Source organism: Mesorhizobium sp. M0830, assembly GCF_040319965.1.
Taxonomy (GTDB): Bacteria; Pseudomonadota; Alphaproteobacteria; order Rhizobiales; family Rhizobiaceae; genus Mesorhizobium.
In genome coordinates, this window is sequence record NZ_JAMYOR010000001.1 from 57,672 (window position 1) to 115,342 (window position 57,671).

A 57,671-nucleotide genomic window follows, 5' to 3' on the forward strand; every position below is an offset into this window, starting at 1 on the left:
CGTCGTACCAGCGAACGCGGATTCGTCCGGTCGCCGAATCAATCCTGTCCTCGAATGAGAGCGTTGCCGAGAGATGGGCCAACGGAGCTATTCCAAGCGTGCTGGCAATCGATGCCGGCAATCCAGTCACGGCAGCGTGGGACAGCACGACCGATGCCGGCTCTTCGCGAGCCTCCTGTCGGGCCGCCGCCGACAAGATCATGCGCGCCGCGACGAATTCAGTGCCGCTGAAGGTTTCCCACTGCGCCGGCGGGACATTTCTTCGTCCAAGCAATCCCTTCTGCTGCGCTTCTACATGGACGCCGTCCGGCGCAACGCGCGTACGGAAAACAATCCTCATCCCCTTACCTTGTAGCTTGACGAGGGGATTCGAACGCCAGTCATCTGGTGGATCTTGTTGGCTACTTTTGATTGCCAGCTATTCGCGCCATCATGCGGCCAGTGAGTTACGGCGAAGATGGAATGTTGGAGAGAATCGTTGCCATACGACCGAACTGCGTCCGGAACATACGAACGCCCGTAAAGTCTTGGGGCGGTGCGATCCTCTGCGTCATTCCATATGTGGCATTTTCCGTTGTGACTCCATTCAGCAACTACTCCGCGTCCGATACGCAAAAGCAGAACGGCATGGCCCGATTGAACAGAGCCATCAAAAGTGGCGAAGGAAACCTCTTTTCCAAAGGCCCGTCGGGCCGCCCGGGCACCGGATGCGTCAAAGATGACCCAAGCTTCAGAGATAAGTTCGGCCCTGTAAATAGCCTCCCATAAGGCTCGTCGATAGACCCACATCCGTTCGAGCGCGACCTCGTCGACGATGTCAAGGAACTGTCGTAGCGACTGCTCGGTCAACCATCGGCGAACGATGTCAGCCGCTTCAGGCATCCGCGACCACCGCGCGCCCGGCAGCCGCGGATCCTTGAACAGTTCGAGGAGCAGCGAAAGGTATTGGTCTCGAACCTGTTTGGCGGGCAGCACCGCACCAAAGGGAAGCACCAGCGCGTTCGCTACGAGAGGCGCATGCTCCTCGAAGATGAGTCCCCCATTCCGGTCAAGCGCAAGGTTCTTCACGATTGCCAGTCGGGTGTCAGCGTGAAGTCCGGTGTCAGCGGCAAGCTGTGACAGCGCTTCCGTGGCGCAGGCACGCGCATAGCCCGATCGCGAGTCGAGGGCGCCAAGTCCGCCCTTCTGCAAGACGACTGTAGGCGAGACGCCATCTGTCAGCGCGCGGCGGCTAATATTGCGCGGTCCGGTCCGCCAGTCGAACAGGTCATGTTCGTCGTGAAGGTCGGACCATGGCCGACCCAATCCGCTCGCAAGCCGGCCGAGCGCGGCGGAGGCTTCCGCCATTCCGTTACGACCAGGTGCGAAGGCTGAGAGGAAAGACGACGCCAAGGCACGGCCGGGCGGTTTGCGGCCACAGTTTTCAATACGAGCAAGCGTGCCTTTGAGGATCTCGCTGTGATCGGATAGGGCGGGAGTGGTCATCCAAAGACACCACGCTGCATCACGAAGTTCACGCATGGTTACGTCCGACCCGACGCTCAGGCGATTGAGAAATGTCCGTGCCAGCTCGTTGTAGTCCTTTGCCTCACGCCGGAAGGCTTGCCCATCAATACCGCTGACCCGCTCGGCTGCCGCCGCCACGGCCGAAACATCCCGGAGTTTCGGGGGGCTAAGCGGGCGCGTCTTCAACTGCTGAATTACCCCTTTCAGATGGCTCACGGTGCACCTCCGATCGCGTCTATAAGGACCTTGATTTCTCCCTGCATGTCGTCCGTCTGCTTGCGCAACTGCTCCAGTAGTTCGCGATTGTCGTTCTCCATCACGAAACGCAAATCGATTCGCCGGTTGGCAGCCCGAGCTTCGGCCGTATCTGACTTGTCTGCAGGGCGCGTCGAGGAGTAACCGGAGACAGACAGGATTTCCTGATCATTGTGGTTCGAAAACGTCCTCAACTCAGGAGCACTCGCGATCATTTGCTTGAACGTTTCCGAAGCGCGGGCGGTTGATAGCCGCCAATTGTTCTGGTCGATGCCGGTGCTGTCGGTGTGCCCCTCAATGAAAACGGTCTCAATGGCAGGCGCGTTGGTATCGCGACATGTGCGCGTACCATCTTCCACTTTGCATGCAACATAGTCGACAAGCACCTCCCGAAGGATTTGTGCGATCGTCTCCACATTGCGTTCCGCCTGACCCTTTAGTGTCGACTCATCTGAGCCGAACTGGACAGCATTTTCGGTTATTCGCAGGACGTCACTCTTAGGACTGATCACCACGTCAATGTTTCGACTGGCAAGCTGGTCCCGGATCCGCTCCAACAATGTGCGTCGTGCTACCGCCGCTTCGTCTATCGCTGCGATGTGTTGGCGAACCTCGATCTGCAACGCCGCGACCTTTTTCGCCGCTTGCCTCGCCGCTTCCAAGGCAATCTGCTGCGTGTCCGTCTTCGTCCGGAAATCGAGAGCGAACACCATGAGCATAATGATGAAAATGAACAGGACGCCGACCATCATGTCGGTCATCGAAACGAAATAATTTTCGCCTTCTTCCGCGGCTGCGTGAGAATCTTCCTCGGTAATCATTCACGCGGCGTCCTATTCGGCGGCCTGCGGCAGTAACGCCATCCGCAGTCGATCAACTTCCTCACTCAACGCAGTGGTGTTGTCGTTCATGTCTGTCAGGAGCGGGTTTAGTTTGTCGATGGCGCTCGCGAAGCCGGCGTCGATTTGCTGCACCCGCTGCGCAATGACCTCACCTTGGTCCTGGGCGGCCTTGGCCAAGCCTTCGACAGCACTGGCAAGGCTCTTGTCCACGCCTTCGAAGCGCTCCGCGTAGGAGGCCCAAGCCGTTGCCAGATGGTTGTCTGCGTTAGTGCATCAGCCAACGAGCGCGACGCGGTCTGGCCCGCCTGCAGTGCGGCTACCGAGGAAGTAACCGCTTCTGCCATTTTGTCGGTCGCGCCCGCGATACGCTCGCCGGACTGGAGCAGCGGTGCGGAAGCCGTGCGAACATCTTGGGCGGTACGCTGGAAAGCGTCGGCCACGGCGCGGGATTGGTCGGTCGTCTCCCGCATTGCATTGCCCTGAGCGACAAGCGTCGTTTCGGTTCCACGCATTGCCACAGCGAAGCGCCCGATCTCTTCGCGGATGGTGGTAAGGGCTCCTCCCAGCCCATCGCGCAACGCCTTGGCGGCTTCTGCCGATGCGCCGCCAATTGCTTCCGCTGCACCTGCCTGAGCCGCCGCGACACGGTCGCGCGTTTCCTCGAGCTGTTTCGACAATCCATCCTGGAAGCCGCCGAGCCCGTTGTTGAACGTCGATACCTGTGCTTCCAGCCGTTCGAAAACTCTCCCCATCGCTTCTTCGAGCCGCGCCGATGCGCCGGATGCCGCTTGGCCAAGGCTCTCGTCGACCTTGCGGTTCGCCTGCTCCATCGTCTCTCGCAGCGCGGCAACGACCTCGACCATCGCGACGCGGCTCTGTTCGGAACTTGAGCCGAGCTTGTCACCGGCATCCGAGACGAGCCGATTGAGGTTCTCAGCTGCCTCCGACAGTCTTCGGCCGAAATCGGCGCCGCTGCCGTGGATTCCGCGCTGCGCCTCGACCAGCGCGCCTTGCATCGACTGGAGTGTGGAAGCCAATTCGCGCAGTTCAGTTCCGGCGCCCCCCTGCACACTCTCGCTGAACCGAGTAACGAGTTCTGCGACGCCAGATTGGCTATTAGTGGAAAGCTTTCCAACAGCCTGATCGATGCTTGCCGTCACAGGCGCCATGGCGCTCGCAAAGGCAGTCTGGATCTGCGGCGAGAGGTTTTCGCCAATGCGAGCGAAGAAGTCAGCGGAATTAATCTGTTTCAACTCGGTGAGTTGGCCCGCCAGCGTTTCGTTCATCTCCGCAGTAATGGCCTGAGGCGCGGTGTAACGAAGTTTTCGCTCCACCGCTTTGCAGAATTTGTCGAAAACCGATTCGATGACTGAAAGATTGAGCTTGAACCAGAAGGACAAGAAAATCGACGCGCCAAGGCCCGCAATCGAGGTCGAAAATTTGAATGTTGCGACCTGGAGCAACTCCCGCGTCGCAACCTGCATGCCTTCTGCATCCACGCTGTTGACAGCAGTTGCAGCTTTGTTGAGTGCGAGCACCAAACCCACAAAAGTCAACAGCAAGCCTATGCCGACAAAATACCCAGGGATGCTGCCGACGAGCTTCAACCCGAGCAGATGTTCTCGCGCGACCGACATGTTGACGAAGGCTTGGGGACGTACGGTGTTGCGGTAGACGCCACCCTCTTCCTTTGGCGGAACAAGCGTCTCGTCGAACTCTTTCCATGCGTGACCCAATAACGGGTGCAGTTCCAGCCGCTTTTGCATTGAGGGATAGGCCTTGGCGAAGTCGACCATATCCTTGGTTTTCTGCACGCGGCGCCTTATACCGAAGATAGAAAGCGAAATCAAAATCGTGTGCATGATAGTGAAAGCGATAGCCAAGGCCGCTGCGAACGCCACCAAACTGGTAGCTATGGCGAACGCGAAACCTTGAGTGCTCACGCCTCTCAGGTCTCTGTTTCCTACCTCTATGAGGGTCGTCCGAATCAGATCAACATCCAGCCAGGCGAATGTGGAGGCAAGTTTCCACAATACAGCCGCAACAATAATCCAAAAAAAGATAAAGCGGATAGCGCTGTTCCACAGCAGCTTCGATGCGAAAATAGACATTGCGAATCCCCGAGCCCTTCGCCTGTCAATACACCCCTAACCGGGCCGACGGCGATCTTTTTACAAATTCTAGATTGTCCGTGGGGTGTTGGGAATGGGGCTCGCCAAATTGATCCCGCAGTTTGTGCCTGTTCTGACCAATTTTCGGTTCTGCCACGTCCAACTGGCCTCGACCCCAGTTCTATGCAACCAAGAGTTTGCTCCGGCGACCGATATTGCCCTGTTCGGCGGGTTGAGCGACGGGTACACGCCCGGAGCCGATTTCGCGTACACCCTTTGGCGAGCAGGCGTTCGCGCCCGTCCGTCATGGCGTCATGGATTGAGCCAATTACAAACGAGAAAGGCGCTCCGGATCGCGAATCGGTGCACATGCGGGCTAAGAAAGCGGGGCTTTGTTAGGCAGCCTTGTTCAGGCTCGCGAGGACTGCTCGAAAGCTGTTCAGACCAGCCTCCAGGTTCTCAATTATCTCTTCGGCAAGGTCGTCTGGCTCCGGCAGATTGTCGAGATCGGTCAAGCTCTTGTCCTTGAGCCAGAAGATATCGAGACTCGTCTTGTCGCGCGCAGTCAGCTCATCGAAGCTGAATTTCCGCCAGCGCCCTCCGGGGTTTGCTTCCGCATCCCACGTCGCCTTCCGCTCATGACGATTTGCGGGATTGTAGCAGGCGACAAAATCTACCAGATCCTCGAACCGCATCGTCTTCCTCTTCAATGTGTGATGCACGTTGGTTCGGTAGTCGTAGTACCAAACGTCCTTCGTCCACGGGTTCGGACTGGCCTCCCGGTTGTCAAAGAAGATAACGTTTGCCTTTACGCCGTTGGCGTAAAAGATTCCCGTGGGTAGCCGCAGGATCGTATGGACGTCCGTGTTCTCCAGCAGCTTCTTGCGGATGGTTTCCCCCGGTCCGCCTTCAAACAACACGTTGTCGGGCACGACGACAGCAGCGCGACCGGTGGTCTTCAGCATGGTCCGGATGTGTTGGACGAAATTGAGCTGCTTGTTCGATGTCGTGGCCCAGAAGTCCTGTCTGTTGTAGGTCAGGTCGTCGGTCTCCTGCTCCCCTTCTTCGTTGGTGAAGCTCATCGAGCTTTTCTTACCGAAGGGAGGATTTGCCAGAACATAGTCGTATGTCCGCGTGCTAGTCGCAACGAGGGAGTCATTCGGTGAAACCGCACCCTCGCCGTCGATCTCGCCGATGTTGTGCAGGAACATGTTCATGAGACACATGCGGCGGGTGTTGGCGACGATCTCGTTTCCGTGAAACGCCTCGTGCTTCAGGAACGCCTTCTGCCCCTTGTCGAGCTGGTAATTCTTGGGATCGGTGATGAAATCATAGGCGGCCAGGAAAAACCCGCCCGTGCCGCTGGCGGGGTCGGCGATTGTCTTCCCCGGCTCCGGTCGCACGCACTCCACCATCGTGCGAATCAGCGCGCGGGGCGTGAAGTACTGCCCTGCGCCTGATTTGGTGTCTTCGGCATTCTTCTCCAGCAAGCCTTCGTAGATGTCGCCCTTAACGTCAGCGCCCATCGTGACCCACTGCACGTCATCGACCATGTCGATGAGTCGGTAGAGCTTGGCGGGGTCCTGGATTTTGTTCTGCGCCTTCGTGAATATCTGGCCTAGCATACCCTTGTGCGTGCCAAGCTCGCGCAAGAGTTCGATGTAGTAAGCCTCCAGCTCTGCGCCCCGCTTCGCCTTCAGGTTTTGCCAGTTGTATTTGTCCGGAATGCCCACCGCCCGGCTGTACGGCGGCTTTGCATACTCGTCAGCCATCTTGAGAAAAATAAGATAGGTCAGCTGCTCCAGATAATCGCCGTACCCGACTCCGTCATCACGAAGAGTCGTACAAAAGCTCCAGACCTTAGAAACAATGGGTGCCGTACTCATGCATTTGCCGCCGCTAGTTGGATGTTGTCGTTTTCCGGCTCTTCATGATCGTTGCTGATGCCGCGATCGATGAGTTTGCCCATCGCCTCTTCCACAATGTCGAGGAGGCTCTGCCGACGCCGTTCATAGAACCGGTCGAAATCATCGCTGCGGAGGGCCGCAGTGTCGATGAAATGCGACTCGACAATCGCGTTCATAGCTGCGTCGCTCAGTCCAACCTGTTTGTGCGACTGGATCGATCCCAGGTAGTCGGAGGGCGCTTTGCGTCCAATCATCCGGTTCGCTTTGTAAGAGATTGGCGTCTTGTTGATGATCGCGTCGAAAACGGCCGGTTTGATGCCATTATCCTCGCACCAGGCCTTCGGGAAAATGTGATGGATATCCAGCGCCACTTCCTCATGGTCGAGGTCCTGAACAGTAGATTTCCAGAAGAAGTCCTTGGCGCCCTGGCGCAAGACAAGCGTGTTCAAACCTTTATATGCAGCGCTCAATCGTGAGCGTAGCGTGCCAAGACGCCCGACTTGGAATGATGCTTCAGTGATCGTCCGGGGAATAATGCCGCCGATCAGGTCTGCGGCTTCGTCATCCAGCGGGCTTTCGATCCAGCGGAGCAGTTCTTCAACATCATTGGCGATACGGGTCTCGACAGCGCCCCCATACAGTTCACCCAGCACGCCGCACCAGAACCACCGGCAAAGTTTGTCATGGACCTTGGGCTCAAGCCAGCGTTCTTTGAGACACGACAAGACAGTAGCCAAAGGAACCAGTTGCGTCCGATACGGTAGGTCGCGCGAGGCAACGAAGCATTCCTTACGCAGGAATTTTGCCGCTAGCAGGAAGCCCTTCTCAACTTCTGACGCCCACCTTTGATATTCAGAAAGCGATAACGAGAGCACGGAAACCCTCTTAGCGCTGACCGCCGATATGGTCTTGCCAGTTTTGCCCGCAGCAATGTCAGCCTGGCGCCTCTCGTATGTGTGGAGCAGACTGATCGCCTGGAGAAAATCGGTGGGCTCGACGGTATCGAGTATCGCTTCCGTCTTGATGCGCTCGGCGCGCCCCGTCACCTTGCGCAGGCTACTGCCATACCAATCATCGCGAAGATTGAAATTATCGGCAGCGAAGCTGGCGGTTACGAGCTCGAACACGGACAGCGGCACGCCGCCCGTGTTCACCTTCTCGAACACGAGGCAGACTGCTTCCTTCGTCGTCGCTTTGCCGAGGACGATCAGCGGAAGCTGGTACCCGCGAAAGGCATTGAGTACCTTCTTGCGAAACTGCATGTAGGCTGGGAATTTGTCCGGAGCATGCTCTTGAAGGCTCTCTTCCCAGGCATCGGAATTCAAAATCTGATTGCACGGGAAAAAGAAGGCGTCGCACTCCTTTTCGGCGGTCGAGAGATCGAGGATCACGTCGCGGCCAAAGTTAGTCTTGACCTTCCTATCATGTTCAATGGCGACAAAGGCCTCTTCGAGCCGTCCATCCTCAAGAGCAAGATTTATGTCAACATAGTAGTATCGGTCGATCGGCCTCCCCTTTTCATTGAACGTCTTCACGGGCGTTTCGAGCGCCAGCACTTGGGTCAGCGACGTGAGCCGCTGCTGACCATCGAGAATGAGCCGCTCGGGCTCGGGAATTGCGCCGGCGAATTGGACGTTCTCAATCGGGCGCACTTGGAAGCGGATATCTCCTCCTGTCTCCAGCAGCATCACCGCCCCTACAGGGAATGAACGCGCGATGCTGACCAACAACGAACGGACATGGTCGTCATCCCAGACCCAGCCTCGCTGAAAATCTGGCAACTGAACCTTACCCTCGGTGACCTGCTTGATGATCTCGGGAAGAGGGGTTTTGGTGCTATCGAATGTGCTCATGCCGCCTTCTCACGCTTGTTTGTATAGTCTTTCGCTTGACGACCGGCTTTCTCCGCCTTGATGCGCTCTAGCATTGCGGAGGCGGGCTCATCATTAGGGCTTTGCGCGACTAGCTCGCCCGAAAAGGCCTTCTTAAATATAGCCTGGCGAAGTAGGTTCGCTCGTAAGGTTTGTTCATCAATATCCTCAAGCAGTTTATCAATATTAGAGAGTTTTTCCTCAATTTGCGTCAATACCAATGCCTCTTCTGTTGGCGTCGTCACGGGCACTAAGAGGTTAAAAATTTTGGACGTGCTGAGTGTGTGCAGTCCTGTTGTGGAACTCGCCACCTTGACAATCAGCTTTCTGCCAAGTGGCGAAAGCATAAAATTCAGAAAAAATCTAGGGTTGGAACGAGTGGTGACCCGGGCCCTGATTAGATGATTCTGATGGCCACAATCCGGCAATTCCCCCCCCCACATCGCCACACGTCCAATCTGTTCGATACTCCCATTTCCCTCAACGATAAGTAGGTCGCCCGGCTCTAAGGCTGTTTTTCGTGCCTCTTCTGCCGTGACCCCGATTTCAAGGACTTCATTGAGTTTGACTTGGTCTGAATATACGTTTGCGACGCGAAGATACTTCATTCGCCTTGGCAGCTCGTTGCGCTTTTGGTTCTTGGTAAGTCCTCCGGAAATCTCGGCAACAAACCCAAGGCGAGTCCACGCCCAACCTTTTGGCAAGCAGGGCAACTTCGCCGGAGCAGAATCAACGATTGGCAAGGCGGCCGAAGGCTTAGCCGGCCGTGCGGGCTGCTTGCCAACCGCACCCGCAGCTTCCCATTCCTCGACGGCCAACTTCCAGTCTTCCCATTGTGCCTGATATCTGGCTTCGCTTTCCGTTCTGATCCTAGCGAAAATGTGCTCCACCGTTTCCAGCTTATCCGCGTTCTTCTCCCGCCAAGGCGTTGTAAGTTTGCCTTCGAAGGCATTCTTGAGGAGGGCTTGGCGATACACGCAAAGCTGGTCGCGCGCCGTCTTCAAGTTATCGATTCCGGCATCCAGCTCTGAAAACAGCTCGTCGATTTTCGCGACTATACGGCGCTGCTCGCTAAGCGGACAAACAGTTAACTCCAGCGATGAAAGAGTTGTCGCATTTATATTTCCCTGCAATCCGCCTTTCTTCAGCCCAATCTGCTCCCAGTAGTCAGCGGATTGAAAAAAGTAGTATAAAAACTTGGGATTAATCTCAGAGTGGGCTGACAATCGTATCAAGTACGAAGCGAATACCGCGCGTTCGGGGACAGAGCTTATTAGGAAGCTTTTGCCGACGGTGCCGCCTGTTCGAGCAAAGACAATGTCGCCAGTCTGTAGTTCATATTTTGAAGCCTGCCGATCGTCGATTTCGCAATAGGGTACCGATGACCACTGTACCTGACCGTTCTGGATATCGGTGATCCGAAGAAAGCGCGGGCCACATGGTTCTGTGGACGCCGATGCAGTATATCCGTACTGGAGGGCTGTACAGATTTGACCGATCGTCGTCGGTGCCCAATTCTGGGGCAGATTGAATTGCGTTCCATTCATGCCGCTAACGCCTCGTTTAAGTCGGCGATTACTTCATCCATCTTCTCTCCAAACAACTGATACATTTTGCCCATACCGCCCCTCGAATCGAACGGCGCCATTTCGAGATCGTCGCGTTCGACATGAAACGAGTCGATTACGTGGTCGCGGATCATCCGCAGCCAATCCATCTGCTCTTCAGTGAACTTCTCCCCGCCGCCGCTGTGTCGCTGCATGATCCAGTTTTGGAAGTTCTTCCGCACCGTGTCGGAGAACGGTGACACGGTCGCGTCAATGCCGCACACGCGGCGAACCAAGGCGACAAGAGCAGCCAACTCGGTTGGGGGATTGCCGCCCTTGTAGTCATCGAGGTGTGCGTAGGCCCGCCAGACCCGCAACGGCGCGAGTTTTGGCCTATCCTTTTTCAGGCGGTCCATGACCTCTTTGATCATCGCGTAGGTCAGCTCCGACCGGCGCGCGGGCTGGCTGTAAAGGATGGTCAGCGCATCGATCTCATCGCGATTCTCCTCAAGATAGGCCGCAAAATCCTTCGCCATCGCCTCGGCATTCTCTTGCGCGTCGCCGCTCCAGCTTGCCCCGATCAGAGTGTCAAGGTTGTCGTGGTCGATGGTCTGTTCCTTCTCACGGCGGATGCCGTCAATCAGCGCGATCAGCGGCCCGGTAAAGACTGACGCCGCGTACCCCACCAGTGCGTCCCGCGCCTGGTCACGCTGCTGATCAGTTGGCTCGGTCCCTCCCGTCACCTCCCGCGCCTTCTCCTCGATCCGGTCGGCGTCCAGCGCCGCGATCAGTCCGCCGACGATGTCGGCGAGCGCCATACCGCCTGCCGCTTCTGCAACACGGGCCTGTTCCTTGTCATCGAGCTGCTTGTTTAGGCGTGCGAGGCGTCCGGCCAGCGAACTGACCGTGTCTTCATCGCGCACGCCCATCATCACCCCCGTTGCGAGGTCCTTCAGCGGTACGTTGGGCTTGGTGATGAGCGGCTGGCTGGCTGTTTTCAGCGACTTGGTAACGCCGATGGCATCCACGATCACATAGTGGGTCTTCGCCGTGGTAGCGGACGGCGTGACCTTCCTCAGACCGTCGGCGTCGAGCGTCCGGGTGCCGCGTCCCTTCATCTGCTCGAAGTAATTGCGGCTCTTCACGTCGCGCATAAACAGCAGGCATTCGAGCGGCCGGACGTCAGTGCCGGTTGCAATCATGTCTACGGTGACAGCGATGCGGGGATAGTAGTCGTTGCGGAACTGGGCGAGGACTGATTTGGGGTCCTCGGTCGCCTGGTAGGTGATCTTTTTGCAGAATTGGTTGCCCTCGCCAAATTCCTCGCGAACGATCTGGATGATGTCGTCGGCATGACTGTCCGTCTTGGCAAATACGAGCGTCTTGGGGACCTCGTTGCGGCCTGGGAAAATCTCCGGCAGCTTGTCGCGGAAGGTTCGAATGACGGTACGAATCTGATCGGGATTGACAAACTCCCGGTCGAGTTGCGTGCCTGAATAGGCTTCGTCTTCGTCCTGCCGCTCCCACCTTTTTGCACGGGTCAGTCGCTCCCGGCGCTCAACCTGCTGGTGGGCCTTGATTTGCGCGCCCCGTTTGGTGCGCTCGGTCTCGATTATGAAAATCTCATTCCCTACGTTGACGCCGTCTGCGACAGCTTGGTCGTGGTCGTATTCGCTGACGACGTTCTTGCGAAAGAACCCATAGGTGCGGTTATCTGGCGTGGCCGTCAGGCCGATCAGATAGCCATCAAAATACTCAATGACCTGCCGCCACAGATTGTAGATGGAGCGGTGACATTCGTCGATGATGATGAAATCGAAAAATTCCGGAGGAATCTTCTTGTTGTAGACGACGGGCAATGCTTGTTTGCCTCTGACCAGGGCCTCCGCAGGGTTCGCCTCCTCAGCTGCCTCGTCGAGCGGCTCATCCTTCAGCAGCGAGTACATGCGCTGGATCGTGCTGATGCAGACCTGCGCATCCTTCGCCACGAACGATGATTTCAATCGATGGATGTTATAGAGCTCGGTGAACTTCCTGTTGTCGTCATTGGGCAGGTAGGACATGAACTCCTGCTCCGCCTGCTCCCCAAGGTTCTTAGTATCTACGAGAAACAGCACGCGCTTGGCATCGGCGTACTTCAGCAGCCGGTAGACAGAGGTGATCGCGGTGTAGGTTTTGCCGGAGCCTGTCGCCATTTGGACAAGCGCGCGTGGCCTGTCTGCCTTAAATGATTGCTCCAGCTTCTCGATGGCCTTGATCTGGCAGTCACGCAAACCCTCATGCGGCAGCGCCGGGATCAACTGAAGGCGGGCGCGAAGCGACAAAGGCTTTGTCAGCCATTCCGCCATCGTCTCCGGGCGATGGAACGTGAACACCTCACGCGAACGCGGTTTCGGATCGCGGCCGTCGGTGAACCGCGTGATGACGCCGGTGCTTTCATAGACGAACGGCAAGGGCTGCTTGTTGTTTACCCATTTAAGGGTGGCAGCAGCGTAGCCGGCGGACTGTTCTTCGACCGTGGTGAGCTTGTAACCCCACGCGCTGGGCTTCGCTTCAATCACCCCGACGGCCTTCTTGTCGACGAAAAGCGCATAGTCGGCGGGACCAACATCAGTCTGGTACTCGCGGACAGCAATACCTTGGCCCGCGCTGAAGTTGATCGCCTTCTTGTCCTGAACAGCCCAACCGGCTTCGGTCAACAGCGCATCAATCTGATCACGCGCCAGCTGTTCTGGATTCTTGTTGCTGTCGATCACGGTGGCCGCATCCCCCTCGCACGCCATATCAGTTCAGCCGCCCCGGATCACTCCCTTGCTGGCTTGGTCATTCTTAGCCGAGAGACGGTTAAGCCGCTCCCACTCCTCGTCAAGTGATTTTCAGCGGTAACCGACCAGGTCCGTGCGGGTGACGTCACGCAGGGGCATGCCCTGAAGTGACGTAACATGGTCTGTCGTTGACGATGTAGCACCTGGGTTGACGGCGGCTATTTGTGACAGTGTAGTCTCCAGCCCAAACCTCAAGGTAACACCCTATGGGCCAGATAGGCTACACGCCGAGGGTCCTTGTCCACATCGCATCCGTCGCCCTGCTGCCTCTTTGTGTGCCGATACGCTGCACCGGTCGTTTCCACGGAAACTGCGTGCGTCCCCGACAAGGGTCTCAGTGTGAAATTGGGTTTTCACACTGACCGCCGAGAGCTCAACTTGGTTTCTGTCTGATGGACCGATCTGGGCCGAAAGGAGACGGTCCGGTCCAGGTGACGTCCATCAGAAAGTCGACGGCACCCCCTCCAAGATCATTGTGTGTTTTGGTGCGGCTCAATCGCTCAATTGGGCGATGCGAAACCACCTTGGAACGCATGGGTTTCGCTTTTGGTAAACTATGTGCCCGAACTGTTTGCCCGCAGTGCCTTTGGTTGCCCGTTGGGGTGGATTCAGTATAAACCTTCGACATCCTATGCTTCCTGCTTGGCCCGGCCCCTTCTAGCGACATAGACAATGATGGACGCGCCCCGGATCTTTGTAAGCTATGCACGGTCAGACGGCCACGCCTTTGCCCGGAAATTGCATGACCGTATTCGCGAGGCTGGCCTCGCGGTTTGGCAGGACTTGGCCGATATGGAAGGCGGGAATGACTGGTGGGAGCAAATCGCGGGGTTTCTCCGCCGGCCCGAGGTGGAGCACCTCGTCCTAGTCTTGAGTCCAAAGGCCGTCGACTCGGAGATTGTTCGCCGCGAGTGGCGGCTCGCCCGCCAGGAGGGCGTTAGAGTTACGCCGGTGATCGACGCGAGCAACAGACCAGATTTCGTGAAGTTGCCGCGTGCGCTTGCCCGAGCTCATGCGCTCGACCCCGACGTCGACGAGCAATGGCGTCAGTTGATCCGCATTCTCGAGGGGGCGAGCGGTCAGCCGCGCGTACCCTTCCTTGCGCCGGAGCCTCCGGCGGGCTTTGTCGACCGCCCCGAGGAGTACGAGCGCGTGAAGCGCGCGCTTATCGACGGCAAGGGTGATGCGGTGGCGATCACCGCGGCGCTGCGGGGTGCCGGCGGCTACGGCAAGACATCGCTCGCCGCCAGGCTCGCTCACGACGACGACATCGGCGAGGCGTTCTTCCACGGCATTCTCTGGACCACCCTCGGCGAGTCGCCGGGTGACGTCATCGGCCGGCTCAACACCCTCACGCGCGCGCTCAACCCCGCCGCGCCTCTTGAGACTGACCCGGATCTGGCGGTTGCTCGCTGGCGAGAGGCGCTCGAGCAACGCCATTGCCTAATCGTTGTCGATGACGTCTGGCGCCAACGCGATCTCGAGCCATTTCTCGTCGGCGGGGGCCTCTGCGCCCGGCTCGTGACCACTCGCGACGCTGCGGTGCTCCCCAGGGGCCGCGGCCGGATGACTATGGTGCCTGTGGACGCGATGAAGTCTGGCGAAGCCATGGCAATGTTGGCTCACGGCCTCGAACCAGCAGCGATCGCAGTGTCCATGCGCGACCGGCTAGGTCGCCTCGCCGCTGCATTCGGAGAATGGCCGCTGTTGTTGCGGCTCGCGCAAGGTCGCATCGCCCGCCGGGTTGAGGCAGGGCATCCACTCGACAAGGCTCTGGCCGCAATTGAGGAGGCGTGGGCGGCAAAGGGGATCGGCGCGTTCGATGCGCACAATCCTGACGAACGCAATGCGGCCGCTGCCGCGTCCCTCGACTTGAGCATTGAGGCGCTGGAATCTCGCGAAGGCACCGAGGCGACCACACGACTCGAGGAGTTCGGTGTGTTTGCAGAGGATCAGGACATCCCGGTGCCACTGGTGTTTCGCCTGTGGCAGCGGACTGGTGGCCTCGCCGCGTTTGACGGCGAGGACCTCCTGCTACGGCTCCGAGACCTTTCGTTCGTTGAGCGCTACGATTCTGCACGTGGTGTGTTCAGATTGCACGACGTCGTGCGCACCCGTCTGCGCGAGCGACTGGGAGCGCACCGGCTCCGCGTGCTTGATAGAGAAGTCGCTGACGTCATAGGGGACCTAGCCGCTCGGGACTGGCGCGGCCTCAAGGCTGTTCCCTACGCACTGGAACATCTTCCGGTACATCTCGCGGGAGCGGGAGAAGACGCGAGGCTTGAAGCACTCCTCTCCGATGCCAACTGGATAGAAGCCCGGTTGGCGGCCGGTATTGCCGCTGGCGAGGGGGCGACCGGCCTCGTCAGCACCTACGCCGAGTTAGGGCGCGGTGAAGTGTCCCGAGGTGTGGGCCGCTTGCTTGCCGTTGTTGGGCAGGATCTCGCGATCGACGGTCCTGATCAGGTCATTCCACAGCTTCTGGGTAACGTAGCGAAAACGCCGGGAACCAGTCTAGCTCTCGAGGCGTGGCGCCGGGACCTGCGGATGCCGGCGCTTGTTCCGATCCCAACAACCGGCTCTCTAGCCGACTCTCCAGCCGAGCTCATGCGCCTTCGAACTGAGTCTCGTGTGATCAGTATCGCCTTCTCCCCGGACGGGAAGCACCTAGCCACGGCGTCCGAAGATACAATGGCGTGGCTTTGGGACGTCGCGAGAGGAAGGGAGATCGCTCGGTTCGAGGGATGTCGGAGCGTCGCCTTTTCCGCCGACGGGACGCGCCTCGCCACCGGGTCCTGGGACAACACGGCGCGGATCTGGGACGTGGGAACGGGTGCGGAGATTCTACGACTCAAAGGCCATCAGGGCCCCGTTTGGAGCGTCGCCTTTTCTGGTGACGGGAGCCGCCTCGCCACCAGTTCCTGGGACAAGACGGCGCGGATCTGGGACGTGGGAACTGGTACGGAGGTCCAGCGGCTCGAAGGTCATGGGGGCTTAGTTTGCAGCGTGGTCTTTTCACCGGACGGGAAGCGGCTCGCTAGTGGGTCCGTTGACGACACAGTCCGGGTCTGGGATGCGGCGACCGGAGTAGAGATTACCCGACTCCTAGGCCATGCAGCCGGAGTTATGGGCGTCACCTTCGCTTCGGACGGAGTTCGCCTTGCGACAGGGTCCTGGGACAAGACCGCGCGGGTCTGGGACGTGGAAACGGGTGCGGAGATCCTATCCCTCGAAGGCCATGGCTACGGCGTCTCTAGCGTAGCCTTCTGCCCCCAGGGAACCCTCCTCGCGAGCGGCTCCCATGACGGCACCGGGCGGCTCTGGAACGCTCTGACGGGCTCGGAAGTGATCCGGCTCGAAGGTCACGGGGGCGCCGTCAGGTGCATCGCCTTCTCCCCAGATGGAAGACGCCTAGCGACCGGCTCAGACGACCGGACGGTGCGGCTATGGGACTCTGCGGCGGGCGCGCGCATCGCCCAGCCTGAAGGCAATCGAGGCTTGCTGACAAGCGTAACTTTCTCGCCGGACGGGTTAAGTCTTGCTACAGGGTCTTATGACGGGACGGCGCGGCTCTGGGATGTGGCATCACAGAAAGAGGTAGGCCGATTCGAAGGCCATGACGACTGGGTGACGGCTGTGGCCTTCTCCCCGGACGGAACACGCCTTGCCACCGGATCTGACGACCGGACCGTGAGGGTCTGGGACGCGGCGACTGGTTCGGAGATCGTACGGCTCGAAAGGCAGGGAGGTGAGGTGCCGAGCGTAGCGTTTCACCCAGATGGCACGCGCCTAGCCACAACGTCCTACGGCTACGGGGCGCGGATCTGGAAGGTAGACACAGGTGCAGAGATAGCCCGGTTCGCCGGTCCTAGCGTCTCACCTCTCATCGTGGCGTTGTCTCCGGACGGGGCTCTCATCGCTACCGGGTTCAGCGACGGAACGACGCAGATCTGGGACTTGGCGAGTGGGTCAGGGTTTAAAGCCTATGACAGCTTCCGGGAGGTATCCCCGAATAGGGCTCACGTCGCCAAGTGGTCCGGTGCGACTGTGCGGCTTTGGGAGGTTGCAACAGGGGCAGAGAGCTTGCTCGAAGGCCATGGGGCAGCGGTCGCTACCGTGGCCTTCTCCCCGGACGGGACGCGCCTCGCCACTGGCTCCGATGACCAGACGGCGCGGGTCTGGGATGTGGCTACAGGCGAAGAAATCGCCATTCTACGGGGCCACCGCAGTTGGGTAAAGACCGTGGCTTTTTCGCCGCGCGGAACGTGTCTCGCCACTGGGTCTCGGGGCGGGACCGCGCGGATTTGGGATCTGGCGTCGGGCTTGGAAAACACCCGGCTCGAAGGCCATATAGGAGAGATCACCAGCGTGGCCTTCTCCCCAGATGGCGCCCTTCTCGCCACCGGGTCAGACGACCAGACGGCACGGGTATGGGATGTGACTGCAGGTGCGGAAATCGCCCGGCTCGGAGGCCAAGTGGACGGAGTCAAAAGCGTCGCCTTCTCCTCGGATGGCAGATACCTCACCATTAGAGATTGGAGCGGGACGGCGCGGTTGTGGGATCTGGCGACCGGCGAAATAACTTCACGAGGGATAGGGATGGTCGCGACCGGGGCGGGCAACCTCGGGCTCGAAGGCCACAACGGTCCGATCGCAAGTATCGCCTTCTCCCCGGACGGAACGCGCCTCGCCACCGGGTCCTGGGACAAGACGGCGCGGATTTGGGACACGGCAACAGGAGCCGAGGCTATCTGTCTCGAAGGCCATGGTGGAGAAGTCGCTAGCGTGGTTTTCTCCCCAAATGGGGCCTGCCTCGTTACTGGGTCTGATGATCGGACGGTTCGGCTCTGGGACGTGGCGACGGGTGCCGAGATCGCCCGACTGCGACTTCCATCGGAGGTCAGATCTGTGGCAATTGCCGAAAGCGGTCAGCTTATCGCGGCGGCCGCCGGGGTCGGCAGGCCCCATTTGATAGAACTAATTGCTGCCGGCACCGAGCCTGAGCGCCTTGGAATATCCCAATGACAGCGATCGTCGGCATGGTTCGAGAATGCGATCCGATTGATACGCAACGTCCGGTTTCGGGGGGCCGCAGCACTGTTTTCTATAACCGGCTTTTGCGGCGCAAACCTGCTAAGACGGTGGTGGCTTGCAAAAGCCTTGTGATATCCCTCAGTGTGCAATTAGTCTTTCACACTGAGGGGCATGCATAGGTTCCGCTGTGCAGTCTTTGCGTTCCGGTTGCCCGAATTAACGGGTTGCCGTAGCTGACGCGTCCGCATGGTCACTCCGGTGCGGCCTACTTCTTCTTCCGACCGAGGCACATGGACTTAGCTCACAGCAGCGCTGAACGGATCGCAGCGTAGTTGGGCGCCACCACGAGGTAGTAGAATTTGTCGAGTGGATGCACCGCCTTTTTGACCTGGCTCATTTCGTGAACGGCAGAGAGAATGGATCGCGATTCTGGGATTCTTGCTCGAAAAGGGTGATGCATTCCAATCGCCTGCCAGCGTCTCGGCAGGAACACGGATCTTTCCGACGTCGAGGCGCGCTACGGTCTATCGAAATCTGACGGCGATCTGTGGCGACCATGCACCGCGTTGTTGGGCCAAGTGTTCCGTCTATCTGACCCCAAAAACATCAATGACCATTTTACTGCCGTCCTCTGCTATGGCGCAACTGAACTTCGGCGTGCCAACCGCCGCCGATTCGCCGGAGTTGCAAGATCGTTCAGGGCTACCGGTTTTCAGGCCCGGCTGGTCTTGCGGGGAGATCGGAACTGATAGAGACATTTTTCGCCCCGAACGGGCGAGGATCTCGCCAACGTCGTTGCCGATTACCTTCCATTGGTCTGTGTCCCACTTCTGATCGCCAATATCTGTAGCGATTCTAGCAACCGAGCGTTTGATACTCTCACTCTGAAGCTGGCTGTCGGCGGGATATGCCGCTTGAATGGTTTCTCGATCCGTATGCGATATCCGAGTGGGCTGCGAAATAAAACACCTCGACTTCCTTCCTTTCTTGAACATCCAAGCTGGGAGCGCATAGTGCATAATAGATTTCCGGTCGTACGGGGTCGTCCTTAATCGTGGTGACGCGACCATTTGCTTAAAATTAAATAAAATTTCGTCTTCGCTCCATCCCCATTCTTTTTCTATCTTGGGAATAGCGACGTCCCAAGCGAACTCGTCGTCACAATGCGCCTCTGGACTCTGATGCTCATGCTCCAAGCCCAACGCATGGCCGACTTCGTGAAGGATCGTTTCCTCAAGCCAAGCCTTGTTGAGTGAGCTGAATGCCGCTCCGTCTGTCTGAATGTTGAGTGATGCCGTCTTCACAGCGTCTGGAAGTAGGCTGTCCGTGCCGATGAATGACCAACTTCCCTCTTGTTTAAACGAGATTCGGATGTCTTCTTCCGAGGTGCCCGTGCAAACACCAAAGTTGGGTGGATCGCCAAAATCGACGGTGATAGACGTACCATCCAGCCATTCATTCGCAGTCTTAACAAAGAATTTCTTCAAGGACTTGTCGCCGTCCAGAAAACACGCCGAAAGCTTATTCTTCGTATCCCACAGTTTCAGGCTGTCATAGACGCCCTTTGTTTCGGGAGCCGCATCTCCGAACGCCTCTGTTAGGCCGGCAAGTTCCTCCGCATCTCGCCTCGTCGCCGGATCTAGCAGACCCAATGTGTGTGCGAAAACATTCCCCCAGTAACAAGACAGGAAAATTGCGACCCCCACCGAGGCAACTAACCTTCTCACTAGACGGAAATCGGATTCTATTTTCATTCGCTTCCTCCCGACATGCGCCCTGATTTAGTAGGGCCCTCGCCGGTGTGCAGGCGCCGCGTGGCGAGTAAACTCGTGTTCGATCCGGCTCTCTTACCTATTCTGATGCTCGTCTTGCATCTAGGCAAGCTAACATTTGCCATCGTCATTGTTTCGGCTCAATCGGCCGTGCTACCAAGCTCATAGTTCAGAACCTGGCGCCGGCTCAGAAAGCCTCCCACATCCGGGGATTTTCTACCGATCGTGGCAGGCTGTCGCCACCAATCCCCCTGGATCTTCCTTAATGTGTCTTTGCGGCCAAGGCGTCGAGCCGGATCTGCTTGCGATGTTGGCTGCGGCGTTCGGAGTGAGCGAAAGGGAGCGTTGTGAACGCCACAAACGGCGCTTCAGTAGCCAAGCAGCACTTTGCGCAACGCTGCGCAATGTCCGAGACGGATCGGACGCATGTTCCCCTCACAAGCCGACGGCAATGGCGCCGCGGCTGGTAGCAAAGAGAGGAACTAAAATGATTACCACCCTTGCAAAGACAGCCTTTACCCGCACTGGGTCGGCCCTGGTCGTGGTGGCGAGCCTATTCTCCGCCGGCACGGCATCGGCCCACCAACGCTGGGTCAATATCAACAACGTCGGATCGAGCGAGATTGTCGGTGTTTACATCTCAAACATCGACAAGGAGAACTGGGGGCACCGTAACCTTCTCGGATCCTATTCCATCGACGTTGGCTACGAGATGACAGTCGATCCGCGCCGACCGGAGGGCTACTGTCGTTTCGATGTACTGATGGAGTTCGCCGACGGTTCACAAACAATCGCCTGGGATCAGAACCTCTGCGAGGCTACCGACATCGTCGTCAGCGAATCCGGGTACTACACGATCTGACCGGAAAAGCTTTCGTCCCAATGGCCCCTTCGGATCGAGTCCGAACGGACGGACTGATCAGGACCATACCTTCGCACTCCAAACCCGTCGCCGGTTGACCGGCGACGGGTTTCTTGTACGAGGATTACACGCGGCATAAACACGCCGCCGCTGAGCTGAACAAATTCGTGTTCAATCCCGGCTCTTTTGCCTGTCCCGGTCGTCGTCTGCAACCACCCAACGCCAGGAACAGAGGATGCGAAATAGCCACAATGACATCACATCATCCTCGTGCAATATTTGCTGTAGGGAGTTGGGGTAGATTTCACCTTGGCGCGGATATTTCTGAGCCATTCGAGCAGGAACAATGCGCAGGCGATCGCATTGCGCGACTGGCTGGTTGCCAATGGCTGGGGCCGGGACGACGTCTTCCTTGACATCGATGCAACAAGCGGAATTGCCCCGGGCGAACGCTGGCAGAAGGCCCTCAACGAGGCGGCAAACCGCTGCGAGGCCGTCATCTTTCTGATTAGCCAACCGTGGCTGGCGTCGCAATGGTGCCATGAAGAACTGGCGCTCGCTCATAAGCTCAACAAGCGGCTGTTCGGCATACTGATCGACACAGTCGATGTGGCCGGGGTGCCGGCGCGGCTACGCGACGAATGGCAACTGATCGATCTGGAGAGCGGTCGCGACGGCATCCGGCTCGACGTAGAGCTACCGAATGGCCAGCAAGGCTTCGCCACCTACTCCGCTTCCGGACTCGATCGACTGCGGGCGGGGCTAGTCAAGGCAGGGCTCGACCCGCGCTTCTTTGCCTGGCCGCCAGCCAATGATCCGAGACGCGCGCCATATCGCGGCCTAGCGCCGATGGAGGCGGAGGATGCCGGTATATTCTACGGCCGCGAGGCGGCAACTATCGCGGCGCTCGACCAACTGCGCGGACTTGCAGAGGCCGCGTCGCCACGGCTGATGGCGGTGCTCGGCGCGTCGGGGGCTGGCAAATCCTCATTCATGCGTGCCGGATTGATCCCGCGTCTCAAGCGCGACGACCGCAACTTCCTGGTCTTGCCGATCCTGCGGCCGGAACGGGCGGCGATTACCGGAAAGGCCGGGCTGATTGCCGCCATCACGACAGCTGGGCAGTCTCTCGGCCTGAAGTGGACGCGCGCCAAGGTCAACAAGGCCGTTGCCGGCGACCCGGAGGACGTTGCCATGCTGTTCTCCGAGGTTGGCGAAGCGGCGCTTCGACGGATATCAGGTGCCATAGAGGAGACTGCTCCGGCCATCATTCTGCCGATCGACCAGGCGGAAGAACTGTTCCTCGAGGCGGGGCAGGAAGAGGCACAGCGGCTGCTAGCCCTAATCACCACACGGCTCAAGGCAGAGCATCCAAGGCTCATCGCCCTTGCCACTATTCGCACGGATTCCTACGAGAAGCTGCAGTATGCTTTGGCGCAGGCAGAAATTCGCGAGGTTCCGTTCAGCTTGCCGGCGCTCGCAAGGGGCGCCTACCAGCGGGTGATCGAGGGGCCTGCCGAGCGACTCGCCCATGCCGGCCGGACGCTGATAATCGAGCCGGCATTGACGGCGGTCCTGCTTTCGGACATCGAAGAAGGCGGCGCCAAGGATGCGCTGCCGCTGCTTGCCTTCACTCTGGAACGGCTGTTTGTCGATCATGGCGGCGACGGTGACCTGACGCTGGCCGAATACAGAACGAGCGGCGGCATTTCGGGCGCCATTGAGGCGGCGGTAGAGCGGGCGTTTGCAGCAGCGGACGCCGACCCTGGCGTGCCGGGGAGCCAAACCGCTAGGCTCGCACTGCTGCGCCGCGCCATGATTCCGTGGCTTGCGGGCATCGACCCCGAAACCAAAACGGCGCGACGACAGGTGGCGCGCTTCACCGACATTCCAGACGAGGCTCGGCCGCTGATCGAGCACTTCGTCGAGCAGCGGCTGCTCGCGACCGACGTGTCGGCGGCCAGTGGCGAGCGCACCATCGAGCCGGCACACGAGGCGCTCCTTCGCCAATGGGGCTTGATTGACGGTTGGCTGAAGGAAGACATTGCTGTCCTCGCGACACTCGAAGCCGTGCGCCGCGCCGCCCGCGATTGGGACGCTAACGGCCGCGACACCAATTGGCTGGCGCACTCCGGGGGCCGCCTGGAGGAGGCCGAGGCGATCAAGTTGCGGGTCGATCTTGCTCGTCGGCTGGATGCGTTGGACCTCACCTATCTCGAGGCCGCCCGCGCCGCTGAGAATACCCTGCGCGACCGGGAACTCGACGAAGCGCGCAAGCTCGCGGCAGCAGCTGAGGCTGCGAGAGCGAACGAAACCGTCAGCCTTGCGGCCCTGTCACGGGTTGCGCTCTCGGAAGGCCAGCCCGCCCATGCCGTCAAGCTGGCTCTCGCAGCCTGGCCCCGTATTGGTGATAGCGGAAGACCGGCCCTGCGGAGAACAGTCGATAGCCTCGTAGAGGCGTTTCCCGTTTTCCGTCGAGGATCAACCCTCAACGGACACGAACTAGCGGTTACATCTGCGACGTTTTCGCCCGACGGCACTGACATCGTCACCGCGTCGGCCGACGGTACCGCTCGCGTCTGGGAGGCTGCGACCGGCGCGCAGGTTCTGGCGCTGAAGGGCCATGAAAAGGCGGTCACATCCGCAGCATTTTCGCCCGACGGTACGCGCATCGTCACCGCTTCGGCAGATCGGACGGCTCGCGTTTGGGAGGCGGCGACCGGCGCGCAACTGATAGTGACTGCACATCAAGGCGAACTTACATCCGCAGCCTTTTCGCCCGACGGCACACGCGTCGTCACTGCGTCGGCCGACAGGACCGCGCGCCTCTGGGATATAGCGACAGGCGAGCAGGTGCTGGTGTTGCACGGTGAGCACCGGGTCACTTCGGTGGCGTTTTCGCCCGACGGCATGCACATCGTCACTGCGTCGCACGGGACCGCTCGCATTTGGAACGCGGCGACTGGCGCGCAGGTGCTGGGGCTGGAGGGTCATAAAGACACTGTCAATTCGGCCGTGTTCTCACCCGACAGCAGGCGCCTCGTGACCGCGTCGGACGACCAAACCGCGTGCCTTTGGGATGCAGCGACGGGCCGGCAAATGCTAGTATTGGGGGGCCATGAACACCTGGTCAGTTCAGCCGCGTTCTCGCCTGACAGTATGCGCATCGTAACTACCTCATCGGACAAGACCGCTCGCGTCTGGGACGCGTCAACCGGCGCGCTGGTGCTGGTACTGAATGGCCATGGAGACCATGTCGCTTCGGCGGCGTTTTCGCCCGACGCCTCGCGCCTCGTAACTGCGTCGTGGGACAAGACCGCGCGCGTCTGGGACGCGGCGCCTGGCGCGCAGGTTCTGGTGCTGAATGGCCATGGAGGTGGCCATGAAGACGATGTCTCTTCGGCGGCGTTTTCGCCCGACGCCACGCGCCTCGTAACTGCGTCGTGGCACAACCACACCGCGAGCATCTGGGACTTGACTAGCGGCGCGCAGGTGCAGGTGTTGAGTGATGAATGCCTGGGTAGTGTATCTTCGGCCGCGTTCTCCCCCAATGGGACGCGCATCGTAACTGGCTCATCATGGCACAGGACAAACGCTCTGGTCTGGGACGCGGTGACCGGCGCGCAGGTTTTGGTGCTGAGAGAGCATGAAGACACCGTCGCTTTCGCGGCGTTCTCACCCGACGGCACGCGTATTGTCACTACGTCGCTCGGGACCGCACGCATTTGGGACGCGGCAACTGGCGCACAGATTCTGGCGCTGAATGGTCATTCGGCGGCGTTTTCGTCCGACGGGATGCGCATCGTCACCGCGTCAGGGGACAGGACGGCACGCATCTGGGACGCGGCGACCGGCGCGCAGGTGCTGGAAATGCATGGCCATGAAGAGTACGTCACTTCGGCGGCGTTTTCGCCCGACGGCATGCGCCTCGTCACTGCGTCAGGTGACGGGACCACGCGCGTCTGGGACGCAGTTAGCGGCGCGCAGGCGCTAGTACTGAATACGCATGAATACCATGCCGATTTTGCGTCTTTGGTCTACAGCATCAGATCGGCGGAGTTTTCGCCTGACAGCAAGCGCATCCTCACCGCGTCGCACAACACCGTGCGCATCTGGGACTCGGCGAGCGGTGCGCAACTGCTGGCGCTAGCGGGCCACGATGAGGTCATTTCAGCGACGTTTTCGCCAGATGGCACGCGCGTCATCGCCGTGTTGGACAAAATCGTGCGCATCTGGGACGTTTCGTTGCTTGAAAAGGGCGACATATTCCAGATTGCCTGCCAGCGTCTTGGCAGGAACGCCGACCTGTCCGATGTCGAGGCACGGTACCGGCTTTCGAAGCTGGCCCCGATCTGCGGTGAGCATGCGCCGCTACCGTTCGATCCGGCGAGGGTGCGGTAGACTGTGGCGCGAATTTTCAGAGCCATTCGAGTGGGAACAAACTCAGCCGCGAGTTCGGCGATGCAATCGGACCGGACGGACATGTCCTACATATTGCGAGCTTCACATCAGGACCATCGGTGGCCAAGTCTTCGCCTCAATAAATAGAGTTATCTGACCCAAAAACATCAACGACCATCTCACGATGGTCCTCTGCCATCGCGCAATTATATTTTGGGGCGCCAATCCGCTTCGGATTTCTCGACTTGCAAAATGAGCCGTTTGCCGGCGGTTCCGGATCAGCCCCAGGTGTGACACGTCCTGCGGCTGGTGGAACGGTCGTAGTATATCGATTGAGCACGCCGCCTATTCTTCACGTCCGAGTAAGCATTGCGGTCGTTTGAAATCGGCGCTTCAGTAGCCAAGCAGCACTTTGCGCAACGCTGCGCAATGTCCGAGACGGATCGGACGCATGTTCCCCTCACAAGCCGACGGCAATGGCGCCGCGGCTGGTAGCAAAGAGAGGAACTAAAATGATTACCACCCTTGCAAAGACAGCCTTTACCCGCACTGGGTCGGCCCTGGTCGTGGTGGCGAGCCTATTCTCCGCCGGCACGGCATCGGCCCACCAACGCTGGGTCAATATCAACAACGTCGGATCGAGCGAGATTGTCGGTGTTTACATCTCAAACATCGACAAGGAGAACTGGGGGCACCGTAACCTTCTCGGATCCTATTCCATCGACGTTGGCTACGAGATGACAGTCGATCCGCGCCGACCGGAGGGCTACTGTCGTTTCGATGTACTGATGGAGTTCGCCGACGGTTCACAAACAATCGCCTGGGATCAGAACCTCTGCGAGGCTACCGACATCGTCGTCAGCGAATCCGGGTACTACACGATCTGACCGGAAAAGCTTTCGTCCCAATGGCCCCTTCGGATCGAGTCCGAACGGACGGACTGATCAGGACCATACCTTCGCACTCCAAACCCGTCGCCGGTTGACCGGCGACGGGTTTCTTGTACGAGGATACCTAAGGATCACTTCGCATTTATCGTAGCGTCGATCCAATCCCTGAACGAAGAGACTCTCGCATAGATGCCGGGAAACACCGGGTGGCCGCATTGATAGCCCCAACTGACGACGCCGAGTTCAACATAGCCTTCTCCACTGGGGGCTGCAGCGAAGAGCGGGCCTCCACTGTCGCCATAGCAGGAATCACGGCCGGTGCCGGGCACACCGGCGCAGAGTTCGGTGTCGCTAACGGCAAAATTCGGATTTTCGAGCAGCGCATAGTTCGCCCTGCACTTGTCGTGATCGATAATATTGATCTCAACCTGGCGCAATTCATTAGGGACCTTGACGTTCTCCGCAGATAACACTTCTCGGAGGTTTTCGGGATTGGCTTGATTGTAGAGCGCCAGGATCGTTGGATCGAGCTTATTGTCGAAAGTAGCGCCCCAACCAGTCACCATTACTTTGGAACCGGTCTTGTCCAACAGTGCGTCTGTCGCCGCGTCAGCGATCCCAATGGTTTCAATATCGTTCACAGGTTCGGCGAGGCGGATCAGCGCGACATCGTTCTTGGTCGGATTGCGAGTGTAGTCCGGATGCACAATCAGCTCCACCGCCGCTACTTTATTCAACTTGGCCAGTTCGGAGCCTCCGTAGCCGATAGCCAGTGTCCGCTTGCCCTTGACACAGTGCGCCGCCGTCAGCACCCAATCAGCAGCGACTAGGGCACCTCCGCAATAGCCGCTTCCGTCATTGACGTTACTCAGGATGCGCACCTGCCAAGGCCAGTCGCCAACCTTTGCGGTCTCGCCACCCTTGATAAAGTCGTCGCTGTATTTCGGGGTGTCTTCCTGGCAAAGCGCCTGACCAGGCGATGCCAGCGTTAGGATGCAGAGGGCAACCCAGCGCGTGACGCGTGAATTTTCCATGGCCGTCTAACCTCATTCCACGGGAACCAGCACGCGACGCGCGGAGCTCCAGCGCAGGCGCGCGTTTGGTGCATCCATTCACATTACCAGCTTTGGCTAAAATGCGATAACTTTGCGAGCATGGTGGGCACCGCTGAAGAAAAACTCGACGTACTGGAGAAGGGCATCTCCGACAACGTTGAACCACGCAGCCTTTCCAGGCTGCTGGACGATATCGAACTGGGCTTGGCTCCTGACCCGTCGCAGGTCATTCGTTACCTGCTTGTCCAGGCCGCAGTCCACAATCGTCTCGGCTCCGGCGAAACTGCCCTCGTATCGTTGATCGAGGCCAGGCAGCTCGCCACAGATGATCGACTCGCCCCCTTCAGACCAGCAATCTCGCGCCTCTTCGCTACAGTTTATTCTTGGCGCGGACGAGGCGAAATGGCGGCCTTCGAGCTGCTGCGCGCAATGGCCGAGGCGTACGGCGACAGCGGAGAGACCGCGAAGACTTTTGCCGAAGGTGGCCGGCTGAACAAGGAACTCGGGCGTTTTGACGCCGCAGTGCTGCAGTTCGATGCCGCCCTGGAGTCGGATCAGCTTACCGAGACGGAACGCGCTCGCGCCATGCTCGGAAAAATGCAGATGCTGGGGGCTCTTTCGCGACATGCAGAATGTCTCGCACTCGGCGCCGAGGCAGCGCAAGCGATCGCCATACAGAACGCTCGTCTGCGCCTCCTACATGGGCTGGAAGTCAGCCGTTCGGCCGCTGCCTTGGGACAGTTCGACCGTGCCCGCGTAGTGCTCGAAGAGTCGAAACGCTTCCTGCCGGAGGAGACGTCAAGCTGGTCCTGGATCGACTGGACTGAGGCGGGCATCGACATCGAGACCCGCTCGCAGACGGCGGCCGACGAGGAGAAGTTGCGATCGATCATAGAACGCTTCAATGAGGATGGCCTCCCGAACCGTGAGGCTTCAGCCCGTCTGTTGTTAGCCGAGGCAGCGCGCCGCAACGGAAATCTTGAAACGGCCATGGAAGAGGCGAGCATAGCCCTCAGGATCGCAGCTGCGCAGCGCAACGGATCGCTGACCGAGCGGGCTCGCGGCGCGATGCTGTCCTGTGACAGAGCGCGAAACTCCTCCCAAGAAGCGCTCGGGTCGCCTATCCTGCCCGAGCGCTATCTCCTGTGCGAAGTGCTCGGTCGTGGTGGCTACGGTGTGGTGCGCCGAGCCTATGATCTGGAAACCGGGGCGGAACGAGCCATTAAAATGGTCGACTTCTCATCGATCAGTGACGTCGAGAAACGGCAAATGATGGTGCGCGATGCTCAGGCCGAAGTCGAAGCAGCACGCCGTGTCCGCCATCCCGGATTAGTCGTGATTCACAACGCCTTTATCGAGGACTCGGTCGTGGTCATCGTGCAGGATTTGGTCAAGGGCACGAATCTGAGCCTATTAAAGGGCGAGAACCTTAGCCGTCTCACCGTACTAAACCTGTTCACGCGCATCGCTCACGCGCTCGCGGCGTTGCATGCGGCGGGTATCGTCCATCGCGACCTGAAGCCAGAAAACATAGTCGTCAATGAACGGGGCCATCCGGTTGTCATCGATTTCGGCTTGGCCGCATATGAACAAGATAGCAGTGCAGAAGGAGGGGCAAGGGGTACGCATACATATACGGCGCCAGAAGTCGTTGGCGGGCACGCCGGCGCTGCCGATCCGAAGCAAGATACCTATTCTTTCGGAGTCATGCTTGCCGAATTCCTGATTGCCCGCCCGGTAGGCATTTTTAGCTGGTTGCACCCGGACCCAATCGCACGCCTGGCTCGCCGGATGACGGCCACCGTTCCGGCCCGCCGCCCCTATTCGATGCATGCCGTCGCCGCGATACTCGATCGCGAACTTCGCGCCGCGTCCGCGTGATCCGCCTTGTAGAGCGTGAGCCAGTAGTCTCGGTTCTGTGCAGTATTGGAAAAGACGATCACCTTCGCCTCTTCAGTTTTATCGGCGGTAAACACAAAACCCGGCCAACGTCCGGTTTTGTCGCAATCGGGGTGACCCGGTCGCCGCAGAATCACCTGCATTGGCTCAACACCGTTGATATAAGCAAGCATCGCATAGCTCTGGCCCTCCTTGAGGTCGATCAAGGTCTGGTCGGCTGGGAGATCGGCCGAAAGCGCCTTCGAGAATTTGGCGTCGATCGAAAGCAGGCTGTTCAGTTTGCCGGAGGCCTCGGCTAGGAACTGGGTGGCTACATAGCTCTCATGATCGGCGAATTTTTTGGCCTCTTCATCCCAGAATTTTCTTTCTGTCGTCATATCGAAAGTACGCCCAGGCAGCATGTCCCGAACGAGATCGGCACGCTGCGCATAGTTGACCAGCGCTGCGCTGGGGTGATTCTTATCAACGCTGTCGGTGCTAGCGCCGGCAATGATGCTCCCTGAACTCACCACCGCCACCACCTTACCGTTGCGATCCACGACCGGGCCGCCAGAGGCGCCGCCAGTGATGGCGATCGAGTTGTGGATGAGTTGGGCGTGCGCGACATCCCCGTCGGACGCAAACATGAAAAAATTGGTGAGCGAACTGATTGTGCCGAAATGCAGCTCCGGCGTCGGCTCGCGCTGAGCCGTCTCGTTGCCGGCGATGTCACGCAGCAAGTAGCCAGCAAACGCCACCTCGTCGCCCTCCTTGAGTGCTGTCAGCGTTGCGGACTCGGCGATCTCAAGAACGGTGCCCGGGTCGACGGGAACGTCGAGCCGGAGCAGTGCGACGTCATACGCGCCCGGCCGCGTCGCCGCTTGGAATTCGCCGTCCAAACCGACGTTGCCGAGCGCGCCAAGATGTTTGGGGAAGACAGCATAGGCTGGATGGGCCTGCCAACTATTTGCGCAATAGGTCCTCGGCATATCGCCGGGGCTGCGCACGCACAGCCTTTCGCCGTCTTTCAGTGTATCCATCAGGCGGCCGACATGCGCGTTGGTCACCATCGTCGCCGGCTCTACTGGCCACGCTGTCGCAAAACCTTCCTCCGCTCTGCCATCGCAGACTCCGGCCGCATTCACCCTGCATTTGATGACTATATAGGCCGCGTTCTTCAGCTTCTTGATCGTCGCCGCGGGAAACTGTCCGCTGACCTCGCGAGACGCGTGTTCACGTTCAGCCAGCTTGTCCCGCATCTCCGTTAGGAGACCGATCTGCTCACGATAGTGCATGTACTGTAAGCCATATGCCCCTGTCATCACGAGCAACAGCGCCGCGAACCCAGCGATCACCCACCGCACGTGCTTGCGAGAAACCTCGCGCCACCCACTGACGATCTCCTGGGTGCGCGTGCGAAGTGTATCGGGCGCACAGCCGGCTGGCTGCGTGATGATGTCGAAGCGTAGTCTTGGCCCGTCCCGACGCCCGAGCGTGATTGTGTCCCCAGAACTGATCGATGTCGCTGTTTCGACCGGCCTGCCGTTGATCTCGACATATTTTTGGCCCTGCCGCACTGCAATCCAGTCGCCGCCGGCCTGCCGCTCAAGAACCAGATGCGTTCTAGATACCCGCCGATCGTCAAGCGGCCACACGAAATCAGCCCATCCCACGTCCCGACCAATCTTGAGGGCATCAATGCCCGCTGGATAAATGCCCGTAGCGCCGCCTGCATCAAGCACCGTCAGGCGGAGGCCAACTTCCCGAACCCCTGCCCAGCGGGAATGCGGCCGCTCATTGGCCGAAGCGTGTGGCGACCTCATTTGAAAATGGCTCCAATCTGACCGATCTGAACATGCAGGTATCGACAAATCTGCCTGTTTGACGGCCGAGTCGCCGTCACGATTCCCGAACCTTGTAGATCTGCCTGGCGCCGCGCAGCACCCGTTCCTGCCCGTTTTCGTTCGGTTCGACCGAAACATTGACGACCGAATAGCGGCTTGGATCCCCACCCCTCGCCACTTCGCGCATCACGAATGCACTGGTGGCAAAGACGTTGCCTATGGCGACGGCGGTTAGGTCGGCGGCGGCGTCAAGCTTCAGTATGTCGTCGAGGCTCGGCGCTCCATCCCTGCCGCGGATTGGACCAAAATCGCATATGATTCGCGCTGAACAGTCTGACGCGGCGGCCAACGCTGCCAGGTGCGAGGCGATGAAATGCGCCTCTTCAAATCCAGACGGCATGTAATGTCCGGCGATCCGGCGATCTTTTAGCGTCCGGATGCCAAAGCCCGTTTCGTCAAGCAGCCTTCGAATCGCGGCGTTGTCCTGTTGGGAGCGCGCGAAGGCGAAAACCATCGGTGCAAAAGGGTCAGCGCCGCGCGGATCCGTGGGCGTGTCTTTGCGGCGCAACCGGGCAGCAATGACATCCGCGCTAAAGCCTCGCGCCACGAACTCGGCCAGCGCGTTCTTGGCCCCAGCTTTGCTCACGGCGGCTTGCGGATGAATAACAGCGAGCATACGCGGTCGGGTCATCAAAGCGGCCGCCGCGAAAATTGTTTCGCCGGCTAGATGTCTGTTGGTGCTGAGATAATGGTAATTGATCTCAGCTTTCCGAATCTCATAGCGCCACAGTTCCGTTACCGTAGCGGCCTGATCTAGGCACGCAAAATATCGCGCCACCCAGTCCGTCTCAATGTAAGAGCCGTTGCCGATTGCCACCGACAGGTCACAGAAGCGGGCGACAGTGAAGGGCAATGTCACATTGAGTGGAATGCCGGCTTCTAGTACCAATTCGGCAAAGATGATATCTGCCCCGCACGCAAGCGACATATACACGGCCGGAATCTTGCGGCCCTCCAGCCATCCGCTCATTTCGATTGCCAGCAGACGCTCCGCTTCTGTCAACTCTTCCGGCGTGCCATCACTTGACTTCATGACATGGCCGCTAAACAAGACTGGATCCCCGATATCGAGGGTGGCGAGTTCGGCTGAACTGTCTGGCCCACCAGCAGCGGAAATCAGGGCGAGTTGGTGACGCGTTGAGGTCGTTTTGGCAAGATTAGCGTCAACGGCGGCGGCAGCGGCGTTGAAATGGTCGATCGCCGACTGTCGATCGCCGAGCACCAGACTTGCTTCGCCCAGGGACGCTAACGCCCAGTATTTTCCCGGCTCACGTACGGCAAGCCGGCTCGCAGCGAGCGCTAAGGCTCGCCCCTCATCCTCCTGGCCGCCGAGCATGGACAAAGTCGCAGCATTGACGGCGCAATAGTGATTGGGGCTGGCCTCGTGGACCTCACGGTAAAGGCGCGCCGCCGCCAATGCCTGATGACGCAGTTGCGGCGATCCGGGCTGGTGAGCAACTATCATTTCCTTACTCAACCGAGCATGCAACCCGCCGATATCAATAGCAAGTATGGGCAGCCGTGCCGCGAGGAGGGTTTCCAACGCCTGTTCGGCGACCTCGTCGTAACCCGGGAAGTCGCCACTTCGCAGCGAGAGTGATTGCTTCCAAGCGGTCCGCAACCGGTTTTTCAGATCACCCATGGAGCTCGTCCACGCAAACATCGGCGCAGCAAGGATATCGTTTGCCTGTTTGTTTGCGCCGAGCCTCACACTTATTAGCGCAAGCTGGTAAGCGATTACCGGATTATCCGAAAAGACGCTGAGAACGTCCGCGGCGGTCTGACTTGCTTTGGCCAGCAGGCCCCGAGCGGTCTGGTCCTCAATATACTCTATCACCGCAAGCAGGTTCTGGGCGACATTGGGAGGGCTGAGACCTGCGATCCGCTCAACGCGCGCAACATCTGGCAGCGTAATTGGCACGGTCTCCAGCAGTCCGCGAGCCGACCAGTCAGAGAAACGCAGTGAGAGCAGCCGACGCGAAATGCCAAGACTGTCAGCAAGATCCTGCTGCGTCAGCCGATGGTCAAATATGCCCTTATTGCCGGCGATATGTCCAAAATCATCGAGCTGGGACAGAAGGCCGGCAGCGAAGCGCACCTCAGGATGCATGGCTTTGCGCTCTACGTGAACGGATGCGATTTCGGTCAGCCGTTGGGCGGCGTGCCGTATGATCCGACGACGGAAATCGCTTTCCGTTTGGGCGATCCCAGCAAGCACTCCCGCCGGAATGGTAAGCACGGCAGCATTGCGCAGGATCCGAGCCGAGCAGATGCGTGGCGGCGGCCTTTCCGAAAGCCCTCCGAGCAGGAATTCCACGTCTCCCGCGATCTCGCCTTCGGTCAAGCGAAAGCCCACTGGCGATTGCGGGGTGATCGGCGCACCGAAGCCGACCTGCAAGACCGGACCTTCGCGGCTAGAGATTGTCGGCACAATCAGGAAAAGACCTGACGCCAAGTCGCCATACCGGAACAGATGGCCATCCGCAGCTGGCTCAATCCGTTGGAACTCCGCCGCATCAGCGATTGCCTGCCACTGAGACCGCGCAAGCATCCGAAACACCGGCGAGCCGGCGATGATCGACAATTTGTCCACTGCCGCGTTTCCCGCTTGCCGGCAGCCTAGCGCATCAGGCTTTAACTGCAATGGGACATACCATGGCGTCCACCGATCAACGATGATCAGCAACATGGGCACAAACAGGTGAGGTCGGACCTGCTCCAATCTCACGCCAAGGTCGGCGACGCTTTGCCATTTCGTGGAGTGATTGGTTCCGCTTCACGGCGAATTCCATGGCTCCTGGTCCCTGAAGCCAAGGGGTTGTTACCACCCCGCAAGTCAGACGTTGAATCTTGAGAATGGGTATTTATTGGTGCGCGATTAACGAGCCTTTCTGAGGGGTGCCAAATCGCGGAAAGCTTCCTCGGACCATTGATGTGATTCATCAAGCCAAAGGCCAAGAATGTTCGTGTACGAATCCTACTGACTGGCGAGTGTTTTTCGGTTTTACTTACGGGAGGGGTTTCCAGCCTGGATTCCAGATCGTGAGCTTTTCATGGCACGGATATTTCTGAGCCATTCGAGTATTGACTGCGCGAAGGCGATCGCGCTGGGGCGCTGGCTGGAGCAGGAAGGCTGGAACGACTATTTCCTGGACCTTCATCCCGAGCGCGGCATTGTCGCGGGTGAACGCTGGGAACAGGCGCTCAGTGAGGCGGCGCACCGTTGCCAGGCGGTGCTGTTCCTGGTGAGTCCGGCTTGGCTCGGATCGCGGTGGTGCCATGAGGAGCTTCAACTCGCTCACCGGCTGAACAAGCATATCTTTGGCGTCCTCATCGAGGAGGTCGAGTTGCAGGAGGTACCACCGAAGCTGAAGGACCACTGGCAACTGGTTGATCTGGCACGTGGCCGCGATCACACACCCCCCTCCGCGGTGGAATTGCCGGACGGAAGCGAACGGCATGTGACCTTCTCCCGCTCGGGCCTCGGGCGGCTGAAGGCGGGGCTTCTCAAGGCGGAGATCGACGCGCGCTTCTTTGCCTGGCCGCCTGCGGGTGATCCGGATCGTCCGCCGTACCGGGGCATGCGGCCTCTGGAGGCAGAAGACGCAGGCATCTTCTTCGGCCGTGATGCTCCCATCATCGAGGTCCTCGACCACCTGAGAGAGCTCAGGGAAGCGGCCCCGCCGCGGTTCCTGGCGATCCTCGGCGCTTCGGGAGCGGGTAAGTCATCGTTCCTGCGAGCCGGCCTGCTGCCGCGCCTGTTGCGTGATGACCGCATCTTCCTGCCCCTTCCCATCGTGCGGCCGGAACGGGCCGTGCTGCATGGTGAGTCGGGTCTCGTCGCCAGCATCGGGGCCGCGTTAAAGCGCAGTGGGCTGAAGCGCACGCGCGCGCAGGTGGAGGAGGCAATTGCCGGTGGGGCTGTGGACGTGCTTGCGCTGCTCAGCGGACTTGCGGAACAGGCGCGAGCACAGAAGCTGCATCAGGAAGACGAACAGCCGCCCTCGCCAGTTCTGGTGCTGCCGATCGACCAAGGCGAGGAATTGTTCCAGGCCGAGGGCCGAGAGGAGGCGCAGGTGTTCCTGTCGCTGCTCGGGGAACTTCTGGCTGCTGGCGACCCGAAGCTAATCCTGTTGATCACCATCCGCTCCGATTCCTACGAGCTTCTGCAGTCGGCCACGGAGCTTGAAGGTATCCGCCAGACTACTTTCAGCCTGCCGCCGCTGCCGCGGGGCTCTTATCAAACAGTGATAGAAGGGCCGGCAACCCGGCTGAAGGATTCCGAGCGGGCGCTGAAGATCGAGCCCGCGCTGACGGCCCAGTTGCTCCGGGATGTGGAGGAGGGCAGCAGCCGCGATGCCCTGCCGCTTTTGGCCTTCACACTGGAGCGACTCTACGACAAGCACGGTGGCGACGGCGACCTGACGCTCGCGGAATACCGGAAGATGGGCGGGATAGCCGGCTCGATCGAGGCAGCCATGGAACGGATCCTTCAGCGCGCCGATGCCGACCCGGCAGTGCCTAGGGACCCCGAGGCGAGACTGGCGCTGCTGCGCCGGGCAATGATCCCGTGGCTGGCCGGCATCGATCCGGAAACGGGATCGCCGCGCCGGCAAGTCGCGCGGATGTCGGAGATCCCGGCCGAGGCGCGGCCGCTGGTAAGACACCTTATCGCCGAGCGGCTGCTGTCGAGCGAACAGATGTTTGTCTCGAGGGACCCCGTGCAGGATGGACCCAATGACGCTGGGACACAGGGCCGCGGCGATTCACAAAGCCGCAGCACCATGAATGATCCTATCCCGACTTCAGCGTCGACCGCCCCGCATGCGCCTCTCGTCAAGGTTGGCGAGGTGACCGTGGAGCCCGCGCACGAGGCCCTGCTCAGACAGTGGGGCTTGCTGCGCGGATGGCTGGAACAGGACTTTGCGGCGCTGATGACACTCGAAGGGGTCAGACGGGCAGCCCGCGACTGGGAAGCCAACGCCCGAGACGCCGCCTGGCTTTCGCACCAGGCTGGACGCCTTGAGGATGCCGAGCGCCTGAAAGACCGCTCCGATCTAGCCGCAAGGCTCGACGCCACCGACCGAGACTATCTCCAGGCGGCCCGCGCCGCTGAGAACACCCGACGCGACCGCGAACTCGAAGAAGCACGAAAGCTCGTGGCAGCAGCTGAGGCTGCGAGAGCGAACGAAACCGTTAGCCTTGCAGCCCTGTCACGGGTCGCGCTGTCGGAGGGTCAGCCAGTCCATGCCATCAAGCTGGCTCTCGCGGCCTGGCCCCGTATTGGCGATGAGAGACGGCCTGCCCTGCAAAGAACAGTCGATAGCCTGGTCGAGGCGTTTCCAAATCTCCTTGGAGGATTAACTGTCAGCGGGCATACACAAGGGATGAGATCGGCGGCGTTCTCACCCGATGGCACGCGAATCGTCACTGCGTCGGGTGACACCACCGCGCGCATTTGGGACACGGCGATCGGCACCCAGTTGCTGGCATTAGAGGGTCACACAGACCGTGTGACTTCGGCTGCATTCTCACCCGACAGCAGGCATATCGTCACAGCCTCAGTCGACAAAACTGCGCGCGTCTGGGATGCGGCGAGCGGCGCGCATGTGCTGACGTTAGACCACCAACACTATGTAAGATCTTCTGCATTCTCGCCCGACGGCAGGCGGATCGTAACTCTGTCGGGTGGAACCGTACAAGTGTGGGACACAGCAACCGGCGCGGAAGTTCTAGAGCTGTATGACCGTCATCTCTATTTCACTTCGGCTGCCTTGTCGCCAGACGGCAGGCACATCATCACCGTATCATCGACCCTGGACGCACTCCGCACCACCTCCGGCATCTGGGACGTGGCGAGTGGCGCGCAAGTGTTGGCGCTAAATGGCCATGAAGGCACAGTCAACTCTGCCGCCTACTCGCCTGACGGCGCCAGCGTCATCACTGCGTCGGACGACAGCACCGCACGCGTCTGGGATGCAGCAACCGGCGCGCAGGTGCTTGTGCTAAATGGCCATGAAGGCGGTGTCACATCCGCCACGTTCTTGCCCGACGGCAAGCGCATCGTCACCGCGTCGAATGACAGGACCGCGCGCGTCTGGGACGCAGCGACCGGCGAGCAGGTGCTGGCACTGAGCAGCCACGAATACCATATCAATTCGGCCGTATTTTCGCCCGACGGAACGCGCATCGTTACTTCGTCATCCGACAACGTCGCACGCATCCGTGACGTATCGATGGGAGCGCAAGTGCTGGAGTTGGGGGACCTTAAAGGCGTCGTCACCTCGGCCACCTTTTCGCCCGACGGCACGAGCTTCTTAACTGTCTCCTCGAACACCGTATGCGTCTGGAACGCGGTGACCGGTGTGCACGTGCTGCAACTGCTGTGCCGTGAGTACAGAGTCCACTCGGCCAACTTCTCTCCCGACGGCACGCGCATCGTTACTGCCTCATTTGACGGGACCGCGCGCGTCTGCGATAGCGAGAGTGGTGTGCAACTGCTGGACCTTAAAGGCCATAAAGGCGGTGTCCGGTCGGCTGCGTTTTCCCCGGACGGCACGCGGATCGTTACTGCTTCGATGGACGGTACCGCTCGCGTCTGGCATGGCGGGACCGGCGAGCAGGTGCTGGAACTGAAAGGGCCTCAGGACGATTTCTATTCGTACTCGCCCGACATCTATTCGGCTGCGTTCTCGCCCGACGGGACGCGTATTATCACTGCTTCATCCGAAAAGACCATCCGCATCTGGGACGCGTTGACAGGCGCGCAGGTGCTGGTCCTGAAAGGTCATGAAACCCGTGTCAATTCTGCCGCGTTTTCGCCTGATAGCACGCGCATTGTTACCACCTCATACGACGAGACCGCATGCGTCTGGGACGCGTTGACAGGCGCGCAGGTGCTGGTTCTAAGAGGTCATGAAAACAGCATCGCGTCTGTCGCATTTTCGCCCGACGGTATGCGCATCGCCACAGCATCGTTCGACGAGACTGCGCGCGTCTGGGACGCGTTGACAGGCGCGCAGATGCTGGTCCTGAAAGGCCATGAACAAGCTGTTTTGTCAGCCTCGTTCTCGCCTGACAGCAGGCGAATTGTCACCGAGTCCAGGGAGACTGCTTTTGTCTGGGATGCATCGAGTGGCGCCGAACTGCAGGCATTAAAGGCCTTCCATTCGGCCTCGTTTTCGCCTGACGGTACGCGCATCGTAGCGGTGACGGGCGACGGTATCTTTGGCGGTATCTTAAGCGTCCGGGACGCAGCAACCGGCGCTGAAGTGCTAGCGGTACAGAAATGCGGCCATGAAGGCGAGGTCACTTCGGCCGCGTTTTCGCCAGATGGCACGCGGGTCGTCACCGGATCGGAGGACACGACAGCCCGCGTTTGGCATGCGGCAACTGGCGCGCAACTGTTAGTATTAAGTGGACATGAACACTTTGTCACTTCGGTCGCGTTCTCCACCGATGGCGCGCGGCTCGTGACGACATCGTTCGCAACGTCGCGCGTATGGGATGCAGCGACCGCCACGCTGCTGCTGACAATGGAGGGCCATGAAGACACCGTCACTTCGGCTGCGTTTTCGCCAGATTGCACGCGCGTCGTGACCACTTCATCCGACCGGTCGGCGCGCGTCTGGGACGCGAAGGGTGGCGAGCAGTTGCTCGTGCTAAACGGCCACGAAGATCGTGTCAATTCGGCCGCATTTTCGCCGAGCGGCGCCTGCATTGTCAGCGCGTCACGGGACAAAAGCTCCCGCGTTTGGGATGTGGCTACCGGCGCGCAACTGCTGTCGCTGAAGGGCCACGGAGACGGTGTCAATTCGGCCGCATTCTCGCCCGACGGAACGCGGATCGTCACCGCATCGGAGGACAGGACTGCCCGCGTCTGGGATGCGGCAACTGGGGCGCAGTTGCTTTCGCTGGGCGTCCACAAAGAAGGCGTCAATTCGGCCGCGTTTTCGCGTGACGGCATGCGCATCATCACTGCGTCGGGTAATTTCGCACGAATCTGGGACATTACAGCGCTAGAAAAGGGTGATGCGTTCCAGATCGCATGCCAGCGTCTCGGCAAGAATACGGATCTCTCGGACATCGAGGCGCGGTACGGGCTATCGAAACTGACACCGATCTGTGGCGACAACGCGCCGCTGCCGTTCGATCCGGCAACGGTGCGATAGAACATGGCACGGATCTTCTGAGACGAAGTCTGCGTGAGAATTTCGCACAGTTCCACCCACTTTGATGACACAACAGGAAGACGGTGCAATATTCGTGGCCGTGGGAGTAAGAGGTCTTGGCGCGTATCTTTCTCAGTCACTCAAGCGCAGACAATTTCGAGGCGATCGCCGTTCGCGACTACCTCGCCTCCGAAGGCTGGGACGACATCTTCCTCGACATCGACGCGGACGGCGGCATCGCCGCCGCGGAGAAATGGGAGCGCAGTCTGCACCAGGCGGCAAACCGTTGCGAAGCGGTAATCTTCCTTGTGTCGCGAGCGTGGCTCGCTTCGCAATGGTGCGTCCGGGAATTCAACCTCGCGATGCGACTGAACAAGCGCCTGTTTGGCGTGCTGATCGGGGATATCCCGATCGCCGATCTGCGCTCCGAGATGACGGCGTGGCAGGTGGTCGACCTCGCCGCCGGCCAGGATGGCCGCATCTTTCGGGCGGTAATGCCCTCGGGCGAGAAGCACGTCACTTACTCAAAGGGCGGCCTCGACAAGCTGAAGCATGGACTACGGCGCGCCGGCCTCGACCCGCGCTTTTTCGAGTGGCCGCCAAAGGGTGACCCTTACCGGCCGCCCTATCGCGGCATGAAGCCGCTAGAGGCCGAAGACGCCGGCATCTTCTTCGGCCGCGAGTCGCATGTCATCGAGGCGCTCGACCGACTGCGCCGTCTGGTTGACGCCGCGCCGCCGAGCTTCTTGGCCATCCTCGGCGCGTCGGGGGCGGGCAAATCCTCCTTCATGCGGGCCGGGCTGCTGCCTCGGCTATCCCGCGACGACCGCAATTTTTTCACGCTTCCTGTCATCAGACCAGAGCGCGCGATCCTGTCCGGAGACAATGGTTTTGTCGCCAGTTTGGAGGAAGCTTTCCGCCGCGTCGGAGCGCCGCGTAGCCGCGCCGAGTGCAGGGCAGCCATCGTTGCCGGCGCTAAGGCAACGGGCGCCCTCCTCGCTACGCTCGCCGACGCCGTCCGGGTGCCGCAGTTGGACGCTGAAGGGGGGCAGCCTCTGCCCGCCGTAGTCATCGCCATCGACCAAAGCGAGGAGCTTTTTCTGGCCGACGGACGAACCGAGGCCGAGCTTTTCCTCGCCCTGCTCGGCAGCCTCCTTGTAGCCGATGCGCCCCGCGTAATCACGCTGCTCACGATCCGATCCGATTCCTACGAGGCATTGCAGACCGCGAGACAACTCGAAGGCATCCGCCAGGAGATGTTCAGCCTACCTCCGATGGCAAAGGGTGCTTTCCAACTGGTAATCGAGGGCCCTTCAATGCGGCTGCGCGACACCAACAGAGCGCTGCGCATCGAGCCTGCGCTGACTTCCGCCCTGCTTGCCGACGTTGAGGCCGACGGCTCCAAGGATGCGCTGCCGCTGCTCGCATTTACCCTGGAGCGTCTGTATCGCGAGTATGGCACCGCGGGGAACCTGAAACTCAAGGACTACCGGGCGATGGGCGGCGTGAAAGGCTCGATCGAGGCGGCAGTCGAGCGAGCGATGAACGCGGCTGAGACCGATCCCGACCTGCGCAACGTCACCGACCGCCCTGGCCTTCTCAGGCGCGCCATCATCCCGGGGCTGGCCAGCATCGACCAGGAAACCAGAACGCCCCGCCGTCGCGTCGCCCGCCTCTCTGAGATTCCCATCGAGGCGCGCCCCTTCATCCGCTTGCTGGTCGCCGAGCGGCTGCTGTCGACCGAACAGAACTTCGACAGTGAAGGCCGTAAAGCGGGTGACGTCACCGTCGAACCAGCACACGAATCGTTGCTCAGGCAATGGGGCCTGCTGCAAACCTGGCTCATGGAGGAAGGTGCCGCTTATGCGACGATCGATGGCGTCCAGCGAGCCGCCGCGGAATGGCAGGCGCACGGCCGCGACGACGCATGGCTCGCTCATCAAGGTGGCCGGCTGGAAGACGCCGAGACAGTCGCAGCCCGGGAGGATTTTGGGCGGCTGATTCAGAGCAATGAGTACAGCTATTTAGCGGCGGCTCGAATGAAAGATGACAAACGCCGACATCAACAGGCCGAGGAGGCTCGGAAACTCGCGCATCACGAGACGATCGGACTTGCGGCGTTGTCACGCATTGCAGATGCTGACAATCTCCCGACAGCCGCTGTCAAACTTGCACTCGCGGCGTGGCCGCGATTAGGCGATAGCCAACGACCGCCACTGGCCGCAACTATAAACAGCCTCGATGCCTGTCTTCCCGATCTCCGCGAGAAAATGAAGCTCGACAACCAACAGGGCATGATCAAGTCGGCCAAGTACTCTCGGGATGGCAGGCGAATACTGACCTCGTCATCGGATCGGACGGTACGCGTATGGGACGCCACAACCGGCGCGCAACTGATGGTTGTCCAGACTGGGCACCAAGGCGAACTTGCGTCTGCCGCCTTTTCCTTCAATGACCAACGGATTGTCACTGCATCATATGACGGAACCGCACGCGTGTGGGACTCGGCGACTGGAATCCAGCTCCTTGAGTTAAAGGACCACCCAAGCTGGGTGACCGCAGCAAGCTTCTCGCTAGACGGTGACGGAGAGCGGATCCTCACAGCCTGCGCGTTGGAACGCAGTTTTTTTGTCTGGGACGCCGCCAGCGGAGCACAGCTGCTGGTTGTGGATGCAGGCGATCTAGTATTCTCCGCAGAGTTCTCGCTTGACGGCAAGCGCATCGTCACCGGGTTGTCAGGGGGCAAGGTGCTTGTGTGGGATGCACTCAGCGGCGTTCAGATCGTGGCGCTGGAGGGATGTACCAAATATGTAGCCTCGGTGTCATTTGCTCCCGACGGCAATCGCATCGTCGCTGGCTCAGCCGACAAGACTGCTCGAGTGTGGGATGTTGAGAGCGGCACTCAACTGTTGCAATTGATCGGTCATGACGGCTCGGTTCGCGCCGCCTTCTCCCGCGACGGAAGCCGCATAATTACCGCTTCCTCCGACAAGACCTGTCGCATATGGAACGCAGCCAGTGGCACACCAATTTTGGTGCTCAGGGGACATCGGGGAGGCTTAACCTCGGCCGAGTTCTCCCCCAATGGCAAGAGTGCCCTCACGGGCTCGTTGGACAAGACTGTGCGGCAGTGGAATGCAGAGACAGCAACCCAACTCCGGCGATTCGACGTCGGTCGACCACTCCAAGCAGCGACGCTTTCGCCGACCGGTAAGCGCATAGCTGTTGCTTCGCGAACTGGAGCGGCACAGATCATTGACGTGGCTGCTACAGCTGAGGTGTTGGAACTTTTCGACGGAGAGACCGGGTCAAATGCGATCGCCTTCTCGCCAGATGGTAAGCGCATCGCCACCGCGTCGAATGACATGATTGCGCGCGTGTGGGACAGTCACACCGGTGAGAGAGACTTATTGCTGACGGGCCATCAAAACCAGGTTACATCGGTGGCGTTTTCGCACGGTGGCACACGAATTGTTACTTCATCCCTCGACGGCACGCTGATCGTCTGGGACGCTCAGGATGGTCGACGTCTAAATTCAGTCAGCTGTGCTGATAGCTGGATGTTCTCGGGTAGATTTTCACCTGACGACCATTACCTGATCGCTGGATCAAACAATAATTCCGCTTATCTTTGGAATGCGTTGTCTGGTGCTCTCATTTTCGAATTGAAAGGACATGAAGGTCAGGTTTTATCAACCGAATTCTCGTCCGATGGAACACGTATCATTACCGGCTCCGCTGATGGCTCGGTCCGAATCTGGGATGCCGCAAGTGGTGCTAAAATCCTGCAGTTCGATCAAGGTATGATGGATATCAATACGGCAACTTTTTCGCATAGTGGCGAGCGTATAGTGACGGCATCAAGTGACAATTTTGCACGCGTTTGGGATACTGCAACAGGGGCACAATTACTCTTACTTAGCGGACACGAGAACCACGCAACGTGGGCCGATTTCACACCAGACGATGAGAGCATTTTGACTGTATCCGACGATGGCACGGTGCGCATTTGGGATATCTCCTGTCTCGAGAAGGGAGATGCATTTCGCGTGGCCTGCCAGCGGCTCGGAAACAATACGGATCTCTCTGATGTCGAGACGCTCTTCGGGCTGTCGACGCTGCCGCCGATCTGCGGCGAGAACTCGCCTCTTCCAGTCGACCAAACGATGCGGCAGTAATCCTAAACGGATCTGGCACGCCAACAACAGCTCGGTGTGTAATTCTCACGCAGGAGTTTGGGATGGTTGCATACGCACGTGCATTCCTCCCATTCTTGCGGAGGGTAGTGGACTGATGTAATCGCCTCCCCAGATTTTTTGGGGAATCGTGATGACTGACCTTTTTGATTCCGATGTGCTGCTCAGCGTCGCTGAGCTTCAGAGGCGCATGAAGGACCTCCAAGAGTGGCAGGCCCAGATTACCGCATTGCAGAAGCAAGTGGCAGAGACTCAGGAATGGATTAACCTCGTCGCCAAGGTGATCGGCCCTGAACGAGCCAATCAACTAATAGGTGATGTTCCGGTGCTGACGCAGGTGCGGGCACTAAATGAGGCGATCCCATCAACTGTCAGGCAAAGGCCGGGAGGGGTTACCTGGACCAGCTTCATCGAGAACTACGTCAATTCGGTAAATCGCCCGGTGGACTACGCCGAGCTGAGAGAGGCGATCTCCAATAGCATTCTAGGTTCGAAGCTGGAGAAGAGCGAAAAGAGCTTCTATGGCGCGATAGGCAAGCTAACCGACAGCCTTCGGATCGTGAAGGAAGATGGGTGGATTTTCTCGGTTGCGGATTATAACGAATACAAACGTAAGGTCTCCAAAGGAGAGAATGAGCCACTACCGCCTAGCTCCTCAGAGCAGCATGCGCGGGGGTCCCGCATAGGAGACCAGATTAAGAGATTCTTGAAGACCCAGACGGATGGCGCGACGGGTCGCCAGATTATCGAACATGTCTTGCAAATCCAAGAGTTTCAAGAGGTGATCGAGCGCAATAACACCAACGTCTACAATGTGTTGTATCGCTTGGCGAAGCGTCAGGAGCTTCGGAAGGTCGGAACCACCTATTATTCGCCTGAGGCTCCTCCAATTGAAAACAGGGGCTCCGAATTGGAGACCGCTGTTGCATCGGAATCAAGTGCATCACGTCTTAGCTCGCCAGCGGGTCGTGATGCAGACCCCAGACACACGGACGTCGTCAATGACCAGCACGCCTCTGGCGGCGATCCGCTGACCTCGACCATCTATGTCGGAGTTGATCCAGCCGCTGTCCCACTGGAAGTTCCTTCAACTAAGCCGTCTCCAACCAAATCGCTGTTTCAGGCAGGCCCAGCCGCAGCCCCACCAGAAATTCCTCCTCCAACCACCAGGTCGCTGTTTCAGGCAGGCCCAGCCGCAGCCCCGCCGGAAGTTCAAATCCAGCAGCTGGATCACGCCGCGGAGACTGAGCACTGAGGAGCCAAGCCGGATGGGGGGAGCAGCTCACTTTTCTCTGAGGGTTCATCGACATCAGCCCAGAAAGTTCACCGGGGATATGGCCCCCTCGCGCAAGCTTAGAGGCTTCTGTTCACGACAGAACGCTTGGGCCTATATCTGCATCTTTTATCCCCTCCCTCCAACTCGGAGCGGCTCTAGGAAAGAGAGGGAGAGTGAGACATATGAGATCCGGGAGGGATCTTTCGCCTGGTGGGTATAGGAGCCCCATTCATTGTCAAAGGGCATTATCAGGATAATCACTGGCTGGTCCTCGTGATAATGCGAGCCAGGATGACCCCTCACCCCATTATCCTCCGCTCCCCTGCGCTACACTCCGGGATGCTTCCGGCTCACTTGGCTCGCATGGGCCCCTGAGTCTCAGGACCATGCGGAGTTCGTTATTAGTTTCAGAGGGAGCCTTCAGGACATGGTTTGGACGAGAGAGCACCAGTACACTAGCGCGTCTTGCCGTTTAGACGCCGCGAACTCGTCCCCCTCCCCGTGACGATGATGGTGTACATGGACGGCAACCCGACAGAGATCCCCTACGATGCGGTGTTCCTGCTGGCCGGCTCCGCCGAGCTCGGGTGGTTCGAGATAGACGCCAAGGCAGGAGGTACCTGGCTGTACCCCGCCTTCCACTAACTCCACCTTCCACTAACTACCTTTGACGATAGGCGCGTACCCCCGCCCCCCTGGAGACCTGATAATCCTGGTGACTTGACAAGCTAGGATTATCTTCCTACCATGGTGGCATATTCCGATTTGCCGTACCCCCGGCCATCCCCTGTCTAGTTCCCTATCCCCTTCCCTCTGGAAGAAAGAAGATAAGGAAACGACGGACGGGCGAAGCTATTGGTAAATCCTAACGGATTCACCCAGCTCTTGGGCTAAAGCCCACTCAATCATTATAAATATAACAATTACCATGGTGATTAGAAAATCATTATGTGGATTTTCTTGCTTATTACATTTAATAATCATTATGTTTATTTTCTGAATTAATATTATCTATTAATGCTCACCAGGATTCGCCTGCCGCATTACCCTCGGTCGTTCGCTGCGCTCACTACCCTCGGGATGCTTCGGCTCACCTGGTTCGCATAGGAGCCCCCTGGTTCCTCTTTCTGGTTCCATTATTAAAGATAATGCGATTCCATTAACTGGTTTATTATATAGATAATCGTTATGTATGATTATCGGTCGGGTTATGCTGAAAATATTTTATATATTTTTGCAGTAGGGATTTTGTTATAATTACGTGCTGATGCTGTACTCACACCGGGGGCCATCCCTGGTTCAAACTACCCCCCCGGTGTCTCTGGTCACACGATCACACCCTCCCCCGTCTTCTTCCTGGTTCAACGGATCGGGTTCTTCTCCGTGGTTCAGGCGCTTCGCGCCCTTCGGCATCTTGGATTAAGCCTAAGATGACATGAACCGATGGAGGCACGATTATGGCTACAGTTCTGGTGTTCGTTGTTTGCGTCGAGCCATCATTTGGGCGAGACCGTAACCGCTGCCACAACCAACACCGCTGCAATCTTGCTGCAGACATTGGGCCACACGCTAAAGGGTAGATAGTCCCTTCGACCAACTCAAAATCGCGACGATAGCCTAGCGTAGAGTGCTTTGCCACCACCTGAAGTTGGCTGGACTTGATCGGGGTAGTCCGGCCCGGTGCTGTCCATCGCCTGCGGATCATGCACCACTGCTGCCAGCCGAGCCAACAGCAAATGTTCCCATCGCCGCATCTTCACAGGCGGTCCATCCTCATGGCTCAGGAAGCGGTCCCGTCAGCACTAGCACTGATCCAAGGGTCAGTCATGATGCACTGGCCACGACGTCTCGCTCACGTTAAGTCTCCGAGCGATCTTATCTACGTGCTATCCTTCGTTCCCTGGTTCCTTGGTTAGGGTCCATGGCCTCCCTGGTTCGCTTGGTTCGCGCCTTGGACGGTGAGAGAACGTCGGCCCCGTTGACGTTCCAGTACCTTGTAGCGGAGACCTGAGCCATCCTTCCCGCGGTCTCGCCCAGGTCACCTAAGCCCGTTCCATCTGGTTCGGCACGGCAAACCTGTAATCAGAACCACCACGGTTTATATCCCGGGTTCCGCCTCCTGGCTCAAATAGCCTTGGCACGGTCAACCGATCAGATCAAAGCCGCAATGACCTCTTGTCGGGCCTAACAGGTACCGTAGGAGCGATCCGAGCCTCAGGCGCTGAGATCTCCGTGCATACTGACGTGTACTGCTCTGCGAGGCGCCCTAGGACGGCTTTTTTTGAAATCATCCTCCGTGCTGAATATAGATCTGCGGTGGAGCAGTCAGTTTTGCCTCATGGATCCAATGACTTGGATGCGTATACGCGGTGAACCAATAAGCTCAAAGCTCAGCGGCACCTTGAATTGCGAATCCACATTTTATTGTGGGGCGGAAGATTTCGGCTTGCCGGATGATTGACACGCAGCTAAAAAATCCTCAATCCCTCCACCGCCCCCGTCTTTCCATTCCAAATCCCCTGTTCCAATCCTGTCACCAATCACTAGATGTAATATATAAGTAATCCGCCGCCGATAATTATATAATATTATTGTAATAACAGATGCATATATAATATATCATTATACGGATAATAATAGTATATAATAATTCAGATAATTAAATAATAATACGCGGCCGATGCGAGCCGGATTCGCCGAGCGTTCCGAGCGAGCGCAGCGAGCGAAGGGAAGGCGGAGGCGAAGCTGGCTCGCATAATAGTGGTAATATTTGCAGGGATTTTATAGCTAATCCTCCGGGGCATTCACACACGGTCTGCCTCGGTCGGAATTTGAGGCTCTGCGCTTCACGACATCCCACCTCACAGCCGTCCCAGGATGGCAGCTCAGCTCCTGGTTCCATCCATCGATCATTGACCTCGATTCCTTTGGTTCCATGGTTCGCTTGGTTCGCTTGGTTCGTGCCTTCGAGGGTGAGACAACGTCGGCCCAACCTGGCTAGGCTCCTGCCGACACTTTCGGTTGGATACCTTCAAATTCCCAGCCGACCTGTAAGCCAACCGGAATATCCGTTCGCCTAAACCCCTCCTAAAGGCTATGGGATTCCGCCCTGTCGTCTCTCGTATGGTGAGCCAGGTCGACTTTTTCTTAGACGCTCCATCGGCAGAACGGCCGGTGGCCTGTTGCAATCCAGGCGGGAGGGCTTTCTTCCACACGCTAGAGAACGACACGATGCTCCCGCCGGAAGGCTGCGGCCTGATGAGCAGTTGAAATTCCATTGCTTTCTTTGGCTTGGGACCCCTCAAGCGCAGAGCGAAATCAGCAACAATCACCTAAACCATCGGAGTCCACGCTGTGAGAATCCTCGCACGTTCCCAATTCATTGAAACTGGTTCCAGGGCCAGCTGGCCGCGGATCACTTTGTGGTGCTTGCTTTTCAGCAGGCAACCGCCCGAACGCTTGGTGGTTGAAAATGAGGGCGTCGAGAGTTCCCAAAAATCATCAGTCTGGCCAGCCTTTGATCCGATGATTCGCCCAGGGAGTGGGCGGTCGGCTCTCCGACCGGACTACGGTCGAGCCAGCACTCGACGAATCTACACAGCATTGGGATCACGAGCCAAGACTTCAGCCGCTCTCGGAAGCGGACCTACACTCTGCGGCGCAAACTTGCGCCACGTCACCCACCAGCAGGGTATCAACGGATACGGTACAGGCTTCGTAACGCGGCTAACCGGCAGGCACCGCATTGCCGCTTCTGCATTCGAAGAAGTGACCGCATCGGATCCTTAGCCAACGCCGAAGGTTAAAGATCCGGAAGGAGGTACAACCTCCTGCTCACCCTTTTCTGCTTACACGATGGACTGCGCTAAGCAGCCGTCGGGCATTGTCGATTTGGAAGATGGAAAAAGTTGAACTTTGTCCAACTCTCTAAATGGTGTTGCGAACTTTTCCGACGAGGTCGGCGAAAGGGAGCCTAAAATGTAACGAGCATGCGTCCACGTGGCGGCACGGGTAGTTAGTCCCGATGATCGAAGGCATCTGACCGACCCTTGCGGTCATGCCATTGTCGGTTGGCAACGTATCCGTGCAACCATGCCTCTCCTCCCTGGCCTGGGCGGTCTCGTTACACTGAACCGAGCTTTTGGTTTTCGAGAGTTCAGTACCCCAATCTGAGCCATGGGCAGCCCGGTTGCGACCGCCTTACCGTCGGCATCCCGGCATCTCTCTGAGCTCGTGTGGCCCAGATTATCTGTGGCAGCAGCCTTCGCGACAGCCTTCGTTCGAAACCTCACCTGCCCGATCTTCGTCCCTGTGGAGAACGGGGGTGCATCCCAATCACGTGGCAATAAGCAGACCCTGGTGTCGCTGAATACCCAACCCAAACTGTGAGAGCCTCCATGCTGTTCAATCTCGAGCACCTGATCGTACGTCAGAATTCCGACGGCACCCTTCGCTACTATTTCCGGCGCCGCGGCCAGCCCTTGCAGCGCATCCATGGCGAGCCGATGTCCGAAAACTTCATGACTCAGTACCGCGCTTGCATGGGGTGCGTGGCGCCAGACGATGCAAATTCAGAAGACAGTTGCAATTAGGTCTGCATAAAAGGAACCGTCGGCACAAACTCCACGACCATAGCTCGGCGGACGGCACTAGCGTCACTACGACGGCGCCAATTGCGCTGCGGATCTTTCATGCCGGCCTGCAGCTACCTGGGATCGTGTCGACTTCTACAGGCGCATGATCCAGCTGAGGAACCCATTCGACAAAGCTCACCACCTCTCAGCGACGCACCCTTGCGCCTCGTCAACGAGTACATCACCAATCGGCAGGGCATCAGCGGATGCGGTGCCGAGAAGGCAACTCTACCCGGCAAGCACGTCACTGTTCCGTGCGAGTCCGATTGAGTTGCCATAGATCTTCCACAGCGCTACGCGCCGCAGCGTGAGTAGGAAGCGAAGGCGGGCGGGGCTCCTAGCCTCGCCCGCCTTCGAAGCGAACAGGTGAACTAGCCTTAGCAACTCGTGCGGCATTCGACTGGAGTTGGGAAAGTTAAGGTTCGCTCCATTTTGGCTTGAACTTTCTAGATGCTATTTCGACTTTCCGGCGGAAAAGGCGATAGGGTGCCTAAAGGGTAACGGCCCGGTCTCGACATCCGTGGTCAGGCAGGGACCGACGAGCTGCACCGAGCCAGGAGAGATGAACGGAGCGCTGAATCCGGACGATCCACTCGGCGCCCACCGCAACGGCTCGATACAATTATAATCACCAGATAATATATTATCCCGATTTTCAGAACAGTTATTATAGATAATATTCCATATAATCCGAATAATCTCCCACACTATATTGTGGTACTCCAGCTCAACAAGAGCTTGCTTAGCAAATACTTTCTGCATACGGTGCCTATGCTCCAGGGCGACCCGCCTTGGGAGCTATCAACACTACCCGCGGTTGAAGGAGATTGAACTGGTGCCGGTCAAAACAGGAGGTATCCACACAGTTAAGCGTCAGTTGGCTAACGGGTCAGTGAAGGTCTACTACTACGCTTGGCGTGGCGGGCCTCAAATGAAAGCAAAACCTCATACCGAGGCTTTTGCGGCTGAGCTCGAACGCTTGAACGAGGAAGGGGTTGTTGCGAACAAGAAGGTCGCCACAATCGAGACCTTGATCGACCACTTCACCGGCCCGGAGCATCAACGCAATCTCGCCTTCCTCGCGCTCGCCGTGAGCACCAGGGTCGACCATTTCTATGCCTTCAGGCAGGTCCGGAGTAACTGGCCGGAATGCCCCCTCGCCTTCACCCAAGCAAAGGGCTTCAAGGGCGAAATCCGCAAGTGGCACCGCAGTATGAGCGCCAATCCCCGCAAGGCTGACAAGGCGCTGTTCTCGCTCTCGAAGGTATTTTCCTACGCCATCGCGACCGAGTTCGACGCCATCGAGAAAAACCCCTGCAAGGGAATTGAGCGTCTCTATACGGGATCCCGGAGAGTGTCCCTCTGGACGGCCGATCAGGTCGCCCTGGTTCGCGAAAAGCTGGAGCCGCACCTACTGCTGCCGTTCGAGATCGCCTACTCCACCGGCCAGCGCCAGGGCGACATTCTCTCGCTGACCTGGAAGCAGTGGGACGGCACCTACCTGATGTTCAACCAGTCGAAGACTGGCAAGAAGCTGAAGGTGAAAGCCAACTCGCGATTGAAGGGCCTGGTCGATGCCCTCCTGCCGGCCAATAAGGACAAGCCGAGGATCTGCCTCAACTCCCGCGGCAGGGCGTGGACCAAGGATGGTTTCAAAACTTCTTGGGGCAAGGCCATGGACTCGGAAAAGATCAAGATCGAAGGCGTCACCTATCACGATCTGCGCGGCACGTTCATCTGCGAGCGCGCTCGGGAAGGCTCCTCCATTCTGGACATTGCGCGCGCCTCCGGACGCTCGGTGACCGAAATTATTTCGATCCTCGAAAAGCACCATCTGGCGACCGATCAAGGACCCGCTGACGCCGTCATTGACCGGATGGAGATGAAGGGGCACCAGGAGGGGAATCTATGAACCTTGCCAAGGTCTATACGCCCGCGATGCTCGCGGATCGGTGGGCATGTTCGGAGCGCCATGTTCGCAATATGATTGCGTCGGGCGAATTGCCCGCCTTTAGATTGGCCGGCAAGCTATTGCGCATCAGAGGAGAGGACGTGGAGAACTTCGAATGTCAAACGAACCCGAGTGGACAATCACCAAGCTCAGAGGAGAGCTTTGCATCTCCTGGTACGAAGGCGACATACGCCGACGTTATCGACTTGGAACCGACGATCCGAAGGAGGCGGCCCGCCGCGCCCCGGCTCGATATGCGGAGCTGACACGTCCGAAAGGCTCCACCGTCAAACATCTTTGGGCTGCCTACTGCCTAGACAAAGCAGGCCGATCAGTCGTCACAACGATGGGCTACACCTGGAAGGCCCTGGCTCCGTTCTTTGCCGACAAGGAAGGCGAAACGGTCACGCTCGCCGAATGCCGTGCCTATACCGCGGCACGGCGCAAGGACAATAAGAAGGATGGGTCGATCCACACCGAGCTCGGCCACCTTCGCTCGGTCCTGGTCTGGGCGCGCAAGCAGCGACTGATCGCTTTTGCTCCCGACATCGAGCGCCCGGCGAAGCCCGATCCAAAGGAGGGATATCTCACCCGGCCCGAGATCACCCAGCTCGTCGCCGCCGCAAACTCGGCGCACGTCAAGCTGGCCATCCAGCTGATGATCGGCACCGGAGCCAGAGTGGGCGCTGCCTTGCAGCTAACTTGGGATCGGGTCGACTTCGACCGGCGCATGATCCAGCTGCGCAATCCATTCGATAAGGCGCACCGCAAAGGACGTGCCACCGTGCCGATCAATGATGGCTTGCTCGCTGCCCTGATAGAAGCACAGGAAGGCGCCTTGACCCCCTACGTTTTGGAGTGGGCCGGCGACAAGATCCTTTCGATCAAGAAGGGCATCAAGACGGCCGGAACCAAGATCGGAAGGCCCGATGCTTCGCCCCACATGCTGAGGCATTCGGCTGCCGTCTGGCTCGTCGAAGATGGCCACTCAATGGAGGCTGTTGCCCAGTTCCTAGGCCACTCCAACACCGCAATGACATATCGCGTTTATGCCCGCTACAGCCCGGAATACCTGCGAAAATTGACTGCTTCGCTGGAGCTCTAGGTTCACTGAACCGACAGACCACTTCGTAAAACAGGCCTCATCAACAAAAATATACAATAAATTCAAGAAGTTAATGGTGGGCGATGACGGGCTCGAACCGCCGACATCTTCGGTGTAAACGAAGCGCTCTACCAACTGAGCTAATCGCCCGCTCCGGGCCGGACCTTTAAGCGGTCGGGATCGGCTTCGCAAGGCCAAATGAGCGCAGAACGCTCTGGTTGGATACCGGTTTTGCCAACAAAAGGCCGGCTGTCAAAAAACCTTCTCCTGTTTGCTGTTATGCTGTCCCGTCACGCTTGACACCCGGTGGCGAACCCCTTATCCAGCGCCCCAACGACGAACACGGCTGACACGTGTTCGCCATGCGCGGGTGTAGCTCAGTTGGTTAGAGTGCCGGCCTGTCACGCCGGAGGTCGCGGGTTCGAGCCCCGTCACTCGCGCCATTTAACTTACTGATAGTTAAATGGTTTTCGCGCTAAGTAGGCTTCGGCCTTGTCAGGCAATCGGACCATGTAGGCAGGCTGCGAAGAATTCGCGGACGACTGCTGCCGCTTGAAGCGCGCGCCCCCTAGATGCGCGCAGCGCCGTTCTCCCGGCTGCCGAAATGCCGTGCCGATGATGCGGCCGGTCGATCGTCACCTGGCCTTTGGTCTGATCCGCAGCCTACCTCGATGATTCCGACCAGTGCGCGAACAAATTCAACCATATCATTTGCCGTAATGGCGGCCTTGTCGGGACTTTGGCCAATGCGTTCGGCGGCTGCGCAACATGACAGGCGAATAAGATCGTAGTGTGGATCCCTTTCATCCTCCGGCATCGCCGCTAATTTCATGGCTCGGCGATGAATCAACCGCAGCAATTGTTCGAGAGCTGCTCCGACACTCATGCGTTTGCTCCGCATTGGTCGACCGTCCCACCGGAAACGTCGACGAGGACGTGTTTTCCCCCGTGATGTGGAAGGCTGCATCACGGCTGTTAATATATCGTTTAGTGCTAATATAATGACGCTCCGCGGAGCTGTCCTGCCACCGAAGCCAACCTTGAAATCGTTCGTTGTCGGCACCGTGTCGCGTTGACAGAAGCCCGCCACCGTGAGGCAGCGGGCTTGGCCTAAACGGCCCGGCTACAGCGATTGCGAGCCTGATCACGGCCTTCGTTGTCAGGAATGAGGGTGAAGAACATCGGTTGGCGGTCGCGCGCCCCAGCCTTGCCCCGCCTGGACGCATGGCGCCCTGTCCGCGCCATCGCACTCGATCTTGCCATGCGCTGCCCTAACCTCATCCCCTCGCCAGCAGCGCCTCGACCTCCTGCAGCGTCGGCATCGATGGAGCGGTCCCTGGCCGGGTCACGGAAATTCCGGCAACGGCGCAGGCGAAGCGCACGGCTTGAAACGGCTCCACGCCTCGCGAAAGTGCTGCGGCCAGGCCGCCATTGAAGGCGTCGCCCGCCCCGGTGGTTTCGACCACCGGTCCCGCACTGACGGCGGGAACATGGTCGGAGCGGCCCTTCGAGTGCAAAAGCGCGCCCTTGTCACCCAGTGTGACGATGACCGTGCCGACGCCCTTTTCAAGCAGCTTGTCCGCAGCGGCTCGCGCCTCGTCGACCGACGAGACCTTCATCCCGGTCAATTCCTCCGTCTCGGTCTCGTTGGGCGTGAAATAGTCACACAGCGTATAGATGCGGTCGGGAAGCTTTGCCGCCGGGGCCGGGTTGAGGATCGTCGTCACCCCTGCCCCACGTGCGATCTCCAGCGCCCGCAGTGCTGCTTCGATCGGCTGTTCGAGCTGGGTGACGAAAACGCCGGCACCGCGGATGAGCGCGGCATTGGCCTCGATGTCGGCCGGCGAGATCAGCATGGCGGCACCGGGGCTGACGATGATGGCATTGTTGCCGGTCGTCTCCTCGACGAAGATGTAGGCCGCACCGGTATAGCTTTCCGGCGTATCGATGACGGCATTCTTGACGCCGGCCCGCGCCCAGGTCTGCCTGGCCATGTCGGCGAAGGGATCGACGCCGAGGCGCGTGAGGAAGGTGACGTCGGCACCAAGCTTGCCGGCTGCAACCGCCTGGTTCGAGCCCTTGCCGCCCGGACCCAGCGTGAAGGATGTCCCGAGGATCGTCTCGCCCATGCGCGGCTGCCGCTGCGCCCTGTAGGCGGTGTCGGCGACGAACACACCCAATATGACGACAGGCTTGCCCGAAGCCATGCCGCTACTCCGCGTCCGGAGGCACGACGCCCTTGCGGAAGGCGAAGCAGCCATAGAAGCGGCGCTCGCCGGTCTGGATGACGCAATAGGCCTGCTTGGCGCGCTCGTAGAAGGCATAGCGCTCGACCGCTATCATCGGCCACGACTTGCCTTCGGCCGCGTCGATTTCCTTTTGTACCTCGTTCTGCACAGCGGGAACCTCGTCCGGCTTGCCGACAATCTCCATGCGCGCGGCGGAGTCGTCGACGAACGTATCCAGCGGATAGAGCGACAGCACCGCCTTTGCGACCTCGGCGGCCGAGGCATCGATGCGCAGCAGGCGGCCGAGCGCGGTCTGGCGCGCCACCGAATCGGACGGAAAATTGGTGTCGGCGATGATCAGATCATCGCCATGCCCCATTGCCCGCAATGCCTGCAGCACGTCGGCATTGAGCAGCGGGTTGATGCCTTTGAGCATGATATTCCTCGTGAAGTCCGATTGAGATCAGAGACGCTTGCCGGTCTCGGCGTCGAAAAGGTGGATCTGGTCGAGCCGCGGCTTCAAGGTGAGCGTGTCGCCCGGCTTGAAGTCGTGGCGCTCGCGAAACAGCGCCACCATCTCGCCTTCGCCGAAGCGCAGGAAGACCAGAGTTTCAGAGCCGGTCGGCTCAACCACAGAAATCTTCGCCGGCACGCCATCGGGATGGATTTCGAGATGCTCCGGCCGCACACCGTAGACAATGGCCTGGCCGTCCTGTGCGGCATTGTCCGCTGCAACCGGGAACAGCGTGCCCGCAATATCGACACCTGGCTTCGCACCCTTGCGCATGACGCCCTTGAGCAGGTTCATCGAAGGCGAGCCGATGAAGCCGGCGACAAACAGATTCGCCGGCCGGTCGAACAGTTCCAGCGGCGCGCCGACCTGCTCGATGCGGCCGTCGCGCATGACGACGATCTTGTCGGCCATGGTCATGGCCTCGATCTGGTCATGGGTGACGTAGATGGTGGTGGTCTTCAGCCGCTGGTGGAGTTCCTTGATCTCGGTGCGCATCTGTACGCGCAGCTTGGCGTCGAGATTGGAGAGCGGCTCGTCGAACAGGAACACTTGGGGATTGCGCACAATGGCGCGGCCCATCGCCACGCGCTGGCGCTGGCCGCCGGAAAGCTGGCGGGGATAGCGCTTCAGATAGGGATTTAAGTCGAGGATGTCGGCGGCGCGCTTGACCCGTTCGGCGACCACGGCCGGATCGGTTTTCCGCAGCTTCAGCGCAAAGGCCATGTTCTGCTCGACCGTCTTGTGCGGATAAAGCGCATAGTTCTGGAACACCATGGCGATGTCGCGCTTGGCCGGCGGCAGATGGTTGACGATCCGGTCGCCGATAGCGATCGTGCCACCTGAGATGGTTTCCAGCCCAGCCACCATTCTGAGCAGCGTGGACTTGCCGCAACCCGAAGGGCCCACCAGAACCACGAACTGCCCGTCTGATATGTCGACGCTGACTTCGTGTAGAACCTTGACGGCTCCGAATGCCTTGGCCACCTTGCTGATCGCGACTTGCGCCATATCTCCCCCGCCGGCTCCATTAGCCGTAGGCGCAGAAGCTAACCAACGCGACCGGTCAGGGCAAGTCAGTCTGATACAGGTAAGCCCGTTCTCGTTGACACGGCGTTTGGTTGCGAGAATAGTGGCAGGCGCTGGTCAAAATGTCGGTACCCGATCCGCAATCGGAACTTCAATCAATGCAGGGTGGGGTCCTGCTAATTCGTTTCCGACCCGGGAGCATCGTTGGCGCTCCAGCGTCCGACAGTTGGTTGGTTTATTCACACTGAGTTCTGGGAGGAACAGGCGATGAGAACGGGTCTTTACGAGAAACTGGTTCGTGCTGGCGCCACAAGGCGCGACATATTGAAGGGTGCGGCCAGCATGGCCGCAATCGCAGCAGCATCTGGTGCAGGGCTCGGCGCCTTGACGCGCCCGGCTTCCGCTGCAAGCGAACTTCGCTCCAAAATCCTGCAGATCCCCGGCGTCGGCAAAGGCCAGCCGACGGATGCCGATTTCCAGAAGGTCGGCGAGCTCTGCCTCGAAGCCACCAAGGCCAACGTCAAGGAAGGCGAATTCGCCGGCGTCGAGCTCTCCTTCATGGGCCTCAACAACCAGAACCTGCACAATGTGCTGTTCCGCGGCTTCCTGAAGCCGTGGGAGGCCTATACCGGGGCCAAGATCAACTGGATCGACCTGGCGCAGGCCGACTACAATCCGCGCCTGCAGCAGGCTATCGCCACGAACACAATCGACTTTGATATCGTCGAGATGGGCGCGCCTTTCGAAGGCGATGTCTGCGGCAAGGGCCTCACTTCCGAGATGCCCGACTGGGTCAGGAAGCAGATCGATATGGACGATCTGGTGGCCTATCTGAAGCCGCCGGTCGGCACCTGGAACGGCAAGCAGTATCGCGTTACCGTCGACGGAGACGCGCACAACTTCAACTACCGCACCGACGTGTTCTCCGACTCTGATCTGGCAGCAGCCTGGAAAGCCGATAGCGGCGACAAGGCAGGCCTGACGGAATGGGGCGTGCCGAAGACCTGGCAGCAAGTGCAGGTAGTGACCAAGTTCCTCAAGGGCAAGCAGGTGAAGGGCCAGGACGTCTACGGCTACCTCGACGCGCCCAAGCCCTGGGGCGGCTTCGGCTTCTATTTCCTCGGCAGCCGCGCCTCCGCCTATGCCAAGCATCCGGATGACAAGGCGTGGCTATTCGATCCGGATACCATGAAACCGCGCGTCAACAACCCGGCTTGGGTGCGCGCGATCCAGGACGTGATCGATGCGCTGCCTTCCGAGCCGCAAGATCAAATCAATGCCGACCCGAACCAGACCTGTTTCTCCCAATTCCTGGGCGGCACCGGTTCGATGCTGGCTTGGTGGGGAGACGCGGGCTCGAATGCGAAAACTAACGATTCGTCGGTCGTCGGCGATGTCACAGGCTTCTCGATCCTGCCAGGCTCCGACGATGTCTACAATTCCAAAACTGGCAAGTGGGACAAACTGGCCAGCGGCCCGAACTATGCGCCGAACTGCGCCTATCTCGGCTGGGGCGTCTATGTCATGGCCCGCGTCGACAGTGACGAGAAGAAGAAAAAGGCCGCCTGGTCTGCGGCAGCCCATCTCGGCGGCAAGGACCTCTCGCTCTGGTGCGCCGCATATCCATCGGGCTTCCAGCCCTACCGCAATTCCCATTTCGACATTCCGGAATGGGTGGCGGCCGGCTACGACGAGGCGTTCATCACCTCCTACCTCAAGTCGGAGGCCGACAGCTACAACCATCCGAATGCGGCGATCGAGCCGCGCATCCCCGGCATCTTCCAATACTACAGCGCCGCCGAGGACATCCTGGCCAACACCTTCGCCGGCAAGATGAAGGCGCAGGAAGGCGCCGACGCCATTGCGGCGGCCTGGGAGAAGCTGACCGATCAGATCGGCCGCGACAACCA

At 59.2% G+C, this 57,671-nt stretch carries 30 protein-coding genes and 2 tRNA genes (2 of these 32 cut by a window edge); 15 read left to right on the forward strand and 17 right to left on the reverse strand.

The genetic code is table 11. The features are described 5' to 3' along the window. From NKI20_RS00255 to NKI20_RS00290, 8 genes are all read right to left on the reverse strand, one after another. Nucleotides 1–340, reverse strand: partial view of a DEAD/DEAH box helicase gene (locus tag NKI20_RS00255; protein WP_352827276.1) — the 5' end (the start) only. 2,645 nt of this gene lie to the left of the window's left edge; the window shows 340 of its 2,985 coding nt (coding positions 1–340); it begins with the start codon at nt 338–340; its stop codon lies off the left edge, out of view. After that, complete coding sequence (locus NKI20_RS00260) at nt 337–1,722, reverse strand: EH signature domain-containing protein (RefSeq protein ID WP_352827279.1); 1,386 nt, start codon at nt 1,720–1,722, stop codon at nt 337–339. The genes NKI20_RS00255 and NKI20_RS00260 overlap by 4 nt, the downstream gene beginning before the upstream one ends. Continuing rightward, complete coding sequence (locus tag NKI20_RS00265) at nt 1,719–2,582, reverse strand: OmpA/MotB family protein (protein WP_352827281.1); 864 nt, start codon at nt 2,580–2,582, stop codon at nt 1,719–1,721. The genes NKI20_RS00260 and NKI20_RS00265 overlap by 4 nt, the downstream gene beginning before the upstream one ends. Before the next feature lie 107 nt (nt 2,583–2,689). Next, nucleotides 2,690–4,714: an anti-phage ZorAB system protein ZorA gene (zorA, locus tag NKI20_RS00270; RefSeq protein ID WP_352827284.1), complete on the reverse strand. Its 2,025-nt coding sequence runs from the start codon at nt 4,712–4,714 to the stop codon at nt 2,690–2,692. A gap of 395 nt (nt 4,715–5,109) precedes the next feature. Continuing rightward, the gene (locus NKI20_RS00275; protein ID WP_352827287.1) at nt 5,110–6,600 is read right to left on the reverse strand and encodes a type I restriction-modification system subunit M; all 1,491 of its coding nucleotides are present in this window, start codon (nt 6,598–6,600) and stop codon (nt 5,110–5,112) included. Further along, nucleotides 6,597–8,474 (reverse strand): GmrSD restriction endonuclease domain-containing protein, encoded by a 1,878-nt coding sequence (locus NKI20_RS00280; RefSeq protein ID WP_352827289.1) that lies wholly within the window; start codon nt 8,472–8,474, stop codon nt 6,597–6,599. Before NKI20_RS00280 ends, NKI20_RS00275 begins: the two co-directional genes overlap by 4 nt. Further along, nucleotides 8,471–10,039, reverse strand: a complete 1,569-nt coding sequence (locus NKI20_RS00285) for a restriction endonuclease subunit S (protein WP_352827291.1) — start codon at nt 10,037–10,039, stop codon at nt 8,471–8,473. The genes NKI20_RS00280 and NKI20_RS00285 overlap by 4 nt, the downstream gene beginning before the upstream one ends. Beyond that, nucleotides 10,036–12,795: a type I restriction endonuclease subunit R gene (locus tag NKI20_RS00290; RefSeq protein WP_352827293.1), complete on the reverse strand. Its 2,760-nt coding sequence runs from the start codon at nt 12,793–12,795 to the stop codon at nt 10,036–10,038. The genes NKI20_RS00285 and NKI20_RS00290 overlap by 4 nt, the downstream gene beginning before the upstream one ends. Before the next feature lie 741 nt (nt 12,796–13,536). Between NKI20_RS00290 and NKI20_RS00295 the strand changes: the two genes are divergently transcribed. Continuing rightward, nucleotides 13,537–17,889 carry a WD40 domain-containing protein gene (locus NKI20_RS00295; RefSeq protein ID WP_352827295.1) on the forward strand — a complete coding sequence of 1,451 codons (4,353 nt, stop codon included), beginning with the start codon at nt 13,537–13,539 and terminating at the stop codon, nt 17,887–17,889. A 596-nt stretch (nt 17,890–18,485) separates the two neighbouring features. Here the strand turns inward: NKI20_RS00295 and NKI20_RS00300 are convergent. After that, a complete protein-coding gene (locus NKI20_RS00300) occupies nt 18,486–19,652 on the reverse strand; it encodes a M12 family metallopeptidase (RefSeq protein ID WP_352827298.1) in 1,167 nt (388 codons plus the stop codon). A gap of 505 nt (nt 19,653–20,157) precedes the next feature. On the opposite strand from NKI20_RS00300, the gene NKI20_RS00305 reads away from it, so the two are divergent. The 3 genes from NKI20_RS00305 (at nt 20,158) to NKI20_RS00315 (ending at nt 25,820) form a co-directional block, all read left to right on the forward strand. Further along, nucleotides 20,158–20,532: a hypothetical protein gene (locus tag NKI20_RS00305; RefSeq protein ID WP_352827300.1), complete on the forward strand. Its 375-nt coding sequence runs from the start codon at nt 20,158–20,160 to the stop codon at nt 20,530–20,532. 309 nt (nt 20,533–20,841) lie between these two features. Then, nucleotides 20,842–24,933 carry an nSTAND1 domain-containing NTPase gene (locus tag NKI20_RS00310; RefSeq protein WP_352827302.1) on the forward strand — a complete coding sequence of 1,364 codons (4,092 nt, stop codon included), beginning with the start codon at nt 20,842–20,844 and terminating at the stop codon, nt 24,931–24,933. A 512-nt stretch (nt 24,934–25,445) separates the two neighbouring features. Continuing rightward, nucleotides 25,446–25,820, forward strand: a complete 375-nt coding sequence (locus NKI20_RS00315) for a hypothetical protein (protein WP_352827300.1) — start codon at nt 25,446–25,448, stop codon at nt 25,818–25,820. A 134-nt stretch (nt 25,821–25,954) separates the two neighbouring features. Here the strand turns inward: NKI20_RS00315 and NKI20_RS00320 are convergent, their stop codons facing one another. After that, entirely contained in the window at nt 25,955–26,857 is a 903-nt protein-coding gene (locus NKI20_RS00320; protein WP_352827304.1) for a S1 family peptidase, read from the reverse strand. A 120-nt stretch (nt 26,858–26,977) separates the two neighbouring features. Here NKI20_RS00320 and NKI20_RS00325 point away from each other — a divergent pair, with 120 nt between their 5' ends. After that, nucleotides 26,978–28,759, forward strand: a complete 1,782-nt coding sequence (locus tag NKI20_RS00325) for a serine/threonine-protein kinase (RefSeq protein ID WP_352827305.1) — start codon at nt 26,978–26,980, stop codon at nt 28,757–28,759. Here NKI20_RS00325 and NKI20_RS00330 read toward each other — a convergent pair. Then, nucleotides 28,699–30,579 (reverse strand): trypsin-like peptidase domain-containing protein, encoded by a 1,881-nt coding sequence (locus NKI20_RS00330; RefSeq protein ID WP_352827308.1) that lies wholly within the window; start codon nt 30,577–30,579, stop codon nt 28,699–28,701. The genes NKI20_RS00325 and NKI20_RS00330 overlap by 61 nt on opposite strands. 76 nt (nt 30,580–30,655) lie before the next feature. Beyond that, nucleotides 30,656–33,349, reverse strand: a complete 2,694-nt coding sequence (locus NKI20_RS00335) for a helix-turn-helix domain-containing protein (protein WP_352827310.1) — start codon at nt 33,347–33,349, stop codon at nt 30,656–30,658. A 364-nt stretch (nt 33,350–33,713) separates the two neighbouring features. On the opposite strand from NKI20_RS00335, the gene NKI20_RS00340 reads away from it, so the two are divergent. The 8 genes from NKI20_RS00340 to NKI20_RS00375 all read left to right on the forward strand — a co-directional run bounded on the left by NKI20_RS00340 (nt 33,714) and on the right by NKI20_RS00375 (nt 51,993). After that, complete coding sequence (locus NKI20_RS00340) at nt 33,714–38,831, forward strand: nSTAND1 domain-containing NTPase (protein WP_352827312.1); 5,118 nt, start codon at nt 33,714–33,716, stop codon at nt 38,829–38,831. A 116-nt stretch (nt 38,832–38,947) separates the two neighbouring features. Further along, the gene (locus NKI20_RS00345; protein ID WP_352827314.1) at nt 38,948–43,009 is read left to right on the forward strand and encodes an nSTAND1 domain-containing NTPase; all 4,062 of its coding nucleotides are present in this window, start codon (nt 38,948–38,950) and stop codon (nt 43,007–43,009) included. A gap of 151 nt (nt 43,010–43,160) precedes the next feature. Beyond that, entirely contained in the window at nt 43,161–44,282 is a 1,122-nt protein-coding gene (locus tag NKI20_RS00350) for a hypothetical protein (protein WP_352827316.1), read from the forward strand. Between the two features lie 522 nt (nt 44,283–44,804). Then, nucleotides 44,805–44,948 (forward strand): hypothetical protein, encoded by a 144-nt coding sequence (locus NKI20_RS00355; RefSeq protein WP_352827317.1) that lies wholly within the window; start codon nt 44,805–44,807, stop codon nt 44,946–44,948. Nucleotides 44,949–48,700: 3,752 nt separating this feature from the next. Further along, nucleotides 48,701–48,895, forward strand: a complete 195-nt coding sequence (locus NKI20_RS00360) for a hypothetical protein (RefSeq protein WP_352827320.1) — start codon at nt 48,701–48,703, stop codon at nt 48,893–48,895. Nucleotides 48,896–49,772: 877 nt separating this feature from the next. Continuing rightward, the gene (locus tag NKI20_RS00365) at nt 49,773–50,849 is read left to right on the forward strand and encodes a tyrosine-type recombinase/integrase (RefSeq protein ID WP_352827322.1); all 1,077 of its coding nucleotides are present in this window, start codon (nt 49,773–49,775) and stop codon (nt 50,847–50,849) included. A 26-nt stretch (nt 50,850–50,875) separates the two neighbouring features. Beyond that, the gene (locus tag NKI20_RS00370; protein WP_502898023.1) at nt 50,876–51,154 is read left to right on the forward strand and encodes a helix-turn-helix domain-containing protein; all 279 of its coding nucleotides are present in this window, start codon (nt 50,876–50,878) and stop codon (nt 51,152–51,154) included. Then, nucleotides 51,055–51,993: a tyrosine-type recombinase/integrase gene (locus tag NKI20_RS00375; RefSeq protein WP_352827618.1), complete on the forward strand. Its 939-nt coding sequence runs from the start codon at nt 51,055–51,057 to the stop codon at nt 51,991–51,993. The genes NKI20_RS00370 and NKI20_RS00375 overlap by 100 nt, the downstream gene beginning before the upstream one ends. A 74-nt stretch (nt 51,994–52,067) precedes the next feature. Here NKI20_RS00375 and NKI20_RS00380 read toward each other — a convergent pair. Further along, nucleotides 52,068–52,143 (reverse strand) — tRNA-Val (locus tag NKI20_RS00380). Nucleotides 52,144–52,359: 216 nt separating this feature from the next. Here NKI20_RS00380 and NKI20_RS00385 point away from each other — a divergent pair. Next, nucleotides 52,360–52,436: transfer RNA gene (locus NKI20_RS00385), tRNA-Asp, on the forward strand. Nucleotides 52,437–52,561: 125 nt separating this feature from the next. Here NKI20_RS00385 and NKI20_RS00390 read toward each other — a convergent pair. From NKI20_RS00390 to NKI20_RS00405, 4 genes are all read right to left on the reverse strand, one after another. Then, entirely contained in the window at nt 52,562–52,879 is a 318-nt protein-coding gene (locus tag NKI20_RS00390; protein WP_352827324.1) for a hypothetical protein, read from the reverse strand. 391 nt (nt 52,880–53,270) lie between these two features. Then, a complete protein-coding gene (gene rbsK, locus NKI20_RS00395; protein WP_352827327.1) occupies nt 53,271–54,200 on the reverse strand; it encodes a ribokinase in 930 nt (309 codons plus the stop codon). Between the two features lie 4 nt (nt 54,201–54,204). Further along, nucleotides 54,205–54,657, reverse strand: coding sequence for an RbsD/FucU family protein (locus NKI20_RS00400; protein ID WP_352726529.1), 453 nt, complete (start codon nt 54,655–54,657; stop codon nt 54,205–54,207). A 27-nt stretch (nt 54,658–54,684) separates the two neighbouring features. Next, complete coding sequence (locus NKI20_RS00405; protein WP_352827329.1) at nt 54,685–55,743, reverse strand: ABC transporter ATP-binding protein; 1,059 nt, start codon at nt 55,741–55,743, stop codon at nt 54,685–54,687. 285 nt (nt 55,744–56,028) lie between these two features. Between NKI20_RS00405 and NKI20_RS00410 the strand changes: the two genes are divergently transcribed. Next, nucleotides 56,029–57,671 carry the 5' portion of an ABC transporter substrate-binding protein gene (locus NKI20_RS00410; protein ID WP_352827332.1) on the forward strand. Its footprint extends 34 nt past the window's final position, so the window shows 1,643 of its 1,677 coding nt (coding positions 1–1,643); the start codon lies at nt 56,029–56,031; its stop codon lies beyond the right edge, outside the window.

Coding starts and splice junctions, on each gene's coding strand:
- NKI20_RS00265 (WP_352827281.1), bottom strand. CDS start 2,582: ATGATTACCGAGGAAGATTCTCACGCAGCCGCGGAAGAAGGCGAAAAT.
- zorA (WP_352827284.1), bottom strand. CDS start 4,714: ATGTCTATTTTCGCATCGAAGCTGCTGTGGAACAGCGCTATCCGCTTT.
- NKI20_RS00275 (WP_352827287.1), bottom strand. CDS start 6,600: ATGAGTACGGCACCCATTGTTTCTAAGGTCTGGAGCTTTTGTACGACT.
- NKI20_RS00280 (WP_352827289.1), bottom strand. CDS start 8,474: ATGAGCACATTCGATAGCACCAAAACCCCTCTTCCCGAGATCATCAAG.
- NKI20_RS00285 (WP_352827291.1), bottom strand. CDS start 10,039: ATGAATGGAACGCAATTCAATCTGCCCCAGAATTGGGCACCGACGACG.
- NKI20_RS00295 (WP_352827295.1), top strand. CDS start 13,537: ATGATGGACGCGCCCCGGATCTTTGTAAGCTATGCACGGTCAGACGGC.
- NKI20_RS00300 (WP_352827298.1), bottom strand. CDS start 19,652: ATGAAAATAGAATCCGATTTCCGTCTAGTGAGAAGGTTAGTTGCCTCG.
- NKI20_RS00305 (WP_352827300.1), top strand. CDS start 20,158: ATGATTACCACCCTTGCAAAGACAGCCTTTACCCGCACTGGGTCGGCC.
- NKI20_RS00315 (WP_352827300.1), top strand. CDS start 25,446: ATGATTACCACCCTTGCAAAGACAGCCTTTACCCGCACTGGGTCGGCC.
- NKI20_RS00320 (WP_352827304.1), bottom strand. CDS start 26,857: ATGGAAAATTCACGCGTCACGCGCTGGGTTGCCCTCTGCATCCTAACG.
- NKI20_RS00325 (WP_352827305.1), top strand. CDS start 26,978: ATGGTGGGCACCGCTGAAGAAAAACTCGACGTACTGGAGAAGGGCATC.
- NKI20_RS00330 (WP_352827308.1), bottom strand. CDS start 30,579: ATGAGGTCGCCACACGCTTCGGCCAATGAGCGGCCGCATTCCCGCTGG.
- NKI20_RS00335 (WP_352827310.1), bottom strand. CDS start 33,349: ATGTTGCTGATCATCGTTGATCGGTGGACGCCATGGTATGTCCCATTG.
- NKI20_RS00340 (WP_352827312.1), top strand. CDS start 33,714: ATGGCACGGATATTTCTGAGCCATTCGAGTATTGACTGCGCGAAGGCG.
- NKI20_RS00350 (WP_352827316.1), top strand. CDS start 43,161: ATGACTGACCTTTTTGATTCCGATGTGCTGCTCAGCGTCGCTGAGCTT.
- NKI20_RS00360 (WP_352827320.1), top strand. CDS start 48,701: ATGCTGTTCAATCTCGAGCACCTGATCGTACGTCAGAATTCCGACGGC.
- NKI20_RS00370 (WP_502898023.1), top strand. CDS start 50,876: ATGCTCGCGGATCGGTGGGCATGTTCGGAGCGCCATGTTCGCAATATG.
- NKI20_RS00390 (WP_352827324.1), bottom strand. CDS start 52,879: ATGAGTGTCGGAGCAGCTCTCGAACAATTGCTGCGGTTGATTCATCGC.
- rbsK (WP_352827327.1), bottom strand. CDS start 54,200: ATGGCTTCGGGCAAGCCTGTCGTCATATTGGGTGTGTTCGTCGCCGAC.
- NKI20_RS00400 (WP_352726529.1), bottom strand. CDS start 54,657: ATGCTCAAAGGCATCAACCCGCTGCTCAATGCCGACGTGCTGCAGGCA.
- NKI20_RS00405 (WP_352827329.1), bottom strand. CDS start 55,743: ATGGCGCAAGTCGCGATCAGCAAGGTGGCCAAGGCATTCGGAGCCGTC.